Genomic DNA, 50,673 nt, shown 5'->3' with positions numbered 1-50,673 from the left:
GAATAAAATGAAATGACACAGTTTATTGAACACTCCCTCAAGTACTTGGATGCGTTCAAACTATGGAAAATCTCTTAGAAAAACTCTTTTAGAAAGTTATAATGTTACAAATCTTATTGATTTCTCAGATTATCCAGTATTTGAGTCAGCAACTGTCTTAACTAACATAATCTTTATATCAAAACAATCTTATCAAAAAAACACAAATGTATGTTTGATAGAAAAAAATTTAAAGCCAGATTATAATGAATTAAAAAAATATTTAAAAAGAAGAGAATATATTGTTGCTTTAGAATTAGACAACCCCTGGTCTATTACTTCATTCTATAAATTTGAAATAAGAAACAAATTACAATTAAATAATCCTACTTTAAAAGAATTAGGATATTCAATTAGTAATGGTTTTAGAACAGGTTTCAACGAAGCTTACATTATTGATGAAATAACAAAAAATAAACTAATTGAATCAGATTTAAAAAATCAAGAATTGATAAAACCACTAATTAGAGGTAGGGATATTAGGAAATATGACGTTAGTTTTGAAAATCTTTTTGTAATAATTGTTGCAAACGGAAAAGGAAATAATCTTCAAGCTGATTACCCATACATATTTCAATATTTGTTAGGATTTGAAAAACAGTTAAAAAATAGAGGACAAGTCAAAAATGGTCAACATCATTGGCTTGAACTAGATAATCATCCAAATGAAGAATATTTGAAACTTTTTGAAATTCCAAAGATTACTTATCCAGAAATCACAAAGTTTTTGCCTTTTTATTATGATTTAAATTCAAAATATTATTCAAACAACAAGACTTTTTTTATAAATGGAAATAGCCTAGAATTACTTGTATCTTATTTAAATTCTAAGTTATTCAAATTTGCTTTTTTAGAAACATTTCCAGAATTACAAGGTAACAGTAGAGAGCTAAGAAAAGTATTTATGGAACAAATACCTTTTAAATTAATTAGTGAAAAAGACCAACAACCTTTCATTGAAAAAGTCGATCAAATCTTAGCCCTAAAAAAAGACAATCCTTTGGCGGACACCAGTGCATTAGAGCGGGAGATTGATTGGATGGTGTATGGGTTGTATGGGTTGAGTGAGGAGGAGATAACTATTGTAGAGAATAGTTAAGGAAAATGATTTGGTTTGTAGGAAATGTTAAATTAATTTTTTAGATTTGGGTTTCTGAATACAAATACCACGGATTTTAGCGGAGTAATGAAATTATGTGACTTTTTAAAAGTTATATAAATATGAATATATTTACTGGTTAGCAGCTATACTAGAAAAAATCGTAACAATACAACATTAAAAATAAAAATATGTATCGAGGTTTTAATTTAAAAATCCCAACTGATATAGACACTTCAGCAATCAGCATTGGAAGACAAATTTTAAAAATAAATAATGACAATGTAAAAAAATCTTTAGATAGTTTTTTACTGGATAATGGTTCGTTGGATGGAACAAGAATTATGGAAGAATGGTTTCCTGAAATAAAATCACATATATTTCTTTCACATTCTCATAAAGATGAAGAGAAAGCATTAGCAATAGCTGGAATGTTGTATGAGGAATTTAAAATATGGACATTTATTGACTCAACAGTTTGGGGATATTCAAACAAATTATTGAAACAAATTGATGATAAATATTGTCTCCAACCAAATGGAGAAATGTATGACTACGACAAACGTAACTATTCTACAGCTCATGTACATTTAATGCTATCTACTGCGTTAAATAAAATGATTGATCTCAATGAATGCTTGTTTTTTCTTAATTCACCAAATTCAATTTCAACTTCAACAGAAATTAGTCAAAAAACAAATTCTCCGTGGATTTTTTCTGAAATTGCAACAACAAAAATTATTAGAAAACAAACTCCACAAAGACTAAAAAGAGAAACAAGACTTTTCTCTACAGAAGATGTAAAAATGATGAACGAAAGTGCTTTAATAAATTTAAATGTTGAATATGACTTAGAACTATCACACTTAACAACATTAAGTGCATCAGATTTAATAAAATGGTTTAAAACTTCTGCTAGTTCTCCACAAGAAGCTCTTGATAATCTATACAAACAGCATCCTATAAATCAAAAATTCTTAATATAATGTATGAAAATAAGTTAAAACATTTAGAGTTTATTCACAACACTATAAATAGAATGAGTACAAATTCATTTATAGTTAAAGGTTGGGCAATTACACTTATTTCGGCACTTTTTGTTCTTGCTCAAAAAGATTCAAATACAACATATGCAATCCTTACATATTTTGCAGTACCAATATTTTGGTATCTAAATGCTTTTTTTCTTTTACAAGAAAGGCGATATAGAAGTTTATACGATGATGTTAGGCTAAAAGACGAGGCCTCAATAGATTTTTCTATGGATACAAGAGGCTATAATACAGGACAAAACACAATAAAAGAATGTCTAAAATCAAAAACAATATGGCCTATTTACTGTCTTATGCTTTTAATCCCAATTGGAATATATTTATGCTGTAATTTGATTAAGTACAGCTGCTAACAGCAGTAACCCAGCTATTCAAAGTCTTCTTTGATAGCACACCGCACGGCAAACCCCGATAGATATCGAGTCCTGACTTCGCCGCAATAGGCTAAAAAAACGTATATTCGAATAGTAAAACGTAAAAAGGATAATGAGTTATCTTCTATTGTTGATAGGACACAGTTGGGTTTAGGATTTTAGAGGATGTTGGAATAGATGATGTGGGTTTTAGGAAATGTTAGATTAATTTTTTAGATTTGGGTTGGTGAATGCAAATAGCAAAGATTTTAGCGGAATAATGAAATTATGTGACTTTTTTTAAAGTTATATAAACATGAATATAATGTATTTAATAGTTAGCACCAATTTTAAAAAAAAGAGAAAATGAAAACAACAACAAAATTCAAAACAGGACTGACAATTATTTTATTTTTATTAATACAAGGACTTAAAGCCCAGAATTTAGACAAAGAAACTGACGCATTTCCGCCAGATTTTGGTAAAGAAAAAACCCATGTTGTTTTTTTAACTATTCCCGGAGATTTTCAGTTGAATAAAGCCGTAAAGAATGCTTTTAGCAAATATTACACAGGTTCATTTGAAATTATAGAATTTAAAAGTAAAGAAGGCAGAAAACACAATGTAGAAGGAACAAAATACTACGCTTTTAGAGTAATCTATGACAGACAATCAGGTTATTTTTCAGGCGGTGAAAGAGTTAGTCCTGATACAAACTATTCATTTGGTATTAATGACATTGCAAGTGACAAGTTGTATAAACTTTCTTTTTTTGGCGGGACTTATAAAAAATTGTTAGAAGCGTATGTGAAAAAATTAGAAGAAATCAGAAAATCAAATGAAAGTTCCAACTGATTTTCTTTAATAACCCGCTCGGCGAATGTCTCTGACTTCGCCGCAACATTAAAAAAACGTATATTCGAATAGTAAAACGTAAAAAGGATAATGAGTTATCTTCTATTGTTGATAGGACACCGTTTGGGGGACAAGGTTTGGTGAGATGCTTCCTGCGTCAGCATTACAAAGGGGGTGTAAATCAACCAGCTAGGCAAAGTGTTCAGCACAAATAGCCTGTAGAATGCTCTGCAAATTCCGATTGCTATCGAGAGTTGACTCGAACCCTCGAAGTGTTTTGATCTCTTCGAGTGTTAGAAAAAAACAAAATCAAAAAACGCATAAAACCCATGAATAAAAGCATAACGTTTTGGTCAGGAATAATTGGGGTAACCTTATTCACGGTGGCTTCAATAATTGGTGGTTTTCAGTTTGACCACTACAACCCACTTTCGCAATACATAAGTGAGACGTATGCCATTGGTACGCCCTACGGTGAAGCTTTAAGGTATTTTGGTTATATCCCAAGTGGAATTTTTTTGGCGGTATTTGCTTTTTCTGCTCCGAGAATTTTCCCAACCTCTTCCTTCATCAAGACCGGTTTTTGGGGTATCGGTATTTTTTATGGAATTGCCACTGTGGTTGTTGGTATTTTTCCCTGTGACAAAGGCTGTAATAAAGAATGGGTTGACCCAAGTATTTCCCAATTGATTCACAACTTTACCGGTTTATTGACGTATCTATTTGTTCCTTTAAGTCTATTAGCCATAGGCTTCGGTTTGCGACAATTGAAAACACTTCATAGATTATCAACCATTGCACTAGCATGTGGACTTAATTGTATGCTGTTCATTGGGATATTACTATCCGATCCATTGTCAGACTATGTCGGGCTTTATCAAAGGATTATTGAAGGAACATTTATACTTTGGATAATAGTTTGTTCATGGCATTGTAAGAACAGTTAGTCAAGCAATCTTTGGAGGGTTTAAAAGTTTAAGAGTTTAAAAGTTTAAGGGTTTAAGGGTTTAAGAGTTTAAAAGTTGATAGTGGCAAGAAAAGAATTGTACTTCGTATGAAACATTACTTAAATCTTTCACAACTGTTTTCTATTACACAATTGACCAATTGACTAATTGACAAATTGACAAATTGCCGCATTACAAAAACCATTCATCGAGAAAACACTCCACTCAACGATTTTTTAAGGTACTACATTCTATAAGAACTACATTTGTGGTACCAAAAAACAAAACTTCCCAAAATTATATTGTATTGGTTAATAAGCATTTATTAACTCAATGAACTGTAAATAGAAAACTATTTACACTCCTTTTATAACACTGTCCCAAATCAGTTTATGAAAGTTCAACCTGCATTATTTACTCTTAAAGTAAAAAATTGCAATAAGCATTTGTCTAAACCGTGAAGAAAATGAAAAGAGATTACCAATTATTGTTACCCCAATCAAAAAGCTTTATTTTATCGCTCGCAACTATATTCTTATTCTTGATAGGAATGGTTACAGGTCACACACAAGTAACCGAAACATTTACTACAACCGGAAACGGTTCTTGGGTTTGCCCACCCGGAGTAACGAGTATTACAGTAGAATGTTGGGGTGCCGGTGGTGGTGGTCAACGGGTTACAGGTAATACGGCTGCGGGTGGAGGAGGTTCAGGAGGAGGTTATGTAAGAACAACTTATACTGTAACACCAAACACAAGTTATGACTATTATATTGGGGCAGGTGGTTTAGGAACCACCGGATCAAATGGTGAAAATTCATGGTTTAATAATGCAACAACCATTTTAGCTGTTGGTGGTAGAGGTGCTGGAGCTCCCATAACCAACAATAACACCTGGGGAACAGGAGCTGCAGCCTTTACAACCGGAAATATTGGAGGGACTCTCAATAGTTCATACGGTGGAAACGGTGGTAATGCCGGAAATAATTTTAGTGGCGGTGGTGGTTCTAGTGCCGGAACAACAGCTTCCAATAATGCAACAGGAATGACTGGTGGAGCAGCTCCAACGGATGGTTTTGCCGGGGCTAACGGAAGAAATACAAATGGTGGAGGTGCAAATGGAGGAATTGGTGCAGGTGGTGCAGGAGGAAGAACGTCAAATAATGATAATTATAATGGAGGTGCTGGTGGCCGAGGACAAATACGAATTGTATATAACAACCCAAATGCTCTTTGTACAAATGCCTTATCATTGCCTTGCGGTACTGTAAATATGAACGGATTTACAATCGGTTCTTCTAATACGCCTCATGGTTCAGGATGTTCAATGAGTAATTATGGCGTATGGTACACGTTTGTGGGCGATGGTCAATTTACAACCATAAGCTCAACAGCATCTGGAGGATATGATCATGAAATGTCTATTTCCAGTGGCACATGTGCTACCAAAACAAATATAGCATGTATCAACAATAATGGTGCAAATGGTACGGAAAGTTATACTTTTCAAACCACAAATGGTACTACTTACTTTGTTTATATTGCTCATCAAAATAATGGTTCAACTACAACTGGTCGATTTACCATTTCGAGAACATGTGTACCCTATTGTACACCTGTTGCCAGTGATACCGTACACGGAAGTGGAATTACCAATGTTACATTTAGTACCGTAAACAATACGACTAACAATAGCCTGACCTATAATGATTATTCCAATTTAGTAGGAAGTGCACTTCAAGGTTCTGCCATGCCAATAAGTGTTACAACCAATACGGGCAATAATTCGTATAACATCAAAATTTGGGTAGATTGGAACAATGATTTTGACATGACCGATCCGGGAGAAGAAGTATTCTCAGGAATTATTAATTCGAATACCATTAATGGAACCATCAATATTCCGCTTACCGCAACAGTTGGTAATCATCGTTTACGTGTTGGAATTGCCCGTAGAAGGATGGGTGGCGGAAATGAAATTCCTGTACCTTGTTTTAATGGAACACGTGGAGCATATGAAGATTATACCTTGAATGTGTTGGTAGCCATACCTTGTACAAATCCACCTGCAATTGTTACAAATCCTTCAAACACTACCGTTAATACAACTGGAACAACCAGTTTTACGGCGTCTTTTAATGGAAATCCAACCAGTTATATCTGGCAAGTGAGTACCGATGGTGGAGCTAATTTCAGCCCTATTACCAACGGTGGCGTTTATTCAGGAGCAACAACTGCTACCCTAACGATAACTAATCCACCGAGTTTGATGAGTGGATTTATTTATCAAGTGGCAGCAAGTAACGGTTGTGGAACTTCTGCATTTACCACTCCAAGAACATTAACGGTAACGGTAACGTATTGTACGCCGGCTTCTACTTCTTCTTCGTATTATATTTCAGGAATTACTTCAGAAGGAAATTTAAATGATGTGGCCAATGCTCCTACCGGGTATTCTGCCGGAGGTTTTGGTAATTTTTCGAATATTATTATTGCTACACAAGTAGCCGGAGGAGGTATCAATATTGACATTAATTTGGTTGGATCACAGTTTATCAGAGGTTATGTAGATTGGAATGGAGATGGCGATTTTACGGATACCGGTGAAGAAATTTATACCACTGCAAATATCGCAACCGGTAGCACTTCATTCGGTTTTGTTATACCGAATGGAACACTTCCCGGGAATTACCGTTTTAGAATCAGAACTTTAGGTTATCCGTCAGGTTCAACCATTGCCACCTGTAATTCACTACCAAGTGGAGAAACAGAAGATTATACGTTAAAAGTAGTTCCTGATTGTGCTGCCAAAATTGATTATGTTATCAACGGCTCAGTTTGTGGAGCCAATAATCCGGTAACGATTGAAGCAGTTGGATTAGGAAATACAACCCATTACCGATGGTATACTAGTGAAACCGGCGGAACATATATTGCTCAAACCACAACCGGAAGTTATACCACCTCAGCATTAAGCAATACAACAATATTCTATGTTACGGCTTTCAACGGAAGTTGTGAATCTTTAGTGAGAACACGTGTTGTGGCTACCATTTTGCCTACCACAATCATTAATTTTTCACCGGCTGCCCCTACTACTTGTGGAGATAATGAAGTAATTACAATTAATGCATCCGGAGATTACATTACAGAAGAAATTCTTTTTGAAGATTTCGAAAATGGTTTAGGAGCATTTACCGTAACTACTCCAACCAATAACAATGGTGGTATTGATAGTCCATGGAGTGTAAAAACAAGTACTTATCAACCTACAACCACATCTGTGTGGCGTCCTGCAATTAGTTCGGGAAGTATTGATAATAATTTTGCTTTTACTACTTCTGATTACAATAATAACTTACTCGTAACGCAATTATCCACAACATTAGCTGTAAACACAACTGCTTTTGTAGATTTAACGCTAACCTTTGACCATTACTATTCTTATTTCAACGGAGATAATGGTAGAGTACAAATTTCAACCAATAACGGAACATCTTGGGCTGACTTAATTGTATATAATTCCGATATCGGTTCCGCTTCAAAATTTACGAAAGAAACCATCAATTTAACCGCTTATATTAATCAACCATCTGTTTTATTGCGTTTTCAATATAATGGTGGCTGGGATGATGGTTGGGCCATTGATAACATACGAGTATTTGGAACAAAACTATTGAATACTACCTTTTCTTGGAATGGTTCTGAACCGGTTGATGCTTTTACTGATTTTGCTTGCACAACACCTTATACCAATCAGAGTATTTCTACCATTTATATCCGACCAAATCTTTCACAACTTTTGGTGGAAAACTATCCGTTTGTGGTGAGTGCTACCTTAGGTAACGGGTGTACGATTTCAGAAACCATTATCATTACCAATAAATCAAAAGTATGGCAAGGTACTAGCAATGATTGGAGTAATGCAAACAATTGGTTACCATTGGGTACTCCATTAGCAGACAACTGTGTGGTAATTCCTCCAACTGTAAATCAAGCTGTTATATCCGGTAGTTTTTATTCCGCTTTTGCCAATACGATTACCGTAAAAAATGGCGGACAACTTATTGTAGAACCTAATAATTCCATTACTGTAACCAACCGTGTTACAGTGGAAAACGGAGGATTATTTACATTAGAAAACAATTCTAGTTTGGTACAAATTGATAATGTAGTCAATAGCGGAACAATAACTTATAAAAGAGAAGCCACTAACATCAAAGGATTGGATTATGTATATTGGTCTTCGCCGGTGGCAAATCAAAACGTAAACAGTATTTATACTAGTCCAGCACAAGGACCAAAATACAAATGGAATCCTATATTGAATAACGGAAACGGAAACGGTGGTAACATTAGTCAAGGAACTTGGGTAAATGCAGGTGGTAATATTATGGAAATAGGTAGAGGATACATTGTCAGAGGTTCTTCCAATACGGCAATGGCACCTACTACTCTTTTTAGTACGTTTTCAGGTGTAGCCAACAATGGTTCCATCAATTATACCGTTGAAAGAGGTCAATATACCGGAGCTCCTTATGCCGGAGTAAACGGCTCCATGATTACAAATTTAGACGACAATTGGAATTTGATTGGTAATCCATATCCATCGTCTATCAATGCTTTACGCTTTTTATCGGATAATAGTAGTGTTATTTTGGGTAGTGCCCGTTTATGGACTCACGGTAGTGATATTGCTTTTACAAATGGCACCACAGTAACCAATCCATTTTATGGAAGTTTTGCTTATAACTATTCTTCCTCCGATTATTTGTTTATCAACTTTACTGGAAGTACAGTTCCATCAGCAGGAGATTTTATCAAAACGGGGCAAGCCTTTTTTGTTCAAATGGTTGACGGTCCGGGAAATGCATCCGGTACAGTAAATTTCAATAATTTGCAACGCAGCAATACCTATCCGAATAATAATTTCTTCCGTCAAGCAGATATTCCGATGGTGGAAAATTCGTTGATTCCGGCAGAACGTCATCGTATTTGGTTAGATTTAGTGAGTCCAACACAACAGTCTATCACAACCATGATTGGTTATGTAACCGGTGCAACTAATGAAAAAGATTCTTTCTTTGATGCTTCGGAGAAAGTAAGTGGTTCAATGGGAATTTATTCTGCTATTGGAGATGAAACCTTTGCCATTCAAGGTCGTTCTTTACCATTTTTAGTTGCTGATGAAGTGCCGATAACTGTAAAAACAAGTGCATCCGGTACACATCATTTGGCCATTTTAGCAGTTGATGGATTATTTGATGAGCAAGTTATTTATGTTAAAGATGCGTTATTAAATGTGGTTCACAATTTAAAAGAAGCTCCGTATGCATTTACAGCAACTGCAGGTGTGCATTCTAATCGTTTTTCTATCGTATATCAAAATGAAGCATTAGGTTTACCCGATACAATTGAAAATCAAGTAATAGCATTTAAAGACCAAGCCAAACAATTGCATATTTCTACCGGAAACGAAACGATGGAACAAGTTCAATTGTATGATTTACAAGGTCGCATACTAAAAACTATAAAAGATATTCAACACCATGAATTGTCAGTGAATATAAATGAATTTGCTGATCAGGTTTTATTGGTAAGCATTCTTACTACATCACAACAAAAAATAACAAAAAAAATTCTCTAAATACGCTTTCCCAACTGATAACGTATAGCCAAAAGGGTAGTTTTTTCAGGTTTAACTTGAAATAATTACCCTTAAATTATATCATAATAATTATCTTTGAGGTCATTTGATATAATAACGATTATGATGACCATTAAAAAATATATTTACCTATTCAGTTTACTACTAATTGGCTTAAATTCTCCAATTTGGGGGCAAAAAAAAGGAGTACCCAAAAAAGAAGTTTCCCTTTTTGTTCCCTATAAAGTAAAAGATAAATTTGGTATTGCCAATGAAAAAGGTGATTTGATAGTAGCTCCTCAATTTGATTACATATCCGTTTATGATACACCCAATTTCTTTACCTGTTTTACGTATGATGCCAATAAACGGTATCAAACCAGTTTAGTAGTAAATGATAAAGTTATATTGAGTAATCAACCCTATTTTGGTTATTTCAACAATCAAAATATTGTATTTGCGGCGAAGGAAGTTGGTGGTAAAGGTTCCGGTTATTATTCGCTCCGTCCGGAAGAAATTGATTTGTACACCATAAAAGGGAAAAGAATCACTTCTGAAAGTTATATTCATGCCAGTATATTTGAAGATTTTGATAAAGAAAATATATTACCACAAGTTGTACTTTATTTAATGCATCGGGATAAAACGTATTCACTGGTTTTATATGATAAAAAAACAGCAACTATTACTACGACATTTGTGAATAAAGCGTATGACATAGAATTTGAACGTTTAGAAATGCTAAGCGATACTAAAGAATTACATGTGAAATATGTGGACATGCAACAAAAAGGACATGAACTAAAAATCGGTATCAAAGGAAAATCGTTTGTTAAAACATTTGAAGGTACTTATAACGTTCAACATCAAAAAGATGCATTTTCATTTGATGATCATGTAGTAGCTGTTCCTGATTGGGATAGTGAAAAACAACCTAAACCTACTTTTACGGAATCAGAAATCACTAGTAAAAAATTGGATATTCGAAAAGATTATCAAACATACCAACCCTCAAAGTTGTTATTTTTATCACACAAACTAGACCCAAAATACCAAAAATTGATTTTTGAAAATGAGAAAAAAGGATTAATGAATACATATGAAAACAAGGTAATATTACCGGCTATTTATGATGAATTTTACAGTGCAGACTTTAAAGGTATTCATGCTAGCGGCTTTGTTTTGAAACAAGATGGAAAATACCGTTTAAAAGTGTATAACTTTGGCGGAAAGGAATCTCCTGTTAACGGTCTTTTTGAACAAGTTCCTATGATAACCTTTTTTGAATACGGCAGAAAAGATTTTCATCTTGTTAGTTTGTTTGATGAAAACGGAAACTTTATATGTTATGCGAATCAGGATGGGGAAATATATTTTCGAGAATGATGATGTTTACTCTAAAAACCTTCTAATAGCTTGAAGCCCTTCAAAAATTGATATAAATTTTTTCTAATGTATTTGATTTAGTACATTTGGAAAAAAAAGTTGAAAAATACATTTACCTTTCTCTTACTTTTAACCGCTCAGATAATAATTGGACAAACAATTTCCTTTTCTGATAGTCAACTTTTGACAAAATTGCTGAGTGCAAGTCCTGAAAACAATGTAGCAATTAATTTGGAAGGACAACCTATTCGAATTGATACCGATTTAAATGGTTCTATTGAAATTAGTGAAGCTGTTTTGATAAGAGAATTAAATTTAAATGCGAGTTCCATCACAAGCTTAGATGGATTACAATTTTTCTCTTCACTTCAAATTTTAAATTGTTCAAGTAATCAGTTGACTACATTAGTACTTCCCTCCTTTTCAAATTTAGTATTTTTTGATTGCAGTATAAATCAATTAACTTCGTTAGATATTAGTTTGAATCCTGGAATTACTTACTTAAATGCAAGACAAAATCAATTGCAATCGATTATCTTTCCTGAATCTTCTGCGTTAAATTATTTGCAGTTAAATCAAAATCAACTAAACAATTTAGATGTAAGTTCTTTAACCTCATTAACTATACTTTTGGTTAATGAAAATCAATTAAACAGCTTGAATATAAATGGATTAACTCAACTTATTTCTCTTCAGTGTCAATACAACCAATTAACAACGTTAAATTTATCAGGACTTTCTAATTTAGCTGGTGTATCGTGTGAAGTAAATCAACTGCAAAACATACAATTAGAAGGACTTAGTTCCTTAACGCATTTGGAATGTTATGAAAATCAGCTCACTTCAATAGATGTAAGTGATTCGCCTCTACTAGAAATATTGTTATGTTTTCAAAATGAGTTAGTCGACTTAAATCTAAAAAACGGAGCACAAGAATCAGTTGAGTTTAGCTCCAATCCAAATTTAAGTTATATCTGTGCAGATGAATCACAAATAGATGAGATTATCTTTTTAACGAATGATTGGGGTATTCCTAATTGCACGGTAGATTCAAATTGTAGTCTATCTATTCCTGTACTTAGTGCAAAAGAAAATATAAAAATAGCTCCTCATCCCATTCAAGAAGAATTTTCGATACAATCAATTTTACCAATTGAGCGTGTAATGTTATGGGATGTTTATGGAAGAAATCTCAGCATTATGTTACAATCAAAAAATGAAACATATACATTGCGAGTTCCTTCAGGAATGTATATTTTAGAAATTACTACAAATGAAGGCATTTTCACTCAAAAGATTATCAAACAATAACATTAATCTCCAAGAGTTTAAAGTTGCTTAAAATATTCTTTTAAATACTTATCATTATCATAGGTAGGCGTAAAAATCTCTAATAATTTTGGCTGTTCTGTCGATTTAAAAAAAGACGCTAGTTCAACTGCTAAGTCTTTTTCGTTGGCGGCTTTACTGTATTCAAAACGATACATGTTGGCAAGGTGTTCCGCTGTTAAAGAGTGAGCCGTTTCAAAATAAGTGTGAAAGGTATCATTTTCCTGATGGCCTGGCAGTATGCGGAATATACCTCCTCCTCCATTATTGATGACAATGATTTTAAAATTTTTAGGAATGTAATTGTTCCACAAAGCATTACTGTCATACAAAAAGCTCACATCACCCGTAATTAATACCGTTTCTTTTTCTGATGCCAAAGCAGCACCAATTGCGGTGGATGTACTACCATCAATTCCACTTGTTCCACGGTTACAAAATACTTGAACTGATGGTTTCATTTCAAACAATTGAAGGTAACGAATAGAGGAACTATTTCCCATTTGCAAATGAAGATTTTCCGGTATTTCTTTTACAATTTGTTCAAATGCTTTGAAATCACAAAAGGGTAACTTTTCCATGTAGCTTTTGTGTTTTTCACTACGAGAAGATTTGATTTTTAAGCCTTCATCTCTGTAATTACTTTCAATATATTTAGTGTAGGGCAAAAACTGATTAAAAAAATCATTTGGATTGGCTTCAAAATGAAACGTCAAATTTCCAAAAGTGTTGTAAGCCCTTAATCGATCTACATGCCAATGGTGTGTTGGAGGAAAACTTCTCAACATCGCTTTGATACGTTTTGATACAATCATACCACCAAAAGTCAAGACGATATCAGGACGAAAAGCTTTAAAATCCTCTTTAGTAAAGGGAGTAATTATGGTATCAATACTATTTAAAAAAGAAGGATGATGCACATTAGAAGTTGTCTCCGTCATCACTAATACTGATGGGTCATTAGCTAAATGATGAATGACTTGAGTATCAATTTCATTAGGATTCAATGTTCCAATTAAAATGAGTTTCTTTCGGGCTGTATTCCAAATGTTAGTGGAAGCTATAATGTCTTCAAAAGGAACATTCCGATAAACTTTTCCTAAGGTTGAAATCATGGTATCAACAGTTGGCACCGAAATCGTTTCATACAAAGGCTCTTCAAATGGAGCGTTGATATGCGAGGGTCCGCATTTTGAAAAAGCTTTATTAAATGCCTCATTAATTAAAAAGTCATTTTCTTCAGATGCTTGTTCAGTAAGATTGGCATTAAAGTGGGTATGATTTGCTAATACATTTTCCTGACGTATGGTTTGTCCGTCACCTATATCAACCATGTGTCTTGGGCGATCTGCAGAAATAATTACCAGCGGAATCATACTGTAAAATGCTTCTGCAACGGCCGGATAAAAATTCAATATAGCTGAACCGGAAGTACAAATCACTACAACCGGCTTTTTAATTTGTTGAGCAATTCCAAGAGCAAAAAATGCAGCACAACGTTCATCTGCAATACTATAACACGTAAAAAACGGATTGCCGGTAAAACCAATGGTTAACGGTGCGTTTCGAGAACCGGGAGAAATAACGATATGTTGTATTCCTTTGGCATGACAAATTTCAATGATGCTCTGGGCTAAAGGAATTTTTGGATAAATCATGTGCTACACCTCAAAATAAATACGATAACTCGTTAAACAAAAATATGCTTTTCCGATGGATAAGTCTATTCGAATACTGTAAAAGTTTTGTTATATTTGAACAACTTTTCAACAAAATGAATCTTCACATCCGCCCTTACACTGAAAAAGATATTCCCGCAATATTGGCTATTATCAACGATAATATTTTACATTCTACTTCTTTGTATGATTATGAACCGAGAACATTGGAAAAACAAACAGCACTATTAGCCGAAAAAAGTGCCAAAAACTTTCCGGTGATTATTGCTGAAATGGATGGAGAAATTGCCGGTTTTGGCATGTATGGTGAATTTCGTTTTAGGGATGCCTATCGGTTTACGGTGGAACATTCGGTCTATGTTTCGTCAGAATGTAAAGGTAAAGGTGTGGGTGGACAATTACTTCAATCACTTATCGAATTAGCCAAAAAACAAGGTTTACACACGATGATTGGTGTGATTGACGCAGAAAACACCGAGAGTATTCGCTTTCATGAAAAATATGGATTTAAAACTGTTGGTGTAATTAAAGAATCCGGATTTAAATTTGAGAGATGGTTGGATTCAGTTTTTATGCAAAGGATATTGTAAAATGAGAACGCAGATTAAATAAATTTATAAAATTTTAAAAAATTATTTCAAATTCTCTAATTTTTCTTATTTTTCTTATTTTTCTAATCCGTGTTCAATAAAGGTTTTTAAAGCAAGAACACAGATGTAAGAAATCAACAAAATTTTTCCAATTTTTCTAATTTCTTACATCTGTGTTCAAAAAATAAAATGGGTCAAATTAGCTTGCTAACCAATTCAGTATTTCTTGGTCTTTTGGGCTTGTTCTGGGACTAATCACTTTTTCCAATTCTCCTTTTTCGTTGAGTAAGTATTTTTGAAAATTCCAATCTACTTCACTGTCTTGCACACCGTTTTTCGCTTTTTGAGTCAAAAATTGATAAATAGGGTGCATCCCTGCACCTTTAACAGAAATCTTGCTCATCATAGGAAAAGTTACCCCATAATTTTTTTGACAAAACGCACCAATCTCTTCGTTTGTTCCCGGTTCTTGACTCATAAAATCATTGGCCGGAAAACCAACTATCACCAATCCTTTATCTTTGTATTGTTCGTAAAGAGCTTGTAAATCTTTGTATTGTGGCGTTAATCCACATTTGGAGGCTGTATTAACAATCATAACTTTTTTACCTTTTAAGGAGGCAAAATCAAATTCTTTTCCCTCTAAATCGGTTACTTTAAAACTGTGAATAGATTGTTTCATGGTACTTTGTTGAGTAGTTGACGATTGAGATTTTGTTTGTGCTTGGTTTTGACAACTTAGCATTAAAAATCCTGCTAATGCGTAAAAATATGTTTTCATCTTTTTTATTTCAAATGTACTTTTTTTAGGGTTAAGTTTTACTAAACAAATCATAAATACTTGCTAAACTATTTTGATTATAAACTAATGATAACATTAAATTATAAATTACAATCCTTCAAGTACAGTTATCCATTCATTAAAATGAGAACATTTATTTCTTAATTCAGTTATACCTATTTCTTCTGCAACCAATGGACCAACCTGGGCTTTTTGACCTTCGTAAATTGGTAAATACTTAATAATACGTTTTGAAGGTGCTGTTAAGTAAGATTCATTTATTTCTTCTGGATTCTTATTCAAAATTTCATCTTTAAGTTTTGAAATTGCATTTTCATATTGAGGATACATGAGTAATAATTTATCTGGATCAACAAGAATCAATGATTCAAATTCATGTAATTGAACGTATGGAATAAATCTTGGATAATTAATATCATGAAATATAGCCTTCTCTAATGTCTTTACTTTAAGATAAGGATCATTTATTATTTGTATATTTTCTTTATAAGGACTTTCATAATCTTTTGGAAAAGCATATAAATCAATAAAACTTGTATAAAAAGTATCCTTTCTATCCTTCTCTGATTCAATCCATCTTGTTACATCATTTTTAAATTTACTATATTTTAATAAACCTCCTTTGGCTGGTTTGTTAGCCGTCTTATCCCATCCGGTTCTAATTTTACGTGCTGAAATAAAAATGTTTAATGAAGCAAAGTGCTTAATCATTACTTCATTTATAAAGTTTTCTTCAGTACTTCCTTCTACTATAATGTTTAAATATTTCATGGTCTTCCCCCTATTATATTTTTTTCCCATATCTGACCTACTGAAAAATCATCTAAATAGACTTTTAATGAATTTGAATCGGGTCTATGGTAAATAGAGTTTCTCCCTTTGCGATCAATAACAACTAGATCTTCTAATTCAAAATTATTCACTAGGCTTATTGATTGAGTTGCAACAAATACTTGACAATGTGAAGAGGCTGTCTTTATTAGCCCTGCTACAGTATCTATTGCACTTGGATGTAATCCTAATTCAGGTTCATCCAAAAACAAAACTGTTGGCAGATCTTTAGGGTTTTGCCCTAATAAACTTATTAAAGCAATTGTTCTAAGCATACCATCTGAAGCTTGACCTGCATTAAATTCTTTATTTGTTCCTTTTTCTTTCCAACGTAATAATATTTGACCAAACTCAGGGTATAAAACAAAATCATCAAAAAAAGGCAGTACTAATCTAACATATCTAACAATCCTCATATAGTATGGTTTCTCTTCTTCCTGCAAGCGATATAGAAAACTTGCTAAATTTTCACCATTTTGTTTTAACCATCGACCATCAGATTGAGACCACTTAAGTCTCATTGGTGCTGTATCACTAGTATTATGAAACTGATATACTATTAATTTTCTCAATAAATTCAATATTACATTTGTAGTTTTATTGTTAACTTGAGGTAATTTTGCTTCTTCATGTCCAACACCACATGAACTCCAAGATGCTTGACCTTCTTTTTTAAAACTACTAAATCGATAAAATTCTTCTCTAAAAACTAATTTATCAGGCTTAGCAAACATTAAGCTAAATTTGTATTCATTAATTCCAAATTTATTATTAATTGATATTTCAGCATCTATGCTCTTTGTAGTATCCACACCATCATGAAGAATATCATTTGCACCCCCTAAATATGCAACATGTTCTTGAAGCTTTCCATCAGAATTTAACATCCAACTTAAGAATTTAAAAAAAGAAATAAAATTACTTTTTCCAGCTCCATTTGGTCCAATTAAAATATTAATTGGTCTAGGTTCAAAGTTTTCAATTTGTTTAATAGTCTTATAACCTTTGATATTAAAAGATTTTAGTTCTATTTCTGACATATATTTAAATTCTTATAATGTTAATGAATGTAAAATTAGTTTATAAACTGTAATAAATATAAAAAAACTATTGTTTATAAAACTTTTTATACTGAATGTACGACAAAATACCTAATGCCGTAACAGCTGCCACAGAAATATAAACAAAACTTGGCGTTACAACTTTATCACCACTTGCATACGAATGTAATCCGGTGAGGTAAAAATTCACCCCAAAATAGGTCATCATAATCGAATAAAAAGCGAAAATACTCATCAAATTAAACACCCATGTTCCTCTCAAAGCCGGAACAAATCGAGCATGAATCACAAACGCATATACCATAATACTAATCAATGCCCACGTTTCTTTTGGGTCCCAACCCCAATAGCGTCCCCAACTTTCATTCGCCCATTGACCGCCTAAAAAGTTACCAATGGTTAACATTACCAAACCTATTGTTAAGGCCATTTCGTTGATATACGTTATCTCTTGAATGTTCAACTTCATTTTTTCCTTGTTTTTTTCATTGGTTAAAAGAATCAGCAATAAAGCTACTATTCCTAAAATCATTCCTAATGTAAAAGGTCCGTAACTCGCTACAATTACTGCCACGTGAATCATCAACCAATACGAATTTAAAACCGGTTGTAGGTTTGCAATAGAGGGATCCATCCAATTCCAATGAGCAATCATCAGAATCATAGAGGTTACAAAAGCAGCTGAAGCAACTGTTAATTTTGATTTTCTATCGAATGCCAAACCAAAAAACATGGTAGCCCAAGCCACATAAATCATACTTTCGTAGGCATCACTCCAAGGAGCATGACCGGAAATGTACCAACGAGCAATTAATCCTATCGTATGTAAAACAAAGAAAATACCAATCACAATATGAAAAGCATTTACAGCATAATGAATGAACTTTGACGGTTTGAAAATTTGAATGATGGTGAAAACCAACATCATTACACCCGCCAACATATACAAATAAAACAATCGTTTAAAAATGTCGTATTTATTGTACTTAATTTCGGCATCTATTTTACTGTCTGCCGGACGAACTTCACTTCCGTATTTGTGTTGAAATTTATCAATTCCGTCCAAAATATCGTTTGCCATTTTATAGTCTTGCTTTTGACTGGCTTCTGCCAAAATTTGCATATAAGCCGGCAATATATTCTTCAGGTTTTTAAGTTCGGTATCTTCATATTGTTCCAATTCCAAATACGAAATCCATTTGTTGTTTTCATCATTAGGCACCGGAAAAATTTTAAGAATACTTCCACTCAACGCTGAATTTAGTAAAACCACTTTTTTATCTACCTCGATAAAATCTTTCTGAAATTGGTTGGGAATAGCTGCTTTATAGGCTTCATCTAAAAAAGGTCCCAATTTATAATTCCCTTTTGCATCAAAAAAGCTGATAAAAGGGGCAAATTTCGCATCCTTTTCTAACCCTAAAACCGAACGAAGACTGTCGTTTCCTCTTTTTAAATACACCAATGGCACTTCAAACCACGCATTGGGCGTTTGCGACATGGAAAGAAAAACTTGGTCAGCTGAAAATCCTTTGTAATGATCACTTTTACTCACTTTTCGCAACAATTCAGACGAAAAAGTATTAATAGGTTTCATTCTTCCTCCGGCATCTTGAATCACTAATCGTCCAAATTTTGCGGCGTGTTCAGGAGTTGCAATATTGGTTTCGATGAACTTTTCCACTTCAGCAAGAGTCGGACGTTGATGAGCATGATTTTGGGCTGAAATTCCGATGGAAAAAAACAAAAAAATTAGGGATAGTAAACTTGCTTTTTTCGTTTTTACTTTTTCCAGTTTACTTTTTAAATCGGCAAAACGGGTATTTTTATCAAACATAATAGCCATCATCGCCAAATACAATAAAAAGTAACCGATATAGGTTATCCAAGTTCCCCAAAAATCATGGTTAACGGAAAGAACTGTCCCTTTTTCATCCGGGTCAAAAGACGCTTGAAAAAAGCGGTATCCTTTGTAATCCAATATATTATTCATGAAAATATGAGCATCTTGTTTATCCTTTCCGTCAATCACCGTTACTTTACTTTCAAAAGCAGAATAGCTATTCATCGTTCCCGGATAGCGTTTGGCAATAAAATCATTCAATTGAATTTTGAACGGAAGTTCATAAACTTTGCTTCCAAAGAAAAGTGTAAAATCCAAATCACCTAATTTCACCGATTGAGGTTGACCCATTTTTCCTTTGGAACCTACAAGAACTACTTCTTCTTTTTGGTTGTTGGCTTCTACTTCTACCACCAATACATCGTCGGTTTGTTTGTCTTTCCAATCGTTATTGGAAACCCATTCTTTTTTACCTTTGATTGGAGCTTCCGGCAATACAAATTGAGCTCCGGCAATGTTGTAAAGTGAGCGAAACATCAACGGTTGAAGCGAATCTTTTACAACCAATCCTTTTAATTGGTCAGCCATTCGCATAAAATCTCCACCAAAATTCGATTGAATAAAAAACTCATTTTCTTTTTGAATGATATTAATGGCTCCACTTGTTTCTTTGTTAAAGGCAAAAAGGATTCCGTGCAAACTTTGCACTTCGCCTTCTTTTAAATAATGTTCATGACGAGTTCCCCCACTCGATTCAACCAATTTCAAAAACGTTTCACCGGTTTCATCCGGTTGTATAGTTTCGGTAGCATTCATGATGAAATTTTTGTACCGAATACTATAGGGTTGAGCATCAAATCTATAGTTAATGGTAAAACTATTATTGGCCGCTTGTGATAAAATCAAGGGTTTTTCAAATGTTTTTCGTTTGGTTTCGCCTTTGTAATTACCATCTGTTAGAATGGTTAAATAGGTTTTATCCGAATAAAAACGACTTTCAGCTGCTCCTTCACGGATTGGCATCATGCCTTCAAAACTGATGTAGCGTGTGATGAAAGCACCCACAAGTATAAAAATGAACGATAAGTGTAATAAAAGTGTAGCCCATTTTTCTTTTTTCCAAAGTTGGTATCGGCTAATATTCCCGAAAAAATTGATTACAAAAAAGACCATGATTACTTCAAACCACCAAGCGTTATAGACCCAAATTCTCGCGGTATCGGTATCGTAGTAGCTTTCAATAAAGGTTCCGGCAGCCATTGCCACAGCGAAAGAAAGAAATAAAAAAGCCATTAAACGAGTGGAAAAAAGGAAGGAATATATTTTTTTGTCCATTTTTAAGAAGGATAATTTTTTGAAAGCACAAAAATACTTATAAAAGAAAGAAACTTGTTGATTTTTAAAGAATTTTTAAGTGTAGTTTAAGACGGTTTTTATTCTTCGTAATTTTAATCGGAAATCGCTTGTGTTTTTCTTATTTTTGACCCATGGTTTCAATTGTTATTATCGGTTCCGGAAATGTAGCTCAACATTTGATTACTGCTTTTTTGCAAAGTAATGAAGTGGAGTTGGTTCAGGTTTTTTCCAGACAAAAAGAAAAGGTTTCGCATTTGATATCTTTAGATAAAATTGTTTCGGATTATGCGGAAATTAAATCAGCTGATGTTTATCTTCTTGCCGTTTCAGATAATGTTATTGCAGAAGTTTCGGAAAAACTCCCTTTTGAAAATCGTTTGGTCGTTCACACTTCGGGAAGTATGCCTATGGAAATTTTAGAACCTAAAAATCATCGTGGCGTTTTTTATCCGTTACAAACCTTTACCAAAAATAAAGCAGTTGATTTTAGTGTAATTCCTATTTGTTTGGAAGCTGAAAATGAAAATGATTTTTTAACCCTCAAAACAGTTGCACAATCTATTTCATCAAGGGCAGAATCCATTTCATCGGAACAACGAAAAGCATTACATGTTGCCGCAGTTTTTGTGTGTAACTTTGTGAATCATCTCTATCAAATGGGTCAAGAAATTTGTGAGGAACACCACCTATCTTTTGAATTATTGCAACCCTTAATTTTAGAAACTGCTCAAAAGATTACTCAGTTGTCGCCAAAAGAAGCACAAACCGGTCCGGCAAAGCGAAATGATACTACCACTATCAATGCACATTTGCACTTTTTGACCGATGCAAACCAAAAAGAAATGTATCAACTTTTAACTAAATCCATAATTGATCATGGAAAAAAACTATAAAGAATTAATGCACGACATTACCACATTTATTTTTGATGTGGATGGCGTTTTAACGGATAGTTCAGTTCACATAACTCCAACCGGCGAAATGCTTCGTATCATGAATATTAGAGACGGATTTGCAATGAAAGCCGCCATAGAAAGTGGTTATAATGTTTGTATCATCTCCGGAGGAAGCAATGAAGGCGTTCGCATCCGATTCAAAAATTTAGGCATTAATGACATTTATTTAGGTTCTCCTGACAAGGTAAAAACTTTCAACGAATATTGTGAAAAGTATCAAATCAAACCGGAACAAGTTTTATACATGGGCGATGATATTCCTGATTATCATGTGATGCAATTGGTTGGTTTACCTACTTGTCCGCAAGATGCGAGTCCGGAAATAAAGGCTATTTCAACTTACGTTTCACATAAAAATGGTGGAAAAGGAGCGGTTAGAGAAGTCATTGAACAAGTGATGAAAGTGCAAGAAAAATGGCACTTGTATTATAATGGGAAACATGATTAAGCATTTTAAATTGAAGGTAAAAAAGTAAGGAAGAAAGTATGGTTTATTTACGGTTAATACGTTTTCAGAATTTAGTTTTATTGGCATTGATGCAACTCGTCTTGCGGTATGGATTTTTAAAATACCAATCTGTTGGGTTAGCTCTGGCGGATTGGCAATATCTTTTATTGGTTCTCGCTACTATGCTTATTGCCGGTGCCGGATATGTAATTAATGATATTTTTGACCAAGATGCCGATGAAGTCAATCATCCGAATAAATGGATTGTTGGAAAAATTATTCCGGAAGCCAAAGCCTACAACATATATGTAGCATTGAATATTACAGGAGTTGGAATTGGATTTTATCTTTCCAATGTCATAGGAAAACCAAGTTTTGCCACCTTATTTATTTTTGTTGCAGCCTGTTTGTATTTTTATGCGACCACATTAAAAAAGTATATGATTATAGGCAATCTTTTGGTTGCCGTCTTAGCGGCAATAAGTGTTTTAATCATTGGTGTTTTTGATATTTTTCCGGCTACTCATCCTTATAATCGGGAGCAAATGAAATTGTTATTTGAGATTCTAACCGATTACGCTTTATTTGCCTTTATGATTCATTTCATACGAGAAATTGCCAAAGATGCCGAAGATATAAAAGGTGATTTAGTGCAAGGTCGAAAAACCCTTCCAATGGTTATTGGAACTCGAGCTACTTCATTTGTTTTGAGCGGATTGGTTATTATGAGTTGTGTAATAGTAGGATGGTATTTGTATAAAAATTTAATGCAAAATGAATTGTATCCTGCTGTACTATATGGATTAGCAACAGTGATAAGTCCACTACTCTATTTGGTCATAAAATCAATTGAAGCAAAAACAGAAGACGATTTTAATCATATCAGTAAAGTTTTGAAGTGGGTTATGTTTTTTGGTTTGTTTGCTTCTGCAGTAATTACCTATTCTATTTTACATCATGCTTAGAGAAAAATTAAAACATACCCGTTTAATTTTAGCATCCGGTTCACCGAGGAGACAACAATTTTTCAGAGAATTAGACGTTGATTTTGAAATACGATTAAAAGAAGTAGAAGAAATTTTTCCACCGGAATTACAAGCAGAAGAAATCACCAATTATTTGGCCGTATTGAAAGCAAATGCCTTTGAGGGTGAATTGGTAAAGGGCGATTTATTGGTGACTAGCGATACTATAGTTTGGCATAAAGGCAATTGTTTAGGAAAACCAAAAAGCAAGGAAGACGCTGTAGCCATGATTACATCACTTTCCGGGTCAACTCACGAAGTTATTACTTCAATTTGTTTTAAAACCGTTGACTATACAGAAGTTGTATTTGAAAAAACAAAAGTTACATTTGAATTGTTAAACAAAGAAGCGATTGATTATTATGTTGAAAAATATCAACCCTTTGATAAAGCGGGAAGTTATGCCATTCAAGAATGGATTGGTTCAGTAGGTATTTCTAAGATTGATGGTTCCTATACGAATGTCGTAGGTATGCCGATGCATCTTGTTTATCAAAAATTAATGCAGTTAAAATAAATACAAAATGGATTTTTTTAAACTTTACATCAAAGAAGAAATTGCGTCAGCAGTGGTTCTTGTTTTGTTAATTATATTGAGGATTTCTGTAAGTAAAATTGTTAAACGATTTGCAAAAGTCAGTTTAACGTTGGAACACCGAACCAATTTGGTTATTAAATATTTTAATATCCTTTTTGGAACATTAGCCATTATTGCATTATTTATTATTTGGGGTGTAAAACCACAAAACATCATTTTGGTAGCTTCTTCTATTTTTGCTGTAATTGGTGTTGCTATGTTTGCACAATGGTCCATTTTAAGTAATATTACTTCTGGAATTATTCTCTTTTTTTCTGCACCATTTAAGATTGGAGATACCATTAAAATCCACGACAAAGAATTTCCAATTGAAGGTGAAATTGAAGACATTAGAGGGTTTCACACTTATCTTAAAACGAAAGATGGAGAATTGATTACCTATCCGAATAGTTTATTATTGCAAAAAGGAATTAGCGTGTTGGTTAAATATTCAGATGAAAAAGAATTTACCGATTAGGTAGTCAAATAATGAAGCTTACGTTCCTAACATACTTGACTCTTCTTCTTTTGATTTTTAATCAAACTAATGCTCAAGTTGAAAAAAAGAACGATTCAATTGCTATTTTTTTGCAAAAAAAGAACGATTCAGTTACCGTCAAATATCAAAAAATTGAGGATTTTTCTAAGAAAAGTCGGTTTACAAAATTCATTTATAAGCTTGTATTTAAATCAACAACCGTAAAACCTACGGCAAAAAAAGTACAAAATGGTAAGATAAACCACGCAGAATATGAAGGTAAAATTATTCGTAAAATAACTGTCAAAACATTAGACCCGTTTGGTTATTCCGAAAAAGATTCAACTATTCAACCGAAACGGTTTTTAGAAAAAGCAGGAAATTCAATCCATGCAAAAACTAAAGGATTTGCCGTTAAGAATTTAATTTTATTGAAAAAAAATCAAGTATATGATAGTTTATTGGTAATAGAATCGGAACGTTTGATAAGAAGACAACGGTATATCAGAAGAGTTCATATTACTTGTGAACCTACTTCATCTCCTTCTGACAGCATCGATATTATGATTCAGGTATTGGATTCCTGGAGTATTGTACCCATAATCAATGTAACTTCGTCAAGAGCCTCTTATGAACTAACAGAGAGAAATTTTTTAGGTTTTGGTCATCAATGGTACAATCGATTTTTACAAAACTTGAATGATAATAAAACCGCCTATTCTACTCAATACACAATTCCAAATATTAAAAACACCTATATTCGTACACGCTTAAATTATCAAATTGATTTGTTGGACAATTATTTTAAGAGTATCAACATTGATCGACCGTTTTTCTCACCTTTAACAAGATGGGCCGGAGGATTGAATATTGAAAATCGATTTTTAAGAGACAGTTTACCTAAAGCAGATAGAATATATAAAAATGAACGTTTTAAGCGAACGAATATTGACACTTGGTTGGGTTATTCAATGCCTTTGGAAAAAGGAAAATCAGAAATCAATCGAATTACAAATTTAATTACGACGATTGGCTATTATCACACTCAATATACCGAAAGACCAAGCGAAGAAACTGACCCTAATCGATTTTATACCAATGAATACAGTTGGATGACCGGTTTTGGTTTTTCAAGTCGAAAATTCGTGAAAGATTACTACATTTTCAACTTTGAGATTCCGGAAGATGTTCCTATTGGAAAATATTACGGCATTACAACCGGTTTTCAAGACAAAAACAATCAAAAACGATTGTATATTGGTGCAAGAGCAACACTAGGAAATTATTTTAAATGGGGATATTTGAGTACCAATTACGAGTATGGAACTTATTTTAACAGTGGAAAAACCGAACAAAGTGCTTTTGTTTTGCAATTGAATTATTTTACCCCGTTACAAAACATTGGAAATTGGCGAATCAGACAATTTTTTAAAACCAATTTAGTTTTGGGAGGCAATCGTGTAAACTCTGAAGGTGATCAAATTTCAATAAATGAAAGTTTTGGTTTATCGGGATTTAATGTTCCTAAATTTTTAGGAACGAAAAAAATATTGCTGAGTTTTCAAACCCAAACCTATTCACCTTGGAATGTTGCTGGCTTCCGTTTTAGTCCATTTTTTAATTATTCACTAGCTTTTTTAGGAAATGCTGAACACGATTTTAATAAAAGTCAAGGGTATTCAAAAATCGGTGCCGGATTAATCATTACCAATGATTACTTGGTTTTTAATTCATTCCAATTATCCTTTGCATTTTATCCAAAAATACCCACACAAGGTGAAAATATTTTTCAATCCAACACTTTCAGAAGCGGTGATTTTGGTTATTTGGATTTTGAAGACTTTAAACCAAGAACCGTTTTGTATGAGTAATCAGAAAAATTACAACCAATGTTAAAGAAGTTTTAAAATCAAATATAAGTACACAATTTCCTTATATTTGATTAACTGAAAACAATTAATTGCAATGGTTCTAAAGAGAATTTTACTGTGTATTTTGCTACTTACCTTTATCCCTAAAACTGTTGCTCAACAGCCAACCAAACCAAGCTCAGTTGACCTTTTTCATCAAATTCAAAAATTGCGATTTCTTGGCTCTGTTCTCTATATTGCGGCACATCCTGATGATGAAAATACACGTTTAATTGCTTACATGGCCAATCATTTAAAAGCGGAAACCGGTTATTTATCTTTAACCAGAGGAGATGGTGGACAAAACTTAATTGGAACAGAGTTACGAGAATTATTAGGCGTCATTAGAACCCAAGAATTATTAGAAGCCCGAAAAATTGACGGTGGTCAGCAATTTTTTACCCGAGCCAACGATTTTGGATTTTCAAAAATTCCGGACGAAACCCTACAAATCTGGAACAAAAACGAAGTATTGGAAGATATGATTTACATTATCCGTCAGTTTAAACCGGATATTATCATCAATCGATTTGATCATCGTTCTCCGGGAACAACGCACGGACATCATACTTCTTCAGCCATGTTGTCGATTGAATTATTTGACATGGTCAATAATCCTAAAATATTTCCATTACAATTAAACTATACAACTGTTTGGCAACCCAAACGATTATTTTTCAATACATCATGGTGGTTTTACGGTGGAAGAGAAAAATTTGAAAAAGCAGATAAAAGTAAATTAAACGCCATTGACATGGGCGTTTATTACTCCTCTTTTGGAAAATCAAATCAAGAAATTGCTGCTTTAAGCAGAAGTCGTCATCAATCACAAGGATTTGGTAGCACCGGTTCTCGCGGAGAAGAAGTGGAATATTTAGAACTCATTAAAGGAGAACATACTCAAAATCGGAAAAATTTATTTGAAGGAATCGATACAAGTTGGAATCGAGTTAAAAACGGAAAAAATATTGACCAAAAACTGGCAACGATTGAACAACAATTCGATTTTAAAAACCCTGCTGCCAGTATACCTCAATTGATAGAAGTTTATGCAATGATGCAACAATTAGAAGATAATCATTGGAAAACTATAAAATCGGAAGAGTTAAAACAAATTATCTACGGTTGTGCCGGTTTATTTTTAGAAGCTGTTGCAGAAACACAGAGTGCAACTCCCGGCAGTATTTTAAAACTAAAATTAGAGGCCATCAACAGAAGCAATCAAAAAATGACGTTGAAAGGAATTCAAACAAATCCTGAAATTAAAACCAATGTTTTTGAACAACTATCTCTAGAAAATAACCAATCAAACTTTGGAGAAATTGAAATAAAAATACCTGATAATCAGGAATATACTTCTCCTTATTGGTTAAAAAATTCCGGTACAGTTGGAATGTATAACGTATCCGATCAGAAAAAAATTGGAGTTCCCGATATCATTCGAACGTGTAGCGTTACCTTTTTAATTGAAATAAACGGAATTACAATTCCTTTTGAAAAAAAAGTGATTTATAAATTCAATGATGAAGTAAAAGGAGAGGTCTATAAACCTCTAGATATTGTTCCTGTTGCCACTACAAGCATTATGGATAAAGTGACCATATTTAATTCAACTACTTCCAAAAAAGTAGGAGTAAAAATCAAAGCCGGAAAAGACCAAATCAAAGGAAATGCTTATTTAGCTGTTGGAAAAAACTGGAAAGTGAGTCCTGAATTTATACCTTTTGAATTGAGTAAAAAAGGCTCTGAAACTATCGTATATTTTGAAGTTACTCCACCCGCACAATCGAGTGAGATTACTGCTTCATCGTATGTTATTATCGATGGAAAAAAATTGGATAAAGAACAAATTTTGCTTCAATACGAACACATTTCGCAACAGCAAGTTTTGGTGAATGCTGAAGCAAAATTTAATAAACTTGACATCCAAATTCAACATGAAAAAATAGCCTACATTATGGGTGCTGGAGATGAAGTTCCATTTTATCTTTCTCAAATGGGTTATGAAGTAACCATACTTAAACCTGAAGAAATATCGTTAGAAAGTTTGAAACCGTTTCAAGTTGTAATCGTTGGAGTAAGAGCTTATAATACGGTGGAAGAATTGGCTTTCAAACAAGAAATTTTATTTGAATTTGTCAAAAACGGTAACACAATGATTGTGCAATACAATACAACCGGAAAGTTTACTGTAAAAGAACTAGCTCCCTATTCACTAAAAATTTCAAGAGATAGAGTTACAGAAGAAGATGCAGAAGTTCACTTTTTAGCTCCCAATCATCCGGTTTTAAATTATCCAAACAAAATTTCGGCAAATGATTTTAAAGGTTGGGTCCAAGAACAAGGTTTATACTATCCTAATGAATGGGACGCAACCTTCACTCCAATTTTATCATCTAATGATAAAGGAGAAAGTCCCAAAAATGGAGGATTGTTAATTGCACCGTATGGAAAAGGAACTTATATTTATACCGGATTAAGTTTTTTTAGGGAATTACCGGCTGGAGTATCAGGAGCCTATCGACTGATGGCCAATATGATTTCGAGTAGTCAAAAAAAATAAATGATGGAAAACAACAATAAAGACAGTTTAAAAAACAGCTATTTTTGGATGATTGGCTTGAATATTCTATACATTCTTATATTCTATTTTTTGATGCAATTTTTTTCATAGACCATGCAAATACTCGATTGGATAATTCTCGGTTCTACACTCCTATTCATAGTGGCTTATGGTGCATGGAAAACAAAAGGAAGTAAAGACGTAAAAGATTATATTTTAGGTAACAATGAAGCCAAATGGTGGACCATTGGCATTTCGGTAATGGCTACTCAAGCAAGTGCCATTACATTTCTTTCCACACCCGGACAAGCCTATCATGACGGAATGGGATTTGTACAATTTTACTTTGGTTTGCCATTGGCGATGGTATTTATTGCCTTATTTTTTATTCCAATTTACCACAAACTGAATGTCTATACCGCTTATGAATTTCTCGAAAAAAGATTTGACTTAAAAACAAGAAGTTTGGCGGCTATTCTATTTTTGATTCAGAGAGGTTTAGCAGCCGGAATCACCATTTATGCTCCCGCTATAATTTTGTCCTCTATTTTAGGATGGAATTTAAATTGGCTAAATGTGATTATTGGTGTTTTAGTCATCATTTACACCGTTTCGGGCGGAACAAAGGCTGTAAATGTGACCCAAAAACAGCAAATGTTTATCATCATGAGTGGAATGTTTATTGCGTTTTACCTTTTACTGAGCTACTTACCTTCGGAAGTTACCTTTAGTAATGCTCTTCAAATTGCAGGTGTAAATGAAAAAATGAATCTATTGGACTTTTCCGTTAATCCAAATAGTCGTTACACTTTTTGGAGTGGAATAACCGGTGGATTTTTCTTAGCACTCTCCTATTTTGGTACTGACCAATCTCAAGTGCAACGTTATTTATCCGGAAAATCGATTCGCGAAAGTCAACTTGGATTACTTTTTAATGGTTTTCTAAAAGTACCTATGCAGTTTTTTATTTTGTTAACGGGTGTGATGGTATTTGTGTTTTTTCAATTTATGCCGGTACCTTTAACTTTTAATCCAACTAGTCAAAAAGCAGTAGAACAATCCATTTACAAAGAAGAATATCAAAATTTGACCTTGCAGTTAAATGAAATTCATGAAGAGAAAAAAGTAATTACACTCAATTATGCCGAGCAATTAAACATTGATGTTGATAATCCAACTTTGCGAAAAAGAATGATTGCGTTGAATGAAAAAGAGAAAAATGTAAAAGAAAAAGCTAAGAAAATCATCACCTCACTCAATCAAGAAGCAAACGATAAAGATTATGTTTTTATTCATTTTGTATTGCATTATTTACCAACGGGTTTAGTAGGACTTCTACTAGCCGTAATTTTATCTGCAGCTATGTCTTCTACAGCATCAGAATTAAATGCTTTGTCTTCTACTACAGTAATTGATATTTACAAACGCAATTTAAAAACAGTCAAGTCTGATAATCATTATGTTACCGCCTCAAAATTTTTCACTTTAGTTTGGGGAATCATTGCTATCTTATTTGCTTGTTTCGGAACATTAGTTGAAAATTTAATTCAATTGGTCAATATTATCGGTTCTGTTTTCTACGGAACCATTCTTGGCATATTTCTTGTGGCATTCTTTTTGAAATTTATCAAAGGAAATGCCGTTTTCTATGGTGGTGTAATAAGTCAGTTAATCATTTTTGTGATTTATTATCAATGCATTCATATTTATCCTTCCGGAAAGGAAATACTTGGCTATTTATGGCTAAATGCAATTGGTGCAGCACTTACCATAGGATTGTCAGCTTTGATTCAAATGATGCAAAAAAACAATACGTAACCTAATTACCATGCAAAAAAAAATACTTGCAATACTGTTCATCTTCTTTATTGCAACGAATTTAACCGCACAAGAAACCATTGTTCTAGATGCAAATTCAGGAGAAAAGTTGGAGTCTGTTCATTTCTATTCAACAAAAAACGCTGAATCTGCTTATACCAATGAAAGTGGAAAAGTAGATATCAAAGCATTTCAATCTTCCAAAACAATTTACATCAAACGATTGGGTTATGAAACACTCATTTTAAGTTATACTCAAATAGAAAAACGCAATTTTAAACTGTCTCTTATCCCTGAAAATACCTCATTGAACGAAGTTATTCTATCAGTGTCAAAATGGGAAGAAACCAAAAAAAGAATTCCGAATAGCATTGTTACCTTTAAACCGAAAGACATTGCGTTAACCAATCCACAAACCACAGCTGATCTTTTAAACCAAACCGGGAAAATATTTATTCAAAAAAGTCAATTAGGCGGTGGAAGTCCCATGATTAGAGGATTTGCCACCAATAGAGTTTTAATCAACGTAGATGGTGTTCGGATGAACAATGCCATTTTCAGAAGTGGTAACGTTCAAAATATTATTTCCATTGATGCTAATTCCATTCAAAATACAGAAGTAATTTTAGGTCCCGGAACAGTAATTTATGGAAGTGACGCCATTGGAGGTGTAATGAATTTTTACACACTTCCAAATCAATTTAACACTTCGAAAGAGTTGACCTATGATGGTAATGTATTGAGCAGATGGTCTTCAGCCAACAATGAAAAAACAATGCATTTTGATTTGAATTTATCTACCAATAAATGGTCATTTGTAACTTCGGCTACCTTTAGTGATTATGATGATTTACGGATGGGAAATCACGGGCCAGATGATTATGTTCGTCCGGATTATGTGGTAACTAATAACGGAGTGGATGAAGTAGTACAAAATGATAATCGAGAAATGCAAGTAGCATCGGGTTATAATCAAATCAATTTAATTCAAAAAGTGGCCTTTAAACCCAATGAAAATTGGTTATTTAACTATGCCTTTCACTATTCAACCACTTCTGATTTTAATCGTTATGATCAATTATTAAGAAGAAGAAATGGTACATTACGTTTTGCCGAATGGTATTATGGTCCGCAAGAATGGGTTATGCATCATTTCAAGGTAAATTATACCAAACCTACAAAATGGTTTGATAAAGCTTTTCTGAGTGTTGCCTACCAACAATTTGAAGAAAGTCGTCACAACCGTAACTTCAACAATTTGAATCGTACCAACAATACTGAGAAAGTAGGTGCTTACTCTGCCAATTTAGATTTTATAAAAAAATTAGGCTATAAAAGTAAAATAGCGTATGGTTTAGAATATGTATTTAATCTAGTCAATTCATTTGGAACCCGAGAAAATATTCAAACCAATGAAATTGAAGCAGCACCGGCTCGCTATCCGGATGGGGCAAAATGGCAATCGATAGCAGCATATGCTCAATTTGAAAATAAAATTAATGATAAATTTACTTTTCAGTCCGGATTGCGATTCAATCAAATCGGGTTAAATGCTACGTTTGATCAAACCTTTGTTGATTATCCTTTTGATAAAACTTCCATAAATACCAGTGCATTAACCGGAAGTGTTGGATTTAGTTATCTAGCCACAAAAAACACCGCATTATTTTTTAATGCAGGTACAGCTTTTCGTTCACCTAATATAGATGACGTTGGTAAAATTTATGAAAGCACACCCGGAAATCTCGTTGTTCCAAATCCTGATTTAAAATATGAATATGCCTATAATACTGAATTGGGATTACAACAAAAAATTGGAAAATCAGTTACATTTGATATTACCGGATATTATACTTTAGTAAAAGATGCTTTGGTGAGAAGAGCTTTTACGTTGAATGGTGAGAGCACAATTATTTTCCAAGGTGAAGAAAGTAATATTCAAGCCATTCAAAATGCAGCTAAAGCAAATGTGTATGGACTTCAAGCCGGTTTAAATGTTGAATTATTTCCCTTTTTAAATTGGAGAACAAATGCCAATTGGACAAAAGGAGAAGAAGAATTAGACAATGGAGATAAAGCACCTTTGCGGCATGCAGCTCCGTTTTTTGGCGATACCCGATTGATCTTTAAAACCAAAAAATGGACAACTGATTTGAATATTGTTTTCAATGGAAAAATAAAACCCGAAGATTTAGCTCCGTCTGAAGTTGAGAAAGACTATTTGTATGCTTTAGATGCCAATGGAAAACCCTATGTTCCTGCATGGTACACATTGAATTTAAAATCATTGTTCAAATTGAATTCTACTTGGACATTTTCAGGAGGTATTGAAAATATAACAGACCAACGATATCGACCCTATTCCTCAGGAATCACAGCTCCCGGTAGAAACTTTATTTTATCTGTACGAACGGCTTTTTAATTTAAACCACTATTTGTTTGAAGTCTATACGTTTTAATTGCTTATTTTTTGCCACGAATTTCACAAATTAGCACGAATTAATTTGTGAAAATTTGTGTAATTCGTGGCAAAGTTTTAGAACGTGAAAGGGAAATATGCACTAAAAGTGCATTTCTATAAAACTATAATTGAGAAAAAAATCCTATCACGCAATATGATAGGATTTTTAAAACTAAAAAAAGTAAGAAACTTATTTTTTACTCCACTCAGCAATACTTTCTTTATTCATTTTAACATAATCAGCATTTCCCGCTTTTTCAGCCGCTTCTAAAGAAACTTTTGCAGTTTCAATTGCACCTTTTTTGTCACCATTTCTAGCTTGAATTAATGATTTCAAACGGTTGTACCAAAATGGAGTACCTTTTGCAGCAGTCATTTCTACAGCTTTATTAACATATTCAAGAGCTTTTGCATTATCGCCATTAGATTGGTAGTAATATTGAGCAGAAGAAAAATAATCCCCCGCAGATGGACCAGCTAAAACTTTATCAATATTAGCCATCGCTAATTTTTTAGTAGGAACTTCAATTTTTACAGCAGCAACCGTTTTTTCCCAAGCAAATTCTAAATGAGCAAAATCGTTATCTACATTATTCAATGAAATCGTAAATGTTTCTACGTGACGGTTAATCATTTCAGGTTTTACATTTACACGAGCTGCAACTTTAGCTTCGTCAAATTTTTCTGGTGTACCCCAGTTTTCAGTATCGGTATAAAAAACAACTTCCCAATTATCTGCTTTTGGCGTTACAAACAAAGCATATTTTCCTTTTTTCAAGGCTTTTCCATCCACAGTAACATCATCACCAAAAGTAATCATTGAATTTTGATTAGCACCGGTTCTCCATAATTTACCAAAAGGAACTAAATCACCAAAAATAGTTCTACCTTTTGCACTCGGACGACTATAATCGATCTCTATTTCCGTTAATCCAACTGTTTGCTCAAAATTAGCTCTTGGGCTGGCTGAAGGTGTTTTCACTTGAGCATGAACACTCATCATTGTTAACGTTAAAAAAGCACTTACAAATAATTTTTTCATAGTTAAATAAGTTTAGTTTATGTTCCAAATTTACAGTTTCATATTGGTACAAACTGTTAAAAAAAATATAAATACATTTTATTTTGTTTAACTTTTATAATAAAATATTAAACAATTTTATATCTTTACCAAAAAAATAATGAAAATATATACTCTACACACAAAACAAAACTTACCTATTTCATTAGAAGAAGCTTGGGCTTTTTTGTCCGATCCTAAAAATTTAAAAACGATTACTCCTGATTATATGGGTTTTAATATCCTTTCAGGTGCCGACCGTGAGATGTATCCGGGTCAAATTATCCAATATATCGTTACTCCGGTTTTGGGCATTCCAACCAAATGGGTTACGGAGATAACACATGTGCGTGACAAAGAATATTTTGTTGACGAACAACGATTTGGTCCTTACGCCTTATGGCATCATAAGCATTTTTTAAAAGAAATTCCGGGAGGCGTTGAAATGGAAGACATTGTAGATTATAAAATCCCACTTGGAATTTTAGGTCAAATGGTACACCCAATACTGGTTAAACCTAAACTAAAAGAAATATTTGACTACCGTCAGAAAAAATTAATAGAACTTTTTGGAGAATTTAAAGGATAAAAAATGAAAAATATTTTATTAATAGGTGGTTCGTATGGAATTGGTTATGCCATTGCAAAAGAATTACAATTTGAATGCAAAGTGTACATTGCTTCCAGAACATTTGAAAATACTGATGATTTGAATGTAACTCATATTCCATTTGATGCGTCAACAGATAGCTTAGATACATCGAAACTTCCGGAAATTATTGATGGATTAGTGTATTGCCCCGGAAGTATCAATTTACGACCTTTCAAAGGCATAAAACCCGAAACTTTTGAAGCAGACATGCATATTAATTTTTTTAGTATGATAAAAGTTATTCAAACAATTTTACCCAATCTATCGGCTTCCAACCAATCAAGTATTGTGCTATTTAGTAGCGTAGCCGCCAGTATGGGAATGCCTTTTCACACGAGTGTTGCTGCTGCAAAAGGTGCGATTGAAGGTTTTGCAAAAGCTCTTGCCGCAGAATTTACGCCAAAAATAAGAGTGAATGTGATTGCACCTTCGTTAACCGATACACCGTTGGCTGATAAATTTTTAAATAATGATGTGAAACGCGAAAAATCGGCAGAACGTCATCCGCTCAAGCGATTTGGAACAGCAGATGATTTGGCTCAAATGGCAACTTTCCTTTTGAATGATAAAAGCAGTTGGATTTCGGGACAAATTTTTCATGTTGATGGTGGAATGTCCACTTTATTAGTAAATGGTTAACTTTGACCTATTACCCATTACCATTAACCCATCACCCAACTTATGACTATTTTCTGGTTCCGAAGAGATTTACGTTTAGATGATAATATTGGACTTTTTCATGCTTTGAATAGTAATGAAGAAGTACTTCCTATTTTTATTTTTGATGAAGCAATATTATCACAATTACCAAAGGATGACGCTCGTGTCACTTTTATTCACGACTTACTTTCCAAAATTCAAAAACAATTGGAAGAAAAAGGAAAATCGTTAGCTGTTTTTCATGGAAAACCGTATGCCATTTTTCAAAAATTAATTTCAGAAAATAAAATAACTTCGGTTTATACCAACCATGATTATGAACCGTATGCACGAAAACGAGACAAAGAAATTTATCAATTGTTCAAAGAACACGCAATCGAGTTTAAAACAAGTAAAGACCAAGTAATTTTTGAAAAAAGTGAAGTGGTCAAGGATGACGGATCACCTTATGTAGTTTACACTCCTTACTCAAGAAAATGGAAAGAAAAGTTTAAAACGATTCAATTGGTTCATTACGAATCAGAAAAAAAATTAGCTAAAATTACAAACCACTCCTACCCTTTTTTAAGTTTAAAAGAGATTGGTTTTGAACCTTCTCCTATCAAAGTCGCTCCCTTTGATATTTCAGATAAATTAATTTCAAATTACGAAGCTACTCGAAATTTTCCGGCTGTTAAGGGTACTTCTATGCTCGGGATTTATTTACGTTTTGGAGCCGTTTCCATCCGAAAAATGGTAGCAAAAGCCATTGAAAATAAAAACGAAACCTTTTGGAATGAATTGATTTGGCGGGAATTTTTCATGCAAATTCTTTGGCATTTTCCGCATACAATCAACAAAAGTTTTAAAGAAAGATACGATGCCATTTCTTGGAACAACAATGAAACCGATTTTAAAAATTGGTGCGATGGTAAAACAGGTTATCCAATTGTAGATGCCGGCATGCGGGAATTGAATACAACCGGACACATGCACAACCGTGTTCGGATGATTGTCGCCAGTTTTTTATGCAAACATCTTTTAATCGATTGGCGTTGGGGCGAAGCTTATTTTGCTTTAAAGTTATTGGATTATGAACAAGCAAGCAATGTAGGCAATTGGCAATGGGCTGCCGGCTCAGGGGTTGATGCCGCACCTTATTTCAGAATTTTTAATCCGACAGAGCAAATCAAAAAGTTTGATAAAGATTGGAAATACATCAAAAAATGGGTGCCAGAAGTAGAAACTTCTGCGTATGCCAAACCTATTGTTGACCACAAAGAAGCGAGAGAACGTTGTTTGAAAGTGTACAAAGAAGCCGTTGGATAAATAAATCATAAAAATGAACATCGTTTGGTTCAAAAGAGATTTGCGACTATCTGATAACGAAGCTCTTTTTCGAGCTTTACAATCAAATGAACCCTCGCTTTTACTTTACATTTTTGAACCTTCGTTATTAAATGACCATCATTACAGTTCACGCCATTTTGATTTCATCAAACAATCGTTGGAAGACCTTCAAAAGCAATTAACATCCTATCAAACGGAAATTTTAATTATTGAAAGTGAAGCGGTTAATGCGTTTGAAAAAATCAATCAAATTCAATCCATTTCCACTCTATATTCTCATCAAGAAACCGGAATTCAACTCACTTTTGATAGAGACAAAGCAGTTGCACGTTTTTGTCAAAAACATCAAATTCAATGGAAAGAATTCATTACTAATGGTGTAAAACGAGGTTTATCCAATCGAAAAACGTGGCGTGATGATTGGGTCGAATTCATGGAATTACCGCAATTTCCTTTTCAACCCAAATTAAGTTCTTTTTTAACTCAAAATGAGTTTGAAAAAATAAAGGCAGTTTTCAAAACGATTTCACTTTCCACTCCAAAAAATACCCCTTTTCAAAAAGGTGGAACCACAACTGCAGTTCGGTATTTAAAATCTTTTTTGGAAGAACGAGTCGCTAATTACAGTAGGCACATTTCTAAACCGGAATTAGGACGACACAGTTGTAGCCGAATTTCACCCTATATCGCTTGGGGAAATCTTTCCATTCGACAAGTGGTTCAATTGAGTATGCAATTCAGGACACAAAAGAAAAACGTGCGACAAATTGATAATTTCACTTCCCGTTTGCGTTGGCAAGCTCATTTTATTCAAAAATTTGAAATGGAATGTCACATGGAATTTACAGCGGTGAATAAAGGTTATCGCAATCTAAAACAAACCGTTATTCCAGAATTTCATCAAGCGTGGGTGGAAGGAAAAACGGGCGTTCCACTCGTAGATGCGTGCATGCGATGTTTGAATACAACCGGTTATTTGAATTTTAGAATGCGAGCTTTGGTGGTTTCCTTTTACACGCATCATTTGTTTCAACCGTGGCAAAATTGTAGTCCGCACTTGGCCAGACAGTTTTTAGATTTTGAACCGGGAATTCATTATCCGCAAATTCAGATGCAAGCGGGCGTTACGGGAATCAATACCTTACGAGTGTATAATCCGGTGAAAAACTCCTATGAGCACGACTCGGAAGGGATTTTTATTCGAAAATGGGTGCCGGAACTTGCCAAAATTCCAGCCGAATTTATACATGAACCTTGGAAATTAACCACAATCGAACAAATGCTGTATGATTTTGAAATCGGTATGGATTATCCTTTTCCGATTGTGAATTTAGAAGAAGCCCGACGGTTTTCAAGTGATTTTTTCTGGTCGATGCGAAAAGAAAAAGAAGTGAAAAAGGATAGTTTTCGCATTATTGAAAAACATACCCTACCCGACAGAGAAGCTCAATAATTTAGTGTTTTATAAAACGAATTTTTTCAAAACTCAATTCATTAAAATGCGATATCACTTTATCTGCTAATGAATAATCTTGCATTTTGGAATGAAAACTATCGTAACCTACACAGTAAATTCCGGCAGCTTTGGCAGCCATTATACCATTAGTACTGTCTTCAATCACAATGCAATGTTCTACCGAAGTTTGAGCCAATTCGGCTGCTTTTTGAAAAATGGCCGGATGCGGTTTTGATTTCGGAAAATCTTCTCCTGAGACTTTGTGCGTAAAGTATTTATTTAAATCAAATCGGTTAAAAATGCGTTGAATCGTAACATTGGCGGAAGAAGAAGCCAAAATCAGTTGCATACCGTTTTGATGTAACTCTTGGATTAACTCTTCCACTCCATCCAACAAATACAAATCTTCTTTTTGATCAAAAGCGTCATTGAACAAGTTTCGTTTTACTTCTACCAAATCCAACACATCCTCTTTTAAACCATAAACAGACTTAAGTCGTTCGTAAATATTTTTGGTCGAATTTCCGGTAAACGAAGCATACATTTCCGGCGAAACTTCAATGTTTAATTGCTTAAAATGTTGTTGATACGCAAAATGATGCACCGGTTCGGTGTCAACGATTACGCCATCCATGTCGAAAATTACGGTTTGTATCATAGGGTGTTGCTGAAAATCTTATTGCCTGAGTTGCTGAGATGCTGAGTAGGTTAAATGATTTTGAAAATATTTTATTTTTTTATTTGTACTATTTGATTTTCTATTCTTTTGAAATTGAAAATTTGCAGATAATAAACTCAGTAACTTAGTTACTCAGCAACTATCGCTTCAACAAATACTTCACCACCGTTTCTGCAGCATGCAAGCCAAACAAGCACGGCATCCAACTGTTGGTACCGTAAAACGATTTTTTAAAATTGGTTCCGTCGGTCATTTTTAAACTGGATTCATCTGGCATTTCGGTAGAATACACTGCTTTGATTCCCGATGAAATCCCTTCTTTTTTCAATCGCTTACGGATATTTTTGGCAAGTGGACAATATTCGGTTTTGCTGATGTCGCGAACTTTTACTTTGGAAGCTTCATATTTACCTCCGGCTCCCATATTGCTGATAACTTTTAACTTTTTGCGTTTGGAAGCAATCAATAAATTGAGTTTTGGTGTAATGCTATCGATGCAATCCAATACATAATCAAAATCTTCGGTTACCAATTCATACGCTCTTTCCGGGGAAAGGAATTCTTGTACACGGGTTAGATTCAATTCGGGATTGATGTCCATCAAACGGTCGCCTACCACGTGCACTTTGGGCATTCCCACTGTAGAATGTAAAGCTGGTAATTGTCGGTTGATATTCGTAATATCTACCGTATCGCCATCCACTATGGTCATGTTCCCCACACCGGCACGTGCGAGAAACTCGGCGGCAAATGAACCAACTCCGCCTAATCCAACTACCAATACATTGGCGTTTTTTAAATTGTTTAATCCTTCTGTTTTAAATAAGAGCTCTGCTCGTTCTTGCCATTTAGCCATTTCTTTTAGTTTTCAGTTCTCAGATGTCAGTCCTCAGTCGATTATTTCAAATGTAGTTTTTCAAAAAACAATCTATATTTATATTTAAATTATATATTCAATATTACTTTTTTAGAACACAGATTTAAAAAATTTGAGAAATTCTAATAATTTAATTTTAAATCAGTTTTAAATGAAATACTTTTTCAAAATTGCTTGCCACAATCTCTTTTATTTCTTCAATTTCACAATTTTTATAGTTTGCTGCTAAAGCATAAACTTCTTCTAATGATTCTTCAAAGGTATCGGTTTCCAGAAAAAATCTTTCATTTGGTACCGATTGAAAAACGGTTTTTAACTCCGGATTTCGCAATAAATACTTTCCGAAGGAAAGATAAAATCCGTTATCCAAAAGCTGCTTTGCCGTTTGCTCATTTTTAGAAAATCCGTGAATAATCATGGGAACTTTAATGTTTAGTTCTTTTTTGATTTGGATGATTTCCTGAAAAGCGGCAACGCAGTGCAAAACTAATGGTTTTTGGTATTTTTCTGCTAAAAAAATTTGGACTTTGAATACTTTTATTTGAGTTTCTAATGGAATTTCAATGCGTTTATCTAATCCACATTCACCTAAAGCGAGGCAATTATGTAAAACTAATTTTTGTTCAATCATTTGTAAATCAACATTCAATCTATCTTCATTGATATACCACGGATGAATTCCGATGGAATAAAAAGGTATTTTTTCATCAAATTCCCATGGGTATTGATTGACCAATTCGAGAATGTTTTCTTGGTTGGTATATTTGTGGGTATGAAGGTTGAAGAGTTTGGACACGGATTTCACGGATTTTCACAGATTACTAATTTCACTAAGCTAAAAAATAAACTTACTTCTTAAACGCCTTTACCCCTGCTTTTATTTCTACCTTCAAATCGTTTACTTCAGGAACAATTGGGCAGGAATATTTTTCGTTATAGGCACAATATGGATTGTAGGCTTGGTTGAAATCAATTGTCCAATTATTTCCTTTTTGAATTTCCAAATCGATGTAGCGGCCACCACCATAACTTTCAACACCGGAAGTAAAGTCGGTAAATGGAAGAAACAAACTGTTTTTGTAACCCGGTTTTTTAGAAAATTCTACATTTTGATAAACGTTTAATTGGCATGGAATTCCGTCGATTTGGAAGTGTAATTCACCATATTTTACATACAAAGGTTTGCGGGAAGTGGTGGTTTTCATTTCAAACGGTTTTTCTTTTTTGGTACGTTTGAAATTTGCCTTCACAAAGTATTTTTCACTTATTGGAAAAAATTCCAATGCTTGAAAAACAGCTAAATCTTTTTTCTTAAGCGGACTTTTGGCTGAATCAGCGTAATGTTCATTCATCTTTTTTTGAAATTGAATGATCGAATCGCGTTCAAATTGTTGTTGAGAAAAAGCGAGTTGTGAGAATAAGAAAAGAAAGAAAACTTTTTTCATGGATATTTATTTGAATATTCAACTACCTATTTAACAAATACTTTATAAGTCCATGGAGCTAAAGTCATTTGTGTATCTGGTGTTAGTGTTACGCTTTCTCCTATGGTAAAATCTTTATAGGTTCCCGGAAAAAGTGCTTCTTTAAACGTTACATTTTGAGTTTTATCTGAAAAATTAAACACACAAAAAACTTTATCTTTCTCATTTTGACGAACAAAACTAAATACTTGCTGTTCGTTTGAATTAGGCACTTTTAACATCAAAGCTCCCCAATTGGCATGCCACAAAGCTGTATTTTGTTTCATCAAAGCAAACAACTTTTTATACAAATCTCCTATTGGATGTGGTTTCCAAACGATTGGATCTTTTTCAAAAAAAGCTAAACGCTTGGGTTCTCCGGCTTCTTGACCGTTGTAAATCAAAGGCATTCCGTCACCCACAACCGAAAGTACTATAGCGGCTTCTAAACCATCTCCAAATTGTTCCCACATGGTGCCTTCCCAAGCATTTTTGTCGTGGTTGCTTACAAAAGTCATTCGAATACTATTTTTTGGAAAGAAACTTTCGTTCCATGAATAATAAATATACAATTCGTTTACATTAGCTTGACCTTTACAAATTTTGTGTAGTTTTTCGTTCCAACTCCACGCATAAGTCATATCGAACGCATGGGCATGCATATCACGAGATTCCCATTCTGCCAACATAAAAACCGGTTTAATGGCATCTAATTCGGTACGAAGATTATCCCAAAAATCGATGGGTACAAAACCCGCAACATCGCAACGATAGCCATCAATATCGGCTTCTTTAACCCAATATTTCATAGCTTCAGTCATGTATTTTCGCAATTCCTGTTGACTGTAATCCAAATCGATAATGTCATCCCAATCCCACCATGGCGTAGGTCTGAATTCACCTTTATAGTCTTTTTTATACCATTCGGGATGGTCTTTTACTAAATGATTGTCCCATGCGGTATGATTGGCCACCCAATCAACAATAACATACATTCCCAATTGGTGAGCTTCTTTAACAAAAGATTTCAAATCTTCCAGCGTGCCAAATTCAGGATTTACAGCCCGGTAATCTTTTACCGAATACGGACTGCCCAACGTACCTTTTCTATTTTTTTCTCCGATAGGATTGATAGGCATAAGCCAAATAATATCGATGCCCATTTCTTTTAACCGTGGAAGTTCTTTTTGAGCCGCTTTGAAGGTTCCTTCTGCTGAGAATTGTCGGGTATTTAATTGATAAATCGTAGCATTCTTGACCCATTCAGGATGTTTGACTTGCACGTATTCTTTGGGAAGATACCGATTGTCTTCACTATTTTGTTCAGTTTGTTTCTTGGTTTCTTCTTTATTGCAACTCAATAGCAATGCAAAAAAAACAACTGATAAAATAGTATGTATTCGATTCGGATTAAAAAAAGATTTCATGTGTTGTGAGTTTGAATTTTGAAAGTTTAAATATACTTAAAAAGAACCGTTTGAATTTAGCATTGAAAAGAATTTTTCTTTTTAGCACAATATCCTAGCCCGGATAGTCCCGAAGCTTCGGGAGAAAGCCTTTTGCAGGACACAACTATTTTTTGTTAAAATAGAAAAGCGACCAGAGGGAGCTCTTTGTGTTTTTTACAAAAAAAGGAGTGAACAAAAAAGCTTGGAACGAATAGCCGGAATAGCTTCTGAAAATAATTTAGTAATGACACTAAAATTATATCAATTACTCACTTGACTTTGTACCTTTGTGGCTGTCAACTTTTACAAATGCTCACAACTGCTTTTTCGAGATACATCAATAATTTTCGTGGTTTTACGAGAGAAATTTGGATTCTGACGATTATCACCTTCATTAATCGTGCCGGTACAATGGTGTTACCTTTTCTATCCAAATACTTGAAAGAAGATTTAGAATTCAGTTACCAACAAGTGGGTTGGATAATGGTTTGCTTTGGTTCAGGTTCGATGATAGGTTCATGGGTTGGCGGAAAGTTAGCAGATAAGATTGGTTTTTACAAAGTCATGATTTTCAGTTTGATGAGCACTGGTTTATTGCTGTTTATCTTTCCTTTTATTACTGAGTTTTCAACACTTTGTATTGCCTGGTTTTTTGTGATGATTATTGCCGACATGTTTCGACCGGCCATGTTTGTGTCATTAGGTGCTTATGCCAAACCTGAAAACCGAACCAGAGCTTTAACCCTAGTACGATTGGCCGTAAATTTAGGTTTTGCTGCCGGTCCGGCTTTGGGAGGTTTAATCATTATGAATATGGGGTATGCAGGCTTATTTTATGTAGATGGCGGAACCTGTATTTTAGCGATTTCCATTTTTTGGCTTTTGGTAAAAGAAAAGAAAAAACCAATTGTTGAACACATTGATACTTTTGAAGAGCCAAGAAGATCAGTTTTCAAAGATCGTCCGTTTTGGGTGTTTTTGTTTGTGAGTTTTGTGACGGGTATGATTTTCTTTCAATTGTTTACTACTCTTCCCTTGTATAACAATGAGCAATACGGTTTAACAGAGTTTGAAATCGGGTTGTTAATGACTTTGAATGGTTTTCTGGTTTTTCTATTAGAAATGCCGATTGTGAGCTACTTTGAACGAAACAAAGTCAATAAAATGAAAATTGTACTATTGGGTTCTTTGTGCATGGCATTAGGATTTTATGCTCTGCTTATCAATGTTTGGGCCGGAATTTTAGTAATCAACATTTTGTTTTTGACTTTTGGAGAAATGTTTGCTTTTCCTTTTTCTAACTCTTTTGCATTAAGTCGAGCTCCAAGAGGACATGAAGGCAGATATATGGCGTTATACACGATGACGTTTAGTTTGGCTCATATTGTGAGTTCCAAAATGGGTATGCAACTTATTGCAGTTTATGGTTATCAAGTGAATTGGTTGGTAATGGGAACTTGTGGAATGGTTGCGGTTTTGTGTTCGATTTGGGTGATAAAAATGGTAAAGCAAGAGTAAATAAATTATATTTGCCAAATGTTTACACTTTTAGCCAAACTCAATAAACTACTTCTCCCCAGTTTTACCAAACAACGACTGGATTTAGCCAAAGCCAAAAAATGGCAAATGGCTATTATAGGTTGGCGATATTATGTTACCTCAAAAGCTTTGGATGAAAATAAATAGTTATTTCATTGCTGCAAAAATTTCATAGTTAATAATTTTTTCTCTCCCTTTTAAGAACGGTATTTCCATTAAAAAATTCAATTGAACAATTTCACCACCCAATTGTTCTACTAATTCACAAACGGCTTTGGCAGTTCCACCGGTTGCTAATACATCATCATGAATTAAAACTTTATCACCGGGTTTAATGGCATCTACATGAATTTCTAAAGCATCGGTACCATATTCCAAATCATAAGAAGCAGAAATAGTTGTAAAAGGTAATTTTTTTGGTTTCCTTACGGGAATAAAGCCCACTTGCAACACTTCCGCTAATAACATCCCAAAGAAGAATCCACGACTTTCAACGCCAATAACTTTATCAATTTTTTTATCCTTTAACGATGAAAGTAGTAGTGATAAGCATTCTTTTCGACCCTCCGGATTTAATAATAAGGGAGTAATATCCTTAAAAACAATCCCTTCCTTTGGGAAATCATTGACAATTCTAATATATTTTTCTAATGCCATAAAAAGTGATTTTAAATTAAATTTTGATTTGCAAGTTACATAAAAATACCTATATTTGCACCCGCATTAAGGCCTCGTGGCGCAACTGAATAGCGCATCTGATTACGGCTCAGAAGGTTACTGGTTTGAATCCAGTCGAGGTCACGAATAAATAGTAAAAAAAAGAAAAAACGCCAAGCTTGCTTGAGCGTTTTTTTGTTTTTACTATTTTCAAGGCGGAGCTTTGTTGGATGTTGCTTGCAAAATCCAGTCTAGGTCACAAAAATCAATTAAAAACCCGATTTTATCGGGTTTTTTGTTTTAATACTCTTCAATTCAAAAGGAAGTTTTACTTTTGACAAAAAAGAAATTATGCCTTCTGATTATCAATTTGACAAAACTTTCCACAACCAAATTTTTGAAAAAGATTCCGTTCGCTACCATGAATTTGAACAATGTACTTTTTACGATTGTGATTTTTCAGCTTGTGATTTTACCGGAGTGATGTTTGTAGAATGTTCTTTTTTTGGCTGTAATTTCAAGGAGACTAAAATCAATTATGTTTCGTTAAGAGATGTACAATTTACAAAATGTAATTTTACTTCAGTCAATTTTGCGATGACGGATCAAGTTATATACAGTTTTAACTTTACAGATTGTTTATTAGACTATGCTCAATTCTATAATTTGAAACTTAAAAAAATTCAATTTATCAATTGTAGTATGATTGCTATTGATTTTATGAATACGGATTTGAGCGAAGCCTTATTTGATAATTGCAATTTGAGAAGAGCAGTTTTTATGGATTCAAACCTACAAAAAGCAGACTTTTATACCAGTTATGAATTTGTAATTGACCCTGAAAAAAACAAAATGAAAAGAGCAATCTTTTCAGCGGAAGGCTTAAAAGGATTGCTCTCAAAATATGATTTAATTATCAAATAATTATTTCAAGATAATAAATTCACAGCGGCGGTTGATAGAGTGTTCAACTTCAGAACAATTATCACCACATTTGATTAATGGTACTCGCTCACCATAACCTTTAGAACGCATACGGTTTCTGCTGATTCCATTTGCAACTAAATATTCAAGTGCTGCACCTGCCCTATCATGTGACAATCGTAAATTATAAGCATCGGATGCACGAGAATCGGTATGTGCTCCTAATTCAATTTCCATTCGAGGATATTTTTTCATGATGGCTACCAAAACATCTAATGTTCGGGCTGCTTCTTCTTTAATATCCCATTTGTTTAAATCAAAGTATATATTTTCCAATTGGATGTATACTAATCCATCTTCTTTGGTTACAATAATTTCCTCTGCATCATCGTATGATTCAATTTCTAATTCTATTGTAAAACGAACTCTACCATCATCTTTAGTTTCAAAAATTTCTTCTTTGGAAGCATAAAAATCTCTATCGGCAACAATTCTATACTTAGTATTGGGTTCTGTGTTAAAAGCATAATCCGCATTCTCTCCTACAATTAATTGTCCGATAAGTTTATTATCCATGTCATAAAGTGTAACAGAAGTTCCGGGTAATAAATCTTTTGTGATTTTATCGCGTACTTCACCTTCTACAATAAATTTACGTTCATTTTCTTCTCGTATAAAAGAATATAAATTATCAGTACCTTTTCTATTAGATGCAAAATATCCTAATTCTTCACCCGGTTTTAAAACATAGGCAAAATCGTCCATTCCGGTATTAATGGTTTCTCCTAAATTGATTGGCTTTCCAAAAACATTATTATATACTCTAGCCATAAAAATATCAAGACCTCCTAATCCCTGAAGACCATCTGATGCAAAATATAGTGTACCCTCTTCTGTTAAAAAAGGAAACTGTTCTCTATGTTTTGTATTGATATTATCACCCAAATTTTGAGGTTCAGAATATCCTCCATCTTCTAAAATATCGACATAAAAAATATCAAACGACCCCAAAGATTCTGGTCGATCACTTGAAAAATATAATACTTTTTCATCTGGACTAAGTGCAGGATGCTGAGTAGAAAATTGATCACTTGAAAAAGGAAGTTCATATACATTTGTCCATTCGTTATTGACCCATTCTGCTCTATATAATTTTACGGAAGCAAATTTTTCTTCCCCAACTTGTACTTGTTTATCATTCGTTCTACTGAAATACATGGTTTTTCCATCTTTTGTAAAAACAGCATTACTTTCATGTGTTTTAGTGTTGATCTGTTCAGAAAATGGTTTGATATTTTCAAGAATTCCATCCTTTGAAACAGTGGCTTCATACAAATCAAGATAGGGTTTTTCATTCCATTTATATAGTGGGCTTTGAGCATTTCGAAGAGAAGCAAAAACCACTTTTTCACCAAAGAAAGATATTCCAAAATCACCGGTAACGCTACTTTTGGTCATTTGATTGACTTTGTATTTGTGTGGCACAATATTATTAAGATGCTCTTTGAATTTTTTGGTGTCAACTGAATATTTCAAATACTCACCCATAATTTTATCACCACGTTCATAATCTTCTATGCCTTTTAATGCATTTGCATATCTAAAATAATATTCAGGTTGGATACTGTCTTTGTACTTAAAAAACAGATTACCATAGTTATCCGCTGCAAATTGCATTTGAGCATTATAATAATAACAATCTCCTAAATTTTGTAAAACTTCTTTTTGTTGTTTTCCTTTAAATACCTCATACATTTTTGCTGCTTCAATATATGCTTTATTTGCAAAAAGTTGATTTGCTTTTTTAATCGTAGGCTTTTGTGCCAAAAGTAGTTGACAACAAACCAAAAAGAAAAATAGTATTTTTTTGTTCTTCATTTTAAGACCTTTTAGAAAAATCGTGGGGATTTATCATAACCGTTCATACTTCCTTTTTTATTCAAATCGAATAGAATCATTATTTCATGACTACCGGAATTGAACCTCCCTAAATTAGACAATGTATAATCATAAGCATATCCAATTCTAACAGAAGGTGATACTTTAAAATTGACCAAACCACTGACGGAATCATCCCATCGATAGCCAGCACCAATTTCGAATACATTGTTAATTAAAAAGTTACCTGTAACATCAAAAGACATTGGAGCACCAGAAACTGCTTTTGACATAAAAGCAGGTTTGAATTTTAAATTTTCATTCAAATTAAAAACATAACCACCTGTAAAGAAAAAATGCATTTCCTCTACTCCATTTCGAATAATCCCATCTTGCCTTTCCAAATGAGTTGATTTTATTAAATTGGGAGAAGATAATCCCAAATAATAATTTTCTCCAAAATAAAAAGTACCTACTCCAATATTTGGAAAAATTTTGCTCAAATTATTGGCAAATGCCGGATCTGGTAAATCATCAGAATATACAAATCCATTAAAATTTGTACTAAAAAATGTTGCTCCAGCTTTTAATCCAAAAGATAGTTTTTGATTTTCATTCAATTTTAAAACATAAGCAAAATCAAAATAAGCATTGGTTTCTTTTACTACATCACCAATTTGATCATGTATGATGGAAAGGCCCATTTCTACTTTTTTAGCTATTGGTGAATGAGCGAAAAACGTCCCCGTTGTTGGACCTCCTTCAGAACCAACCCATTGAGCCCGATACAATGCACCAAAATTGATTACATCAGGATTATCGGTTGCATAGGCAGGATTTAATACACTCATATTATACATATATTGTGTATATTGAGGATCTTGTTGTGCTAAACTCTGGATCGAAATCAATCCCATCCAAGTTAATAACAAATATTTTGATAAAGGTTTAATCATAAATTTTATTTTATCTACTTAAGTAAACTCTTCCTTGTAAAGGTTTTCTATTACCATCATTAAAATTAATTATGAAGAAATATACTCCTACGGGAAGCTTGTTGCCACCAATTTGAATTCCTTTGTCAGAAGTTCCATCCCAATCAGATGAAGCTGCATTTCCTTTGTATAATATGTTTCCGTAACGATTAAAAATTTCCAATGTAAAATTGGGGTATAATTCACGTAAATTCTTGATTACAAATGAATCGTTGATACCATCATTGTTTGGTGAAAATCCATCAGGAATGATGATTTCGGTACAATCTTTTAACTCTACTGTAACGGCTAATCGGGTTTCACTTTCACAACCGTTTTCATTTCTAACTACGGCATAATAGGTTGTTCCGTTTTGTAATAAAGCTGAGTCTGAATAAATAGTTCCATTTATAGGGGCATCATACCAAATTACTTCTTGATTGTCAATTATTCCGTTTGTTAAATTCAAAACAGTTGGATTTTCATCTTCACAGAAAATATTTCCGCCTTCAATTAATTCTGGCGTTTGAACAGATGAAATAATAAATTGAATTACTTCAAAAGTATTTCCACTATTCCCACAAATATTTCCAATAGAAGATAATATTTGATTGATAGTTAAGGTATTTGACCCAGCATTTGTAATCGCTGAAGAGGGAATTGTAAATTGTGCCGATCCGCCTGTGAAATTTACAGTAATCGTTTCACTAAAGATGTTGGCGTTACTTAACAAATAGGTCAATTGATAATTTCCATCTTGTAACTGACTTGCATTTGTTATAGTGACAATAGCATCGGTATTTACACATGTTGAAACTATTGAAACTTGGGCTTCTGAAATAATTGGTTGAGCTAAAATTTCAAAAGGAACAGTTACATTTACTGTTGAGTTTGAACATGCTAAATCGCTATTATTAATAGCATTTAATGTAAAATTATAGAGACCGGCAGTTGTAAATATGGATGATGGAATTTCAAATTGACCATTCCCATCTTGTATCGTTACATTACCGATAGTGTTGTTAACCGGATTTGCTCCTGGGATAGAATACGTAAATTGATATTGACCATTCGGCAAATTGATTGCATTTATAATCTGAACACTTACATTATTCCCAAAACACACATTTTGAATCTGAATATTAACCGTTTGAAGAGTAGGAATTGGTAATACTTCTAATTGAACTTCAATACCACTCAAATTACTCTGACAAGTTGTAACTGTATTTAATATAGAATTAAATGTTACTATCGTAGTTCCGGTATTCACTAATAATGTAGAATCAATTTCAAAAGTTGCTTCACCATCAACAGAATTAAATGTTACATTTTGATTGGCAACTGTATTACTTCCAGATAAATTATAATTTATGGAATAACTTCCGTCGGTTAAATTAAATAGTGTAACCGTTACACCACTTCCTTCACAAATTGGTGTTGATACTATAATATCTTCAATAGCAATTGTTGGTGAAGCAATAATAGTCAATTGAACTTGCTCTGAATCAGTTCCACAATTATTATTAACATTGTATGTGAACGTATTTAAACCTAATGATAAAGTTGAAACGTTAACTAAATTGGAAATAACATCACCTAAATTATTTGTCCATGTTCCTCCAGACTGTTGGGTACCATCTAACAAAGTAAATAAATCAAAATCAATAATGGTATTACAAATGGTTTGATTTGCAGTGAAATTACCGGCATTTGGAGTTAAATCAACCGTTACTGTTACACTCGCTGTACTGTCTGCACAAGGTGGTGTACCTGTAATGGTGTAGGTATACGTGCCTGCCGCATCTTGGCTTGGGTCGAAAACTCCCGTGCCACTAGCTAACGGTGGTGACCAGCTTCCGCCCGTTTCCGGTGAGTTGCCCAATAGTGTGAATAAATCTACACTGGCACTCGTTTCACATAAAGTGATACTTCCATTACTTCCGGCATTTGGAATCGGATTAATCGTTACTGT

General features: G+C 33.6%; 40 protein-coding genes and 1 tRNA gene. 26 read left to right on the top strand and 15 right to left on the bottom strand.

Features of this window, described 5'->3' with window-relative positions; genetic code table 11:
- Window positions 1–49 precede the first annotated feature (49 nt).
- The 8 genes from H601_RS0111390 to H601_RS0111355 all read left to right on the top strand — a co-directional run bounded on the left by H601_RS0111390 (window position 50) and on the right by H601_RS0111355 (window position 12,689).
- Window positions 50–1,138, top strand: coding sequence for a TaqI-like C-terminal specificity domain-containing protein (locus H601_RS0111390; protein ID WP_026711639.1), 1,089 nt, complete (start codon window positions 50–52; stop codon window positions 1,136–1,138).
- Between the two features lie 191 nt (window positions 1,139–1,329).
- Window positions 1,330–2,124 (top strand): hypothetical protein, encoded by a 795-nt coding sequence (locus tag H601_RS0111385; RefSeq protein WP_026711638.1) that lies wholly within the window; start codon window positions 1,330–1,332, stop codon window positions 2,122–2,124.
- 53 nt (window positions 2,125–2,177) lie between these two features.
- Window positions 2,178–2,543 carry a hypothetical protein gene (locus H601_RS0111380; RefSeq protein ID WP_211223551.1) on the top strand — a complete coding sequence of 122 codons (366 nt, stop codon included), beginning with the start codon at window positions 2,178–2,180 and terminating at the stop codon, window positions 2,541–2,543.
- A gap of 366 nt (window positions 2,544–2,909) precedes the next feature.
- Window positions 2,910–3,398, top strand: a complete 489-nt coding sequence (locus H601_RS0111375; RefSeq protein ID WP_026711636.1) for a hypothetical protein — start codon at window positions 2,910–2,912, stop codon at window positions 3,396–3,398.
- 329 nt (window positions 3,399–3,727) lie between these two features.
- Window positions 3,728–4,345 carry a DUF998 domain-containing protein gene (locus tag H601_RS0111370; RefSeq protein ID WP_156900396.1) on the top strand — a complete coding sequence of 206 codons (618 nt, stop codon included), beginning with the start codon at window positions 3,728–3,730 and terminating at the stop codon, window positions 4,343–4,345.
- Window positions 4,346–4,811: 466 nt separating this feature from the next.
- The gene (locus tag H601_RS0111365; RefSeq protein WP_156900395.1) at window positions 4,812–9,992 is read left to right on the top strand and encodes a GEVED domain-containing protein; all 5,181 of its coding nucleotides are present in this window, start codon (window positions 4,812–4,814) and stop codon (window positions 9,990–9,992) included.
- A gap of 123 nt (window positions 9,993–10,115) precedes the next feature.
- Window positions 10,116–11,378 (top strand): WG repeat-containing protein, encoded by a 1,263-nt coding sequence (locus H601_RS0111360; RefSeq protein WP_156900394.1) that lies wholly within the window; start codon window positions 10,116–10,118, stop codon window positions 11,376–11,378.
- Window positions 11,379–11,477: 99 nt separating this feature from the next.
- Entirely contained in the window at window positions 11,478–12,689 is a 1,212-nt protein-coding gene (locus tag H601_RS0111355; protein ID WP_026711632.1) for a T9SS type A sorting domain-containing protein, read from the top strand.
- A 17-nt stretch (window positions 12,690–12,706) separates the two neighbouring features.
- On the opposite strand, the gene menD is transcribed toward H601_RS0111355, so the two are convergent.
- Window positions 12,707–14,365 (bottom strand): 2-succinyl-5-enolpyruvyl-6-hydroxy-3-cyclohexene-1-carboxylic-acid synthase, encoded by a 1,659-nt coding sequence (gene menD, locus H601_RS0111350; RefSeq protein WP_026711631.1) that lies wholly within the window; start codon window positions 14,363–14,365, stop codon window positions 12,707–12,709.
- Window positions 14,366–14,481: 116 nt separating this feature from the next.
- Here menD and H601_RS0111345 point away from each other — a divergent pair, with 116 nt between their 5' ends.
- Window positions 14,482–14,976: a GNAT family N-acetyltransferase gene (locus H601_RS0111345; RefSeq protein WP_026711630.1), complete on the top strand. Its 495-nt coding sequence runs from the start codon at window positions 14,482–14,484 to the stop codon at window positions 14,974–14,976.
- 199 nt (window positions 14,977–15,175) lie between these two features.
- On the opposite strand, the gene H601_RS0111340 is transcribed toward H601_RS0111345, so the two are convergent.
- The 4 genes from H601_RS0111340 to H601_RS0111325 form a co-directional block, all read right to left on the bottom strand.
- On the bottom strand, window positions 15,176–15,757 hold the full coding sequence (locus H601_RS0111340; protein ID WP_026711629.1) for a glutathione peroxidase: 582 nt from the start codon (window positions 15,755–15,757) through the stop codon (window positions 15,176–15,178).
- Between the two features lie 108 nt (window positions 15,758–15,865).
- Window positions 15,866–16,549, bottom strand: a complete 684-nt coding sequence (locus tag H601_RS0111335; RefSeq protein ID WP_026711628.1) for a DUF4276 family protein — start codon at window positions 16,547–16,549, stop codon at window positions 15,866–15,868.
- Complete coding sequence (locus H601_RS0111330) at window positions 16,546–17,649, bottom strand: AAA family ATPase (protein ID WP_026711627.1); 1,104 nt, start codon at window positions 17,647–17,649, stop codon at window positions 16,546–16,548. The genes H601_RS0111335 and H601_RS0111330 overlap by 4 nt, the downstream gene beginning before the upstream one ends.
- A 67-nt stretch (window positions 17,650–17,716) precedes the next feature.
- A complete protein-coding gene (locus H601_RS0111325; protein WP_026711626.1) occupies window positions 17,717–20,848 on the bottom strand; it encodes a cytochrome c biogenesis protein CcsA in 3,132 nt (1,043 codons plus the stop codon).
- 152 nt (window positions 20,849–21,000) lie between these two features.
- On the opposite strand from H601_RS0111325, the gene H601_RS0111320 reads away from it, so the two are divergent.
- From H601_RS0111320 to H601_RS0111280, 9 genes are all read left to right on the top strand, one after another.
- Window positions 21,001–21,762 (top strand): Rossmann-like and DUF2520 domain-containing protein, encoded by a 762-nt coding sequence (locus H601_RS0111320; protein WP_026711625.1) that lies wholly within the window; start codon window positions 21,001–21,003, stop codon window positions 21,760–21,762.
- Window positions 21,746–22,273, top strand: a complete 528-nt coding sequence (locus H601_RS0111315; RefSeq protein ID WP_026711624.1) for a KdsC family phosphatase — start codon at window positions 21,746–21,748, stop codon at window positions 22,271–22,273. Before H601_RS0111320 ends, H601_RS0111315 begins: the two co-directional genes overlap by 17 nt.
- Window positions 22,274–22,311: 38 nt before the next feature.
- A complete protein-coding gene (locus H601_RS0111310; protein ID WP_051220733.1) occupies window positions 22,312–23,238 on the top strand; it encodes a geranylgeranylglycerol-phosphate geranylgeranyltransferase in 927 nt (308 codons plus the stop codon).
- Window positions 23,231–23,815, top strand: a complete 585-nt coding sequence (locus tag H601_RS0111305) for a Maf family nucleotide pyrophosphatase (RefSeq protein ID WP_026711622.1) — start codon at window positions 23,231–23,233, stop codon at window positions 23,813–23,815. Before H601_RS0111310 ends, H601_RS0111305 begins: the two co-directional genes overlap by 8 nt.
- A gap of 7 nt (window positions 23,816–23,822) precedes the next feature.
- Complete coding sequence (locus H601_RS0111300) at window positions 23,823–24,353, top strand: mechanosensitive ion channel family protein (protein WP_026711621.1); 531 nt, start codon at window positions 23,823–23,825, stop codon at window positions 24,351–24,353.
- Between the two features lie 110 nt (window positions 24,354–24,463).
- Window positions 24,464–26,224, top strand: a complete 1,761-nt coding sequence (locus tag H601_RS0111295; protein WP_211223550.1) for a BamA/TamA family outer membrane protein — start codon at window positions 24,464–24,466, stop codon at window positions 26,222–26,224.
- 94 nt (window positions 26,225–26,318) lie between these two features.
- Complete coding sequence (locus H601_RS0111290) at window positions 26,319–28,826, top strand: PIG-L family deacetylase (protein ID WP_026711619.1); 2,508 nt, start codon at window positions 26,319–26,321, stop codon at window positions 28,824–28,826.
- Window positions 28,827–28,940: 114 nt separating this feature from the next.
- Entirely contained in the window at window positions 28,941–30,644 is a 1,704-nt protein-coding gene (locus H601_RS0111285; RefSeq protein WP_026711618.1) for a sodium:solute symporter family transporter, read from the top strand.
- A 10-nt stretch (window positions 30,645–30,654) separates the two neighbouring features.
- The gene (locus H601_RS0111280; RefSeq protein WP_026711617.1) at window positions 30,655–33,066 is read left to right on the top strand and encodes a TonB-dependent receptor plug domain-containing protein; all 2,412 of its coding nucleotides are present in this window, start codon (window positions 30,655–30,657) and stop codon (window positions 33,064–33,066) included.
- Window positions 33,067–33,295: 229 nt separating this feature from the next.
- On the opposite strand, the gene H601_RS0111275 is transcribed toward H601_RS0111280, so the two are convergent.
- Entirely contained in the window at window positions 33,296–34,147 is an 852-nt protein-coding gene (locus tag H601_RS0111275) for a DUF2911 domain-containing protein (RefSeq protein WP_026711616.1), read from the bottom strand.
- A gap of 139 nt (window positions 34,148–34,286) precedes the next feature.
- On the opposite strand from H601_RS0111275, the gene H601_RS0111270 reads away from it, so the two are divergent.
- The 4 genes from H601_RS0111270 to H601_RS0111255 are packed head-to-tail and all read left to right on the top strand — an operon-like array spanning window position 34,287 to window position 38,259.
- Window positions 34,287–34,754, top strand: a complete 468-nt coding sequence (locus H601_RS0111270) for an SRPBCC family protein (RefSeq protein ID WP_026711615.1) — start codon at window positions 34,287–34,289, stop codon at window positions 34,752–34,754.
- A 3-nt stretch (window positions 34,755–34,757) separates the two neighbouring features.
- Window positions 34,758–35,456 (top strand): SDR family NAD(P)-dependent oxidoreductase, encoded by a 699-nt coding sequence (locus tag H601_RS0111265; RefSeq protein ID WP_026711614.1) that lies wholly within the window; start codon window positions 34,758–34,760, stop codon window positions 35,454–35,456.
- 42 nt (window positions 35,457–35,498) lie between these two features.
- A complete protein-coding gene (locus H601_RS0111260; protein WP_026711613.1) occupies window positions 35,499–36,785 on the top strand; it encodes a cryptochrome/photolyase family protein in 1,287 nt (428 codons plus the stop codon).
- A 13-nt stretch (window positions 36,786–36,798) separates the two neighbouring features.
- Window positions 36,799–38,259 (top strand): cryptochrome/deoxyribodipyrimidine photo-lyase family protein, encoded by a 1,461-nt coding sequence (locus tag H601_RS0111255; protein WP_035655892.1) that lies wholly within the window; start codon window positions 36,799–36,801, stop codon window positions 38,257–38,259.
- 1 nt (window position 38,260) lies between these two features.
- On the opposite strand, the gene H601_RS0111250 is transcribed toward H601_RS0111255, so the two are convergent.
- From H601_RS0111250 to H601_RS0111230, 5 genes are all read right to left on the bottom strand, one after another.
- Window positions 38,261–38,920 (bottom strand): HAD family hydrolase, encoded by a 660-nt coding sequence (locus H601_RS0111250; protein ID WP_026711611.1) that lies wholly within the window; start codon window positions 38,918–38,920, stop codon window positions 38,261–38,263.
- Window positions 38,921–39,080: 160 nt separating this feature from the next.
- Window positions 39,081–39,797 carry a tRNA threonylcarbamoyladenosine dehydratase gene (locus H601_RS0111245; RefSeq protein WP_026711610.1) on the bottom strand — a complete coding sequence of 239 codons (717 nt, stop codon included), beginning with the start codon at window positions 39,795–39,797 and terminating at the stop codon, window positions 39,081–39,083.
- Window positions 39,798–39,954: 157 nt separating this feature from the next.
- Window positions 39,955–40,614: a TatD family hydrolase gene (locus H601_RS0111240; protein ID WP_026711609.1), complete on the bottom strand. Its 660-nt coding sequence runs from the start codon at window positions 40,612–40,614 to the stop codon at window positions 39,955–39,957.
- Between the two features lie 52 nt (window positions 40,615–40,666).
- Window positions 40,667–41,263, bottom strand: a complete 597-nt coding sequence (locus H601_RS0111235) for a DUF1684 domain-containing protein (RefSeq protein ID WP_026711608.1) — start codon at window positions 41,261–41,263, stop codon at window positions 40,667–40,669.
- A 26-nt stretch (window positions 41,264–41,289) separates the two neighbouring features.
- Window positions 41,290–42,708 carry an alpha-amylase family glycosyl hydrolase gene (locus H601_RS0111230; protein WP_084139977.1) on the bottom strand — a complete coding sequence of 473 codons (1,419 nt, stop codon included), beginning with the start codon at window positions 42,706–42,708 and terminating at the stop codon, window positions 41,290–41,292.
- Between the two features lie 330 nt (window positions 42,709–43,038).
- Between H601_RS0111230 and H601_RS0111225 the strand changes: the two genes are divergently transcribed.
- On the top strand, window positions 43,039–44,247 hold the full coding sequence (locus H601_RS0111225; RefSeq protein ID WP_026711606.1) for an MDR family MFS transporter: 1,209 nt from the start codon (window positions 43,039–43,041) through the stop codon (window positions 44,245–44,247).
- An 18-nt stretch (window positions 44,248–44,265) separates the two neighbouring features.
- Entirely contained in the window at window positions 44,266–44,415 is a 150-nt protein-coding gene (locus H601_RS0111220) for a hypothetical protein (protein ID WP_026711605.1), read from the top strand.
- Here H601_RS0111220 and H601_RS0111215 read toward each other — a convergent pair whose 3' ends face one another.
- Window positions 44,416–44,925: an adenine phosphoribosyltransferase gene (locus tag H601_RS0111215; protein ID WP_026711604.1), complete on the bottom strand. Its 510-nt coding sequence runs from the start codon at window positions 44,923–44,925 to the stop codon at window positions 44,416–44,418.
- Between the two features lie 70 nt (window positions 44,926–44,995).
- Between H601_RS0111215 and H601_RS0111210 the strand changes: the two genes are divergently transcribed.
- Window positions 44,996–45,069, top strand: a tRNA-Arg gene (locus H601_RS0111210).
- A 207-nt stretch (window positions 45,070–45,276) separates the two neighbouring features.
- A complete protein-coding gene (locus tag H601_RS0111205; protein WP_026711603.1) occupies window positions 45,277–45,849 on the top strand; it encodes a pentapeptide repeat-containing protein in 573 nt (190 codons plus the stop codon).
- Here the strand turns inward: H601_RS0111205 and H601_RS0111200 are convergent, their stop codons facing one another.
- From H601_RS0111200 to H601_RS0111190, 3 genes are all read right to left on the bottom strand, one after another.
- Entirely contained in the window at window positions 45,850–47,727 is a 1,878-nt protein-coding gene (locus tag H601_RS0111200) for an OmpA family protein (RefSeq protein ID WP_051220731.1), read from the bottom strand. It abuts the gene before it with no gap.
- 11 nt (window positions 47,728–47,738) lie between these two features.
- Window positions 47,739–48,683 (bottom strand): PorP/SprF family type IX secretion system membrane protein, encoded by a 945-nt coding sequence (locus H601_RS0111195; RefSeq protein WP_026711601.1) that lies wholly within the window; start codon window positions 48,681–48,683, stop codon window positions 47,739–47,741.
- 10 nt (window positions 48,684–48,693) lie between these two features.
- Window positions 48,694–50,673, bottom strand: a 1,980-nt coding sequence (locus H601_RS0111190) for a T9SS type B sorting domain-containing protein (RefSeq protein WP_026711600.1), incomplete at its 5' end; no start/stop codon positions are given.

Origin of the sequence: Flavobacterium filum DSM 17961 (assembly GCF_000425465.1) — a bacterium.
Lineage (GTDB): Bacteria > Bacteroidota > Bacteroidia > Flavobacteriales > Flavobacteriaceae > Flavobacterium > Flavobacterium filum.
The sequence above is the reverse complement of the archived record's forward strand: the minus strand, read 5'-3'. Positions and strand labels throughout refer to the sequence as shown.

Coding starts and splice junctions, on each gene's coding strand:
- H601_RS0111325 (WP_026711626.1), bottom strand. CDS start 20,848: ATGGACAAAAAAATATATTCCTTCCTTTTTTCCACTCGTTTAATGGCT.
- H601_RS0111260 (WP_026711613.1), top strand. CDS start 35,499: ATGACTATTTTCTGGTTCCGAAGAGATTTACGTTTAGATGATAATATT.
- H601_RS0111300 (WP_026711621.1), top strand. CDS start 23,823: ATGGATTTTTTTAAACTTTACATCAAAGAAGAAATTGCGTCAGCAGTG.
- H601_RS0111330 (WP_026711627.1), bottom strand. CDS start 17,649: ATGTCAGAAATAGAACTAAAATCTTTTAATATCAAAGGTTATAAGACT.
- H601_RS0111220 (WP_026711605.1), top strand. CDS start 44,266: ATGTTTACACTTTTAGCCAAACTCAATAAACTACTTCTCCCCAGTTTT.
- H601_RS0111315 (WP_026711624.1), top strand. CDS start 21,746: ATGGAAAAAAACTATAAAGAATTAATGCACGACATTACCACATTTATT.
- H601_RS0111375 (WP_026711636.1), top strand. CDS start 2,910: ATGAAAACAACAACAAAATTCAAAACAGGACTGACAATTATTTTATTT.
- H601_RS0111225 (WP_026711606.1), top strand. CDS start 43,039: ATGCTCACAACTGCTTTTTCGAGATACATCAATAATTTTCGTGGTTTT.
- H601_RS0111265 (WP_026711614.1), top strand. CDS start 34,758: ATGAAAAATATTTTATTAATAGGTGGTTCGTATGGAATTGGTTATGCC.
- H601_RS0111245 (WP_026711610.1), bottom strand. CDS start 39,797: ATGGCTAAATGGCAAGAACGAGCAGAGCTCTTATTTAAAACAGAAGGA.
- H601_RS0111205 (WP_026711603.1), top strand. CDS start 45,277: ATGCCTTCTGATTATCAATTTGACAAAACTTTCCACAACCAAATTTTT.
- H601_RS0111335 (WP_026711628.1), bottom strand. CDS start 16,549: ATGAAATATTTAAACATTATAGTAGAAGGAAGTACTGAAGAAAACTTT.
- H601_RS0111200 (WP_051220731.1), bottom strand. CDS start 47,727: ATGAAGAACAAAAAAATACTATTTTTCTTTTTGGTTTGTTGTCAACTA.
- H601_RS0111270 (WP_026711615.1), top strand. CDS start 34,287: ATGAAAATATATACTCTACACACAAAACAAAACTTACCTATTTCATTA.
- H601_RS0111385 (WP_026711638.1), top strand. CDS start 1,330: ATGTATCGAGGTTTTAATTTAAAAATCCCAACTGATATAGACACTTCA.
- H601_RS0111275 (WP_026711616.1), bottom strand. CDS start 34,147: ATGAAAAAATTATTTGTAAGTGCTTTTTTAACGTTAACAATGATGAGT.
- H601_RS0111340 (WP_026711629.1), bottom strand. CDS start 15,757: ATGAAAACATATTTTTACGCATTAGCAGGATTTTTAATGCTAAGTTGT.
- H601_RS0111390 (WP_026711639.1), top strand. CDS start 50: ATGCGTTCAAACTATGGAAAATCTCTTAGAAAAACTCTTTTAGAAAGT.
- H601_RS0111280 (WP_026711617.1), top strand. CDS start 30,655: ATGCAAAAAAAAATACTTGCAATACTGTTCATCTTCTTTATTGCAACG.
- H601_RS0111195 (WP_026711601.1), bottom strand. CDS start 48,683: ATGATTAAACCTTTATCAAAATATTTGTTATTAACTTGGATGGGATTG.
- H601_RS0111305 (WP_026711622.1), top strand. CDS start 23,231: ATGCTTAGAGAAAAATTAAAACATACCCGTTTAATTTTAGCATCCGGT.
- H601_RS0111285 (WP_026711618.1), top strand. CDS start 28,941: ATGCAAATACTCGATTGGATAATTCTCGGTTCTACACTCCTATTCATA.
- H601_RS0111320 (WP_026711625.1), top strand. CDS start 21,001: ATGGTTTCAATTGTTATTATCGGTTCCGGAAATGTAGCTCAACATTTG.
- H601_RS0111255 (WP_035655892.1), top strand. CDS start 36,799: ATGAACATCGTTTGGTTCAAAAGAGATTTGCGACTATCTGATAACGAA.
- H601_RS0111380 (WP_211223551.1), top strand. CDS start 2,178: ATGAGTACAAATTCATTTATAGTTAAAGGTTGGGCAATTACACTTATT.
- H601_RS0111230 (WP_084139977.1), bottom strand. CDS start 42,708: ATGAAATCTTTTTTTAATCCGAATCGAATACATACTATTTTATCAGTT.
- H601_RS0111235 (WP_026711608.1), bottom strand. CDS start 41,263: ATGAAAAAAGTTTTCTTTCTTTTCTTATTCTCACAACTCGCTTTTTCT.
- H601_RS0111360 (WP_156900394.1), top strand. CDS start 10,116: ATGATGACCATTAAAAAATATATTTACCTATTCAGTTTACTACTAATT.
- H601_RS0111290 (WP_026711619.1), top strand. CDS start 26,319: ATGGTTCTAAAGAGAATTTTACTGTGTATTTTGCTACTTACCTTTATC.
- H601_RS0111250 (WP_026711611.1), bottom strand. CDS start 38,920: ATGATACAAACCGTAATTTTCGACATGGATGGCGTAATCGTTGACACC.
- H601_RS0111310 (WP_051220733.1), top strand. CDS start 22,312: ATGGTTTATTTACGGTTAATACGTTTTCAGAATTTAGTTTTATTGGCA.
- H601_RS0111215 (WP_026711604.1), bottom strand. CDS start 44,925: ATGGCATTAGAAAAATATATTAGAATTGTCAATGATTTCCCAAAGGAA.
- H601_RS0111365 (WP_156900395.1), top strand. CDS start 4,812: ATGAAAAGAGATTACCAATTATTGTTACCCCAATCAAAAAGCTTTATT.
- H601_RS0111345 (WP_026711630.1), top strand. CDS start 14,482: ATGAATCTTCACATCCGCCCTTACACTGAAAAAGATATTCCCGCAATA.
- menD (WP_026711631.1), bottom strand. CDS start 14,365: ATGATTTATCCAAAAATTCCTTTAGCCCAGAGCATCATTGAAATTTGT.
- H601_RS0111370 (WP_156900396.1), top strand. CDS start 3,728: ATGAATAAAAGCATAACGTTTTGGTCAGGAATAATTGGGGTAACCTTA.